The sequence below is a fragment of the Pseudomonas sp. GW822-FHT07A10 genome (assembly GCF_058798795.1).
Genome location: NZ_JBXAKV010000003.1, coordinates 400057 through 449027, shown reverse-complemented (window position 1 = coordinate 449027; position 48971 = coordinate 400057). Strand labels below are relative to the sequence as shown.

Sequence of the window (48971 nt, the reverse complement as noted above, 5' to 3'; positions counted from 1 at the left end):
GTTCAGTCGGTTAGAATACCGGCCTGTCACGCCGGGGGTCGCGGGTTCGAGTCCCGTCCGCTGCGCCATATTCGGTATCTGGAACACTGAACGCCAGATCACCACAGAAAGCCCGCTTAATGCGGGCTTTTTGCTGTCTGGGATTTGGCTTTTTGCCGGATTCACTGAAGAAAGCGACCTGTTCAGGTCGCTTTTTTCGTTTCTGCCTTACTTATTGTTCGGCATTGCGGCTGTGTCGATAGTCGCTGACGGCCTCGTACACCGCTTTGCGCAACCGGTTGATCCCACCAATCGGCCGATGGGCTTCAAGGCCGAACCATGGATTGAACGACAGGTTGTCGCATTGCAGGTTCAGCGCCGGGGTGTCGAAATCCTGGGCAGGCAGCTTGATCTTCGCCACGGTTTCGAAAGGCGCGTCGTGTTCACGCCACTCGATGCTAGTGTCTTCGATCGGCATATATTGGCTCGGATCCTGGCGCTGGACCTGTAACACGAAGCAGGCCGGCACCCGATCAGTCGACAGCTGCTGGTTCAGCGCACTGCGCAGGAAGTTCGGCAGGTTTTGATTTTGCGTGGGCAGCGTGTAGGTCGGGCAGCTCTCCGGATCCGGTATTACCCGGAATTTGACGTTGGCCTCACCAAACTTGTACGGCGAAACCGAAAAGTAGGTGGTCTGGGTCGGACTTGCCGGGGCAGGGGAGAGTGTCGCCAGCGCAATAAACAGATGACGAACCTGCCAGGTGCGCGGGTCCCAGCCCGGGAAGAATGCCATTATCTTTTTGCCGTCAGCCTGAGCGGCCACATTCTGACGATACTCGGCGACATCACTGACAAAGAAGTTCGGATGGTTGAACATCACGAAATCCTGTTCGCTGCGCCCTTGTCGATCATTCAGCAACTGTTTACCCGGCACATCGAACAACTTGATCGCCATGCCCCGGGCATCGCGGATGCTGTCGAACTGCGGATAGGCATTGCCGTTGGACAGCCGCATCGTCGCTTGCCAGGTTTTGCCGGGTTCGCTGAACACGCCTTGGCGCAACGTCGTCGCCAGATCCGGCAGCACCTGAACCTCGGCCTTCACGCAACCATGGGCCTTGGCGTGAGCGTCGCGCAGATAGCGAGTACTTTCGCGGTGTTGATCGACGATCCGCACCGCTGTCTGGATGATGTCCCGGGTCATCGCCGCTTCGCCGTCCGGAATCAGTTCTTCAGCCGATACCGGGCCGCGATGTTGCCAGGCGAGCCATGCCATGGTCAGCGCCCAGCCGAGGACCCCCAAACCCAACATCCAAAGCAGGGTTTTACCAAGGAAGGCACCCAGACGTAGCCAGAGCGTGATCAGCATGGGTCAATCCTTTTGACTGATGAGGTGGTCTGGCAATTGCGACTCCAGCGGGCCGCCCAACACTTTCAGGTATTCCAGCAGCGCCCAGCGCTCCTGCGGCTGCAGCAGGCGACCGATCACGCCATTACCGCGCTCGCCGTTGCGGAATTCGTGGCCGCTGTTGTGATTGCCGGTAATACGCGTGTCGAACACAAAACCGTTGGTAAAGGCTTCGGTGCGATAGCCCAGGTGTTTGGGATCGTATTCGAAGGTGCCCTTGTAAAACGTCGTTGCGCGTTCATCCTGGGGCGAGAGCAGTTGGTAGATGCTCGGCACCGAACCGTTGTGCAGAAACGGCGGTGTGGCCCAGACGCCCGCCAGTGGTCGGGCTTTATAGCTGCGTAATTCCTGGACACCGATAGGCAGGCCGAAACCGTCCAGGTTTGGGCGCTCTGCGGGTGTCACATTGGCAGCGCGATAGGCCTGGTTCCCCACAAAAGCAGTGACGTAGGCCAGCCCCTTGGCCACTGACAACTGGCTCAAATCCAAGGGTTCCGTGGGTTTTGGATGCAGTTGCACGTCCAGTTGCGCAAGCTCTGCCGGATCCCACTTCAAGGCTGACAGATCGAAGCGATGGTCGGCAATATTGTTGGCGGCGCCGGGGTCTGTGCCAATCACCTCCACAGGCAGTAAGTTCAGGTGGTGCACCTGTCTGCCGTCGCTTTGGGTGACGCGGGGGACGTGGCACCCGGCGCAGTTTTCGGCGAATAGTGCGCGGCCTTTTGCGGCCAACGGCTTGTCGATGGTGCCCAGCAGGGCTTCCGGCCAGGTGGGCGGTTTGAGTCGTTGCAGGGTTTGTTCGATCCGGTGCAGATCGCGCACCCGGACGCTGGACGGATAGCGGTCGTCGCCCTTGAGAGGCTGCCCGCTGGCGTCGAAGAAATTCAGCGTGGCGCCGACACCCAAGGCCTCGCCAATGTTGCGGGCCATCGGTTGCTGCGCCGAACCGTTCCACTGCACCCAGTCGAAGGTCCACATGTCCCACAGTTGCGGGTAGTCCACCGGCGCGTTGGCCACGCGGTAGTTGGCCGGCGAAATGGCGTCGCCGAAACTGGCGTTGGCAATGCGCCCGAAGGCGTCGGTGCGGCCGGGGCCTTCTTCGGTGGGGTAGAGCCCGCGATGGGTATCGTTCCAGGCCACTTTCAAGAAGGTATCGAGTGAGCTTTTGAAGTCCTGGCGTAGCTGTTGATGCCGGGCGTCATAGTCCTGGCCCAGGACGTTGCGCGCGAAACGTTCGAATTTCCACGGGTTGTAGTAAGTCGAGGCGAGGCTGGCCACCAGTGCCTGGCCGAAGCTGCCGCCACGCAGGGTCGGGACGCTGGACGGCAACACATGCTGGGCCGAGCCGCCGTCGATGCGCACGGCCTGGCCATTGAAGCGTAATTCGCCGGTGTGGCAGGCGGCGCAGGTGATGTCCAGAAACTCTTCCTGGCTACCCGCGTTTTGATGACGGGCAAAACCGACGGGCAGGTTGCCGGGGTTGTTCGGTGTGGCTTTCTGGCTCGGATCGATCAGAAAACCAAAGCGTGCGAGGTATTCAGGCGCGGCGAATCGTTTTTGCGAGAAGGGCAGTTCGAGGGCGTTGAACCAGTCATAGCGCAAGCCTTTGACCTGGGTGCCTTGAGGTGTGAAGTAGTAGGCCTGGCGGTCTGCGGCGCTCCATTGCTCCAGGTAATGCACCTGTTGCGCCGGTGACCAGGCTGGTAATTTCGGGTTGGCGACGTAGTACAGCACCACGGCGAGGCCCAGCCCCAGCAGTACTGCGATCAGAATCAGCAAGCGGATAATGAGGCGCACGATAAACATCCTTGTCAGTTTGTAGCTCTCTTATGCCTCAGCTGACGAGGGGCGGCAAGAGGCCATTACGCCAGGGGCTGTGGGAATCGGTCTCCGGGTCTGTGGGGGCCAGATGACAGAAGCTTCATCCTTCTAACCTCGAAATGCGTTTAAACACCTGAACTTATCGGAAGTTTCCTGCTCTCATGCCGGTAGCCATTGGTCGTGGCCGCCTGATAAGCTCGCGGCTTTACTCGATTGCCCTTTAGGCGCATGAACAAGGAAATAGCATGAAACAGCATCGGTTGGCGGCGGCGGTGGCCCTGGTTGGCCTGGTACTTGCGGGTTGTGATTCGCAGACCAGCGTAGAGCTGAAAACCCCGGCGCAAAAAGCTTCCTACGGCATTGGCCTGAACATGGGCAAAAGTCTGGCTCAGGAAGGCATGGATGATCTGGACTCCAAAGCCGTAGCCCAAGGCATCGAAGATGCCGTCGGCAAGAAAGAACAGAAACTGAAGGATGAGGAACTGGTTGAAGCCTTCGCAGCGCTGCAGAAGCGTGCCGAAGAGCGTTTGGCCAAGATGAGCGAAGAGTCGGCAGCCGCCGGCAAGAAATTCCTCGAAGAGAATGGCAAGAAAGCCGGTGTCGTCACCACAGCTTCCGGCCTGCAATACGAAGTGGTCAAGAAGGCCGATGGCGCACAGCCTAAGCCGACCGACGTAGTGACTGTTCACTACACCGGTAAACTGACCAACGGCACCGTTTTCGACAGCTCCGTCGAGCGCGGCAGCCCGATCGATCTGCCGGTCAGCGGTGTGATTCCGGGTTGGGTCGAAGGCCTGCAACTGATGCACGTTGGTGAGAAGTACAAACTGTACATCCCTAGCGACCTGGCTTACGGCGCCCAAAGCCCTAGCCCGGCGATTCCAGCCAACTCGGTGCTGGTATTCGACCTGGAGCTGCTGGGCATCAAGGATCCAGCCAAACAAGACGACGCCAAGTAATCCGCGTCTGCTCGAAAAAACAACGCCTCGCTTATGCGGGGCGTTGTTGCATCTGGGGTTTGGTGAAGGTAAACAAAGCGAACGGATGCGGTACGCTGCAGTCATAGCCAGTGAGAGTGCCCGAGCTAGACGGACCGGTGCGCCAAGTCAATGAAATCTTGGGTTTTTTTATGTGAGTAAAAAACGCCCGATCTGAGCAAGACCCTTGTGAAACGGGGCTTCCAGCGGTGAAATGCAGCTCTGTTCACAAGGTTATCCACAATTTGTGTGGATAACATTTCAGTGGGAGGAAAAGATGAAAATGCCCTGGAATTTCGCCCGCTTCCTGCCAATGGCCGGGCGCCTGCTCGCCCGTGGTCGTTTGCCGACCCTGCTGTTCGCGGTTGCCAGCAAAGGCGCGAGCCAAGGTAATCGTCTGGGCAAACTTAAGGACGATCTGCGCTTGTTACAGGCACTCTGCCTGGCCTACTGGCGTGGCGAGTACCGGGCCATCAGCCCGAAAGCGATGGTTTCGGTGGTGGCCGGCCTGATGTATTTCCTGAGCCCGGTGGATGCGATCCCGGATTTCATCCCGGTGTTCGGCATGCTCGACGACATTGCCGTCCTGGCCTGGCTGATGAAAGTCCTCGATGACGAACTCAACGCCTTCCGTGCCTGGCGCAAGCATCAGGCGCCGGAAAAACTCGCGGTGGTTGAACGCCTGCCCGATACCCCGGAACAGCTGCAACTTCAGGGCCCGAAAAAAAACTGAACCGATTCAGGATCATCCATATTCATACCCCCGCGACCTTGGCCGCTGTTAGGATTACACTTCTAAGGAAAAGTGCCGACTCGCTACGTGTCGTTGTCCTACGGGGTAGTCATGGATATTCAGATAATTACACGCGAAGGCGAACCAGAATATGCGGTTCTGCCATGGGCTCAGTATCAGGCTCTACTGAAAGCAGCAGGCATCAACGAACAACCACCGCGCGAAGCCACAGTGCGTCTCGCGGCCACATCAGACCAGACTCTTCCGGGTCTGGATCAACTACGCAGTTTGCGCGAAGGGAAGGGCATCGCCATTGAGGCGCTTGCCCGCATGGTAGGCATCAGCCCGTCATATCTCGCCTTGATCGAAAGCGGTGAGCGTCAACCTGACGCTGCTATTCGCCGCAGCCTCGCCTGGGAATTGACGGTGCCGGGATGGAGGGATGAATCGTGAGCGTACGCATCAGTCGTCAACATTGGGATGGATTGCTGGGGGAACTGGATCAGGCGCGCCGTCAGCGCCATCTTTTGACTTATCGGGCATTGCTGGAGCGATTGCAGCTACCCACGCCCGCCATGCAAACCCTGACCGCCGCCCTTGAGCACCTGGCCGCGCTGGACGCCAGGGCCGAGCAGCCACTGCGCAGCTCGCTGGTGATCAGCCAAGGCGCCAGTCGCTTGCCGCGCACCGGCTTCTTCGAATGTGTCGAGCGCCTCGGGCGCTTCTCCGGACCGTCCGACGGCGTGGCTGCCGCATCCTGGCATGCCTCGGAAGTGGTGCGGGTGTTCGAATACGAGTACCCCGAGTCGGCGGAAGCCTGAGTGTTCCTACGACTCAAGGCGCGGGCCGGTTACTGGCTGGCCCGCCGGTTGTTCCACTGGTCGTGGTTCGTGCGCCAACCGCGAGGCTGGCGCTGGCTCGAGGGCCAGTTCGCGCGCATGGCGAACCTGGGCGATGTCGGCGCCCAGAGCTTCTACGGCCACATCCTGACCTTTCGCGGCGTCGGTCTTGGGGCTCGCGAGGAAGGCGTACGACTACTACGCCTGGCCGCGTTGGCGGGGGATGGCAAGGCGGCGTATCAGGTGGGCGTGATCTGCCTTGCGGGGACGCCGAGCAAGGCGCCGGATCCGGTGGAAGCGGCGCGGTTTTGGCGTATTGCCTTGAAGGCCGGGCATCCGTTGGCTGAGATTAAGTTGAAAGAGTTGGCGAGTGGTGATGCTGAGTAGTGATTCGATGTTGAACTGGTGGGCATCTTGAAGACGCAGCGGGCTGATCGGCGGCGCAGGTGGCTACGCGCTTGGCGCTCGGCTCGGTGAAACGTCGGACCGCCATGTGCTCGGTGACAATCGGGCTAGCGCCCGTCGAAAGCCTTCCACTTTGGTCGCATCCCCCCGGGTTCTGTGCGTAATGACGCCGTAGGCATAAGGGAGTAAACCTTCCAGCCAATCTCGTGGGTAGATTTCTACACTGTTCTCCAATGTCGACACGACCCAGTCGGGCAGCCACGACATATCGCGGTCCGAGAAGTTGACTTCGCCTGCGACCAGCAATGCCAGCGTGGTGTGCAGCGATGACTTGTCCTTCACTAATCTCTCTTGCAGCGCCTGGCAAGCGTCCGGGTCATCCAGTAACACGCGAAGATCGTTGGGTTTTCTCAGCTTCAGCGAGGCTGGAAGCAGCGCAGACAAGGCCGGTAACGAGTCCATCCAGCGTTTTTGCACCTCCAGATCAATTCCGACGAAATCCAGCGCCGGAGGCACAAGCGTCGCCTGACGGATAACCGTAGGTATCAGGTAGCGCAGGCGAAGTCTCATGATTTCCATAAAGAGCCGGTCACTTGCACATAAAGACTCCAGGGTCGGAGCGGTGCGCGGTGTTATTGATGGAGGTGGGCCGATAATGAACGTCGCATTGCGTCGGTGAGGCAGATAATGAATGTCGCCCCAGCTGTCGTTCAGGCAGTGTGCAAGCCAAGCTTGGGGAGTAGGCCCGTTGAACGGGTCCAGATTCATGGGGACGCCAAAACCGTTGAACACTACATGACCGAGGGGATTGAGGCGGCTCTTCAACAGTTGGTGGAACCCGTGATCAAACACAATCGGGGCATAACCGGTCTGGGTGTAGAGGTCGACGATAATGACATCGTACCGGTCGGGCGTGACGTCCAGGAAGTGCGCCGCATCGGCGACCACACTGTCAAAGTCGGTATTCGCTGCAAGTCGGTTCCGGTTGTCGAGGCTGCGCGAGAATGCGGTCTCGTCCAGATCAACGGCCAACAGACTGGCCACTCTGGTGCTGGCTGCGATCGGCGCCAGCGCCACACCGTCCGAAAGCCCCAGCATCAGAACCGAGATTCGATCCTTGGATGGATCCCCCAGGAAACCGGTACAGCCCATGTCATCATAATATTGGCCGCAGAAGATCTATTCATGTCGAGCAGATTCAGGTCGATCCTTGAAGTCCGGCATGGTGAAAGGCAACTCCATTTGTAATAGGCGGGGGTACGGCGAGGCACGTCAGTGCGCAAACGCTTCAGGGTATTTGTCCAGGTAGGCATCATTGAGCTGCGTATCCGGGGAACGCATGAACGATTTGAAATCGGGTACCAGAAAAACCAACAGAGACAACAGCAGCACCATGGCGCCCAGCAGCGTGATTGTCAGTGCAACCCCCAGATAGGCGATCAGGGTGTTCATCGCAAAACTGCCCAAGGGGCTGGCCGCCGCAGACAAAAATGAAACCGTGGCAAAAATCCGGTTGCGATGGAGCTTGGGCGTCGCCAGCAGCCTCACTGCGGAGGTGGGGATGTTGATCAACATCAGGCCTACACCGCCGCAGAAAAAGGCCGCGGGTACGATGAACGACGATGAAACGGTGCCGACCACCACCAGATTGCACCCCAGTAATGCAAAACCTGCGGACACACACATGTCACGGGGAACCCGGTCGGATAACCAGCCGATGATCTTGTAACTGCCCGCCAGAATGCCCAGCCCGAAGCATGAATCCAAAAGACCGATGTATGTGACCGGGTACTGGATGACGTCCTTTACGTACAGTGGAATCAAAATGGTGAAGAACGGAAACAGGGCAAAGTTGATCAGCATTGCAATGATGGCCAGGTAAAACTCGACTTTCACTCCGTAAACCACTTTGAAACCGGAATAAATCATGCTGAAGCCGCTGGCACCCGGGGCTTTTTCGCCTTGACCGGTGGCACCGATATGGCTCGGGATGGTCGCGATCAACGCTCCGGCGATGAGAATCGCAAAAAAATCGGCAGCAAAGGCGAACGTGATACCGAACCCGTAAATCAACCCGCTGGCCAGTACCGGCCCCAGAAGAATAGAAAAGGACGACATCACGCTTTTGGTCCGAAAGGCCAGGGAGACTTTATCGTCGTCTGCGAACAAAGGAATGATCGACGCTTGGAGAGGGTCGCGCACACCGACAATCGCACTACTGATCATCATCAGCGCGCCCACCGTCCAGGGATTGAACGACCCCGTGGCGGACAGCACCACCATCAACAGCGCTGTCAGCAGGCTGATCCATGAGGCCAGCTTGATGATCAGGATTTTGTTGTACTTGTCCCCCAGCCATCCCAACAGGGGTTTGGCTAACACTTCCGCCGCAATGGAACAGGCAATCATGTTGGCGAAGTACAGCGCAGAGCCTGTTTCCTGCAAGGCCCACCAGGCCACCGCCAATTGATTGCACCGTCCACCCAGAACCATAAGCAAAAAGCTGAATTGCACTTTCAGCAGGCGCCGGTCGATGCCGGGAAAGCCCCACGTGATGCCTGAAAAATTTGCACTCATTGACGTACCTTTGATCCAGATAGGGCTACTGTGCAAGCCGGGGGTGTTCAAGAAACGACGGGGTGACGGTCATCAGGGTAGATCGCCAGATATTGCTCGATTCCACCCTGAGAGAAGGGGACAGATCTATTTTTTACGCGATCATGAAAATAAATCCGTCCCATTTTTTCTATTTGCTGTCGATCGAATGGCAGGCCGGAATAGCTGTGCTTGAGCGCTCGCTGCTACGTAAGGAACTGTTGAAGTTGGGGTTGGCCCGCATTTCTGTTGTGAGTAAACCGTTTCTGGTTTTGTAGCTACATCGAAGTGGGGCTTTTGGCTTATTGCTGTCTATCATCAAGAGCCGCTTCCCAATAGTGGACGGTGAACACGGGATGGCTGTCGCCGCAAAACCGCATGCTCCAGGAGGCCTGCTCCGCAGCTTTGAGTCATCAAGTATTTATACGGCTGGCGCGCCATCGGTGACGCAGCCTAACATGCGGCTCAAGTCGCTGGCTAAGCTCGCTCGGGACCGGCTAAAGAAGGCCCCAAACGTTAGGCACTCGTCCAACCTTACCGTTACGGAGCATATAAAATATGTCAAACATCGTCGCATGGACGCTGTTCGCCTTGGGCGCCTTCCATATTCCATTCGGTATTATTAAGTTCAAAGCAGTATTCGCCGCCGCTGTAGACTCTGGCTTCGTTGACCAGTTCAGAGTGCACGAAGATCGGCGTACCGCCCTCTGGTTTACCCTGCTGGGGCCGCTTTTTATGCTCGCAGGGCATACAGCGATTCACGCCGTAGCAGTTGGCGATCTCGCGCTACTTAAAATTGTTGGCATCTATGTGCTTATGATCTCGATCATTTGCGTCATTGCTGTTCCAAAATCGGGTTTCTGGGCAACGCTGCTGGTTTCACCGCTGATCATCGCGGCAGGGTATGGCTTGTACTCCTGACAAACGGTTCATGTCGTTCGCGAGGGCTTCAATGTCCACTCGGGGTCGTTTTCAGCCGGACGCGATAGGCAGAAAGCGGCCCGACTTTTTCAACAGAATCGGCCAAAAGCTGCCACTCGGAAGCGTCTCAAGCGTTATCCACTGGCGAGATTCATAATCTATCTCGCCTCGGCGCAGCACAGTCTGTATGTAACCGCGATCATTCGCATTTCTCTGTTGTAGTTTCTGACGTGTCTTGTGAGACGCGTCTCTTTTGTGTGTAGAAAATTCCCGCTCTCTTGAACCAAAAGCGATATGCCGGGTCTGGTGTGCGCGTGGTTTTGCGCATCAGCAGCGTGAGTGTTTTTCGGAGTACGCCTGGGTCTTCAGGTGCTCCCTAAGATGAAGGTTAAAGGCCGGCATTTGGTTTTTTATCTGCTCGCGAGCTCGCTGTCATTTTCGTATCGAGGGATCGAACATGTTCTCACCCGCCCATTGGGCGAGGTTGTGCCTGGCTTTGCTGTGCCTTTCTCCGCTAACTCTTGCTCACGCCGCCCCCACCCCCGGTGAAACCGATCTGATCCGCGAACGTCAGGATCGCTTGCTGGACGAGCAGCGTCGACGTCTCGAAGAGCTCAAGGAATTACCCGGCAAGGCAGCCAACCCCACGCAACCGACGGCCCCGGCCGACGCCCGTTGTTTCCCCATCAAGGACATTGAGCTCAAAGGCGCCGACAGTCTCTCGGACAGCGAGAAAAATCGCCTGCTCAAGCCTTATATCGGCCAGTGCCTGGGCGTCACGCAGCTCAACGAGTTGCTGAAAGTCATCACCGATCACTACATCGACAAAGGCCTGGTCACCAGCCGTGCCTATTTGCCGCAACAGGATTTGTCCGGTGGGCATCTGCAAGTGCTGGTCGTCGAGGGCCGCCTGGAAGGCCTGAAAGGCGCCGAAGGCAGCGGTCTCTCCGAGCGGGAACTGGCGATGAGCTTTCCCGGCAAGCCGGGTGAGTTGCTCAATCTGCGGGACATCGAACAGATGGTCGATCAACTGAACCGTTTGCCGTCCAACCATGCGCAGACGGAGCTGACGCCGGGGCAGAATATCGGTGGCAGCGAAGTGCTGGTCAAAAACACCCCGCAGAAGCCCTGGCGTGTTGGTTTATCGCGGCATAACGATGGCCAGAAGAGCACTGGCGAGCAGCAATGGGGCACCTCCTTCGACTGGGACAGTCCCTTGGGCCTGGCCGATCAATTGGCCTTGCGCGGCGGCCACGATGCCGTCAGCGATCATCAGAAAACCTCGCGCAATGCCATGCTCTATTACAACCTGCCCTTTGGCTGGTGGAACCTGAGCTACACCTACAGCCAGAGCGAATACCGCGCCTTGGGCCAGGCCAACGGTTTCAATTTCAAGCAGAGTGGCGACAGCCAGAACCATCAGTTGCGCCTGGAACGAGTGATCCATCGCGATGCCCTGAGCAAGACCTCCCTCAACACCGGCCTGGCTTACCTGCGAACCAATAATTTCATTGAAGACAGCAAGCTCACTGCCAGCAGCAATCGCATTAGCGAGGCGCAGTTCGGCATCAACCATGGGCGACGGGTTGGCAATGCGTTCGTCAACCTCGACCTGGGCCTGCAGAACGGTATTGGTGCCCTCGATGCCCAGGGTAATCACGACCCGGGACCGGGCCTTCCGGATGCGCGCTATCGCAAATACACCGCCACTCTCAGCTATTTGCAGCCCTTTGTGCTGGGTGGCGAGTCCTTCAGTTTCAGCAGCCTGATGACCGGTCAGCGCAGTGAAGACGTGCTATTCAGCCCTCAGCGCATGAGCTTGGGTGGACAATCGTCGATCCGTGGTTACAAGGACCAGTCCTTGTCCGGCGACAGCGGTGGCTACTGGCGCAATGATCTGCGCTGGAGCCGTCCCGTGACCCTGGAATGGCTACGCCCGGTGTTCGCCGAATACGGCACCAGCCTCGGTTACGACCAAGGCGTGATTCGCGGTGATCGCTACAACGGCAACCAGCATGGGCGCCTGTCGAGCAACTCGCTGGAGTTGTTCGCCCGCGGTGAGCACCTCAGCGCCAGCGTGACCTTCGCCCACTCCCTGGAACGCCCGGATGCCCTGACCGAGCGCGAAGCGCCGATCTATTTCCGCGTGGATTTTTCCCTCTAAATTCTGCTTTAAACGAGATTCGATCATGGACGTTCGCCCCTCTGCCTTCCTCGCTGGCCAGCCCTCTGCTGCGGTCAAAAAACCTGAGCACTTCTGGGGCATGCCCAAGCGCGGCCTGGCGTTCCTGTTGGCCAACGTCATGTTCTGGCAACCGATGTGGGCCCAGGCGGACGGGATCGTGGTCAGCGCGCCGGGCACCAGTCTCGGTCAGGCAGGTAACGGCGTGCCCATCGTCAACATCGCCGGCCCCAACGGCAGTGGCCTGTCCCACAACCAGTTCAAGGATTACAACGTCGGCAGCAACGGCGTGATCCTCAACAACGCCACCAACGCCGCCCAGCCCACTCAACTGGGGGGCATCATCCTCGGTAACCCGAACCTTAACGGCACGGCCGCCAGGACCATCCTCAACGAAGTCAACGGCGGCAATCCCAGCCAGTTGCGTGGCTACACGGAAGTGGCGGGGCAATCGGCCCACGTCATCGTCGCCAACCCTTACGGCATCAGCTGCAACGGTTGCGGCTTCATCAACACCCCGCGAGTCACGTTGACCACCGGCAAACCGGTGCTGGATAACGGTCGGCTGGATCGCTTTCAGGTCGATCAGGGTAGCATCGCCATCGAAGGCGACGGGCTGAATGCCAGCAACGTCGACCGCTTCGAAATCATCACCCGCAGCGCCAGGATCAACGCCGAGATCCAGGCCAAGAATCTGACCATCATCGCCGGTCGCAACGACGTCAACGCCGACACCCTCAACGCGACCGCGCGCGCCGATGACGGCAGCGCCAAACCGGGGTTGGCCATCGACTCCTCGGCCTTGGGTGGTATGTACGCAGGCGCCATCAAACTGGTGGGCACTGAGGCCGGGGTTGGCGTGAAGCTGGACGGCAAGATGGTTGCCAGTGGGGGTGATATCCAGCTTGATGCCAATGGGCATTTGAGTTTGGCCGAGATGGCTGCTGCCGGTGCTATCGATATCCAGGCGAAAAGCCTGGAAACCCGTGGACAGGTGTACGCCGGTAGCCGGTTGGAGGTGAAGACCCAGGGTGACCTGACCAACCAGAAAAACCTGGTGGCGCGCGACAGCATTCGCCTGGACAGCGGCGGCACGCTGAGCAACAACGCAATCATCGAAGCCGGGGTCAATGCTGACAACAGCCGCAACACCTCGGGCGATATCACTCTTACTGCAAAACAGCTGAACAACGGCGGCAAAACCGTGGTCGCCAGTCGCGACCTGAATGTCACGACGACCGCCGCGCTGAACAACCAGGGCGGTACGCTCAGCGGGCAGCGCATGACCACGGTCACAGCCGACGTTGTGGATAACCGCAATAAAGGCCGAATTCTTGGCAACACCGAACTGCATCTGAACGCCAACCAGGTACTGAACGCCCAGGGCGGCCTGATCAATAGCCAGGGCATTCTGACTGCCAACCTGGGCCATCTGGAAAACACCGCAGGCGAACTATCCAGCCTGAACAGCGCAACCCTGATCCTCGGCAGCCTGGACAACCTGACCGGCCTGGTCATGGCCGGCAAAAACCTCGATATCACCAACACGGGCGCGATCAACAACCAGGGCGGTGAATTGTCCAGCCAAGGCGTCATGACCGTGCGCACCGGCAGCCTGGATAACCGCAACAAAGGCACCGTTGCCGCCAATGGCAAGTTGGTGGTCAGTGCGACTGGCAAGGTCAACAACGCCGACAACGGCCTGATCGCCAGCCGTACAGCCGACGTTGAGTTCGATGCCGCCAGCCTGAATAACGCCAAAGGCACATTGCAAGGCAAGGGCTTGGTGACGGTGGATGTCGCGGGCGATATCGATAACCAGGGCGGCAGCATCATTGCCCAAGACGCCAAGTTGAGTGTCTTCGCGACCAACCTTGACAACCGCGGTGGCGTGCTCTCCAGCGTCAAGGCCGCGCTGGAGGCACGCACCACCGGCGTCTTGAAAAACGGCTACGACGTGAATCGCGTGGGCGGCACGATCCAGGCTCAAGGCCTGAACATCAAAGCCTTGAGCGGGTTGTTCAACGACGGCGGGCGCCTGGCCGCACAAGCCGGCGATGTCGTGATCACCAACGCGGCTGCGGATATCAATAATCGCAACGGCGGTATATATGCCACGGGCACGGTCCAAGTCATTGGCCGGCAGATGGACAACAGCGGCGGCGGGCAGGTCAGCGCCAGGCGCATCGACCTGGATCTCAGCGGCGCACTGAACAACAACGCGGGCATCATCGAAAGCCAGGACAGCCTGGACATCCTGGCCGCCAGCCTGAGCAACCAGGGAGGCCAACTGCGCACCCTGGGCCGCAACAGCACCACGGCGTTCGACATCGGCGGGCTGTTCGACAACAACGACGGCACCCTGGAGACCGCCAGCCAGGACGTGAAACTCGACAGCGGCAGCGTCCAGAACGTAGGTGGCAAGTTGTTCCACACCGGCCTTGGGCTGTTTGGCATCAGCCAGGCCAACCTGGGCCAGGCGGGTGGTCGCCTGGTGACCTACGGCAACTTGAACGTGACGGCTGACCGCTGGACCAACAACACCGCGATCCAGGCCGGGCATCTGGTCTTGAATGTCGGTCAGTTGACCCAGACGGCCACCGGCCAATTGCTCAGCACCAACGGCCTGGTTGGCCGGGGGAACAACTGGCGTGTCGACGGCCTGATCGGCAGCGATGGAGCCATCGACCTGCAACTGACCGGCGAATATGCAGGCAGCGGCCGCTTGAGCAGCCTGGGTGTCCTGGGGATCAAGGCCGCGCTGATCAATCTGGAGGCGAGCGGCAGTATCGCTGGCGGCGGCAGCACAACCGTCGTGGTCGATGGCGTCCTCAACAGCTACGGTCGGCTGACCTCGGCGGCGGACATGAGCGTCACTGCCGCCACGATCAACAACTACGGCACGCTGGGCAGTGCCGAGGCGCTTGGCGTATCGACCGGCGCCCTGCTCAACGAACACGGATTGATCTTCAGCGGCGGCAATACAAGCCTGCGCGTCGACAGCCTGACCAACCGCTATGCCGATATCTACAGCCTGGGTGATCTGAGCATCGATCGCGACGGCCTCGGCACGCGTGCCAGCCGCATCCTCAACAGTTCCGGCACGCTGCAAAGCGACGGCAACATGCGCCTGGCGGCCAGCACGATCGACAACGTCCGCGAGGTCTTGACCACCAACGATGCTGGCATCTACACCGCCTCGATCAGGGAAGTGGCCTGCATCGGAGGGGTCAATGCCGGTGATTGCGACGGCCCCAAGGTAAACCACGTCTGGCAGATCATTCAGCGCGATAAGTTCGAAGTCACCGCGGCCAGCGCCGCCTCCAGCATCACCACCGGCGGAAACCTGGATATCCAGGGCGACACCCTGACCAACCGGAGCAGCAGCATCGGCGTCGGCGGTGCATTGACCGCCAATCTGGTCAGCCTGAACAACATCGGCATCGAGACCGGTGAGATCGAAACCTCGCGCACCTTCATGTCCGAACGCACGCGCCACCCGAGTGGCTGGCGCGCCGCCGCGAATGACTTCACCAACAAATATTGGCTGCAGAGCCCGGGTTACACCCCCAACGATCTGGGTGGCCTTGAAGGGGCGATGAGCCGTTTCATCGGCATGACCGAGCGTGAGGTGCCAGAGTTTCGTACTCAAACGGCCTCCATCGATAGCCAGACCTACGCTGCGATTATCCAGGCCGGCGGACCGGTGGCTGTTAGCACCCAGAACAATGTCGACAGCAGCGTGGTACGCCCAGGCTACACCTATGTCGGCGCCGGCCCGCGCACCGATACTCAGGCTGACAACGTTTTCTCCACCCGCATCAACGTCAATCGGCAGCTATCCCCGGACCTGACCCAGCAACAGGTCGATCCGCTCGCCTTGCCGGGCTTTGACTTGCCCACCGGACAAAACGGCCTGTTCCGCATGAGCGGCAACGGCTCGACTACGCCGACCCAGGGCGCTGGCCTGCTGCAGGTGCGCGGGCTGGCTGACCGTTCGATGAGGTCCAATCCGCACAAGTACCTGATCGAGACCAACCCGGCGCTGACCGACATGCGCCAGTTCATGAGCTCGGACTACCTGCTGAAAAAACTGGGCTACGATCCGGACCTCGCCGCCAAGCGCCTGGGGGACGGCTTCTACGAACAACGCCTGATCCAACAGGCCGTGATCGCCCGCACCGGCCAACGCTTTCTCGACGGCCAGACCTCCGACGACAGCATGTTCAAGTACCTGATGAACAATGCCATCGCCAGCAAGGACGCCCTCCACCTGTCCCTGGGCGTCAGCCTGACCGCCGAGCAGGTCGCGGCCCTGACCCATGACATCGTCTGGATGGAAACCCGGACCGTGAACAATGAACAGGTATTGGTGCCGGTGCTCTACCTGGCCCAGGCCAACAACCGCCTGGCGGCCAATGGCGCGCTGATCCAGGGCGCCGATGTCAGCCTGATCGCCGGCAAAAATCTGAGCACCGCCGGCACCCTGCGCGCCTCCAGCAACCTGAGGGCCACGGCTGGCGACAGCCTGGTCAACAGCGGTTTGCTGGAAGCGGGTAACCGCCTTGAGGCGCTGGCGAGCAATAACCTGAGCAACCGGGCCGGCGGCATTATCGCTGGGCGTGATGTCAGCGTCGTCGCCTTGGCCGGTGACGTGAGCAATGAACGCACCATCACCCGCCACGCCAGCAGCACCGGCTACAAGACTGAACAACGCGACTTTGCCGACAACGCAGCGCGGATCGAGGCGAGCAATGACCTGACGCTGGGCGCCGGACGGGACATCGCCAACACCGGTGGCGTGCTCAAGAGCGGCAATGACATGAGTTTGCGGGCGGTGCGTGATGTAAATATCGCCTCCGCCGAGCAGGTGGACAGCAACACGATGGGCAGCAGACACCGGGACCAAACCATCACTCAAAATGGTTCCAGCGCTACTGCGGGCCGGGAGATGAAGGTGACGGCCGGGCAGGATCTGCGGGTCGTTGCCAGCAACATCATCGCCCAGAGCACCCTGGCGCTGACTGCCGGGCGCGATATCGCGATCACGTCTGCCGCCAACGAAAGCCATCGCTCGTCCCAGAGCAAAAAAGTCAAAAGTAGCAGCGACCTGGTGCGCCAGCAGTCTTCGGTTATCCAGTCGGGTGGGGACCTCAGCGCCAAGGCGGGGCAAGACCTGAGTCTCGTCGCCAGTCACCTGAAAGGGGCCAAGGACGTTGCGCTCGACGCCACGCGCGACATCAGTCTGCTGTCCGCAACGGACGAAACCGCAGAGTTCTACTCGAAGAAAAGCAAAGGCTCCTTTGGTCGCAGCCAAAGCGAGCAACGGGAAAGCTATGACAGCACCAACGTCGCGTCGGTGGTTGAGGCGGGGCAAGACCTGACGGTCAATACCAGCCAGGCCACCAGTGGCGGTGTCACGCTGGACGGCGGTCGCAACGTTACGGTGATCGGCAGCCAGTTGAACGCCGGCAATGATTTGGTGGTGGGGGCCACCGGTGATGTGGCGGTGCTCTCGGGTATCGAAGAACACGGCTCCTACAGCAAGAAAACCAAATCGGGTTTCCTCGGCTTGTCCAAGAGCGGCAAAAGCGAGTTGAAAACCACGGCTTCCCAAGTGGCCAGCGAGCTGGAAGCAGGCAACGATGTGGTGCTGGTCGCGGGCAACGACTTGCGTTTGCGCGCCAGCGAAACCACCGCCGGTAATGACGTGGAACTGCGTGCGGGCCTGGTCAAGGATAGCGGCGACATCAACCTCGTCGCGGCCAATGACACCGCTTACAGCCATAGCGAGCAATACAAGAAGAAAACCGGGCTCTCGGTCTCGGGTGGCTTCCTGTCGTTCTCCTCGGCCAAAGAGTCGGGCCGGATCGCGCAAAGCAGTACCAGCGTCGGCAGTCAGGTGACGGCGGAGCGCGACGCGACCCTGCAGGCTGAGCGTGACATCAACCTGGTGGGTAGTGGTATCGATGCTGGGCGTAATGTCAGTTTGAATGCCGGGCGTGATGTGAATGTTCTGGCGGCGCAGAACAGCCGATCCGAGCGGGATTGGGAGAAGAATAAGAAGGCTGGGATTGGTGTTTCTTCGGATGCCAACGGCATCAATTTCTTCGCTGGCGTGGATCGCACCAAAGAGAAAAACCGGCTTGAACAGCAAACCGCTGCCGCCAGCCAGATCAGTGCAGGGCAAGATGTTGCCATCAACGCTCAGCGCGATATCAACCAGACGGGTTCCGATCTGCGTGCCAGCCGTGACATAGGCCTCACGGCTGGACGCAATATCAACATTGATGCCGCGCGTGAAACACAACTAACCGAGCAGGAGCGTGAAGCCAGTCGTAATGGGCTTGGCATTTCGTTCAATCATAATTACGGCAACACCAAGGATGCGGTCAGCGGCGCAGGGAAAGGGGAGAACGGCGTCAGCAAGGCATCCAGCACCCTTAAAGGCATCGATGCCGTCACCCAATTCGTCAACGGACCGACCGTTGACGTCAAGTTCGGCAACAGCACGCAAACCAGTACTCAGCAGGTCATTGAGCAGACCAATCGCGCGTCGACGTTCGATGCGGGCAACGACCTAAATTTCAATGCCGGTAACGACGTCACGGTCAAAGGTGGTCAGCTAAAGGCCGGGCGGGATATCAACGTCAAAGGTCGCGACGTCACGCTGGATGTAGCGAAGGGAAGTGTCAGCCAGGAAAGCACTGATCGCCAAAGCTGGAGTGGGATTCATGGTGGCACCAGTGGTGGCTTCAAGCTAGGCGCCGGCGGCAGCTACGGTGTTGCCACCGAGGACGGCGTTCACGGCAGTTCGACGGCCACTCAGGTTGCCGCTGGAAGGGATGTCAACGTGGACGCCCGCCACGACATCAACCTGATAGGCACTCAGGTCAAGGCTGGGCGAGATATTGCGCTAGATGCCGGTAATGAGCTGAACATCAGGTCGGCGCAGAACGCCAGCGACAGTGAGAGCAATCGACACAACGGTGGTGGCGAGGCAGGCCTGACGTTCGGCTCTCAAGGCGTAGGCGTCTACGTCAGCGTGAATATCGGCAAGGGCAATCTTGATCGGGAAGGTAACCGACAGCAAGAAGCCTACCTCTACGCGGGCAACCGCCTGGGCTTCACCAGTGGTAAAGACACCAACATTAGCGGTGCTACCCTGCGCGGCGATGAGGTCGTTGGCCGTGTCGGCGGCGACCTGAACGTCTCCTCGGTGCCTGACACCGGTGAAGTCAAAGGCAAAGAGTTCGACCTCAGCGTCACAGCGACCTTTGGTCCAGGGGCTGGTCTCAGTGGCTCTGTGGGGTATGGACAGACAACCGGTGAGACCCATTGGGTCGAGCAGCAGACCAGCATCACCGGTAAAAACAAGGTCGACATCCGCACCGAGGATCACACCCAGCTGGACGGTGCCTTGATCGCTGCCGATAACGGCAACCTCAAACTGGACACCGGAACCCTGGGTTTCAGCGACATCGCCGGCAAGGACAAGGAGCACGGCTATTACCTGAACGTTGGTGGCAGCTACTCCAAGGGGGGCGGAGGCGCCCAGGACAGTAGCCAAGTTGGCAAAGGAGAGAAAGATAAAAACGGCTGGAGCATCAGCGGTTGGGAGTATGAGAAGGACCGTCAGCAGACCGTCCGCGCCACCGTTGGGGCTGGCGAAGTCGTGGTGCGCAATGACTCTCAAACCGGGGCTGATTCGACGGCAGGGCTCAACCGGGATGTGAGCAAGGCCTACGAGATCACCAAGGATGATGAATCTCGGACCGACTTGTATGTCACCAAATCTTCGGTGGATGCCGTGATGGATACCTCCGGGACCGTGACGGCTTGGAAGAACAGCATCAAAAGCTACCCCGATAGCAGCCTGAAAGCGTATGAGGACGCACTCAAGCTGGTTAATGGGCCGGTACAGGCCGCCGGACAGGCCTGGAACAGCATACAGGCACAGCGGGTATCAATAGAGGAGGTTCCTGCTTCTTCAAGAGCTGCGTTGGGGGATGAGGTTGCGCTGAATGTTGCGAAGAACCTGGTTCGCAATGGTAAGGATCCTGATGACATCGCGAAGCTGGAGCCTAAGGATGTAATCGCTATCCAATACTTCGCGGACCTATTCAAAACGTTTGTCACGCAACAAAAAAACTGTGGCGCTACAGGAGGCTGTGCATCGGGTGACGAGGGCCAGAAGGATCCGGTCCACTATGTTGATGCTGATGGCAACAGCATGATTGTGAATTTTAAGCCGTTGGTACCAAGTACCCCCGGCGGAAATGTGTTGGTTCAAGCCGACGCTTTACAGACCTATCTCGATAAATTGAACCCAGCGCAAGCGCAGCTTGTACGCTTGGGGATACAAGCCGTCATGGGACCAGCCAAAGCCGCGGTGAGTCTGGCCGGTAATGTGGTGGTGGATAAGCTGTTCGGAGACAAAATCGCCGACGCTAAAGATGCTTTGTCAAAATCCCTAGCGAGCGAGCTCAGTGGTAAGAGCAAGGACGATTTGGAGCATAGCGATGATCGTTTCAAGGAACTTTTCAAGCGTGGGGCAACTGATCAAAAAGGTGATGTATACGTTCGTGGTGCAACGACGCTGCTGGATATTGCCTTGGGGACCGTCACCAACGCTGCCGGGTCCGTAGCGGGCAAGGCCATTGGTATTGTGGGTAAGGGGTCTTCGGATGGTGTAACGAAAGGGCGCGATGAGCTGGGGGTTGGTCCGAGGGATCCTGATTGGGACAAGAAGTTTGCGGAGAATCCGCCGAAGGGATGGGTGGAAACGGGGGGGGCAAAAGGGCCCGACCAGGCTCTGCCCAATAACCAAAGATTGCTTTCAGGAACTCCTGGTCAAGTAACTGGCGGTAGCTCAACAAAGCTAGGGCAGAATCTGAACCAAGCAATGGGGAGAAATCGCACCGACTCGTGGGCTGGTTATCAGGCTCAGCACCTGATTCCTTCGGAGTTAAAAAATCATCCTATTCTGAAGAAGGTAGGGATTGATCTGGATGACTCCTCTAATGGCATATTTTTGCCGGCAAGTAAGGCTAAGCCAGAGGGCGCCATAAGCGGTATGCCGAGACATACAGGTAGCCATCCAAACTATACTGAGGCTGTACGAAAAAGTTTGAATGAGATGGACCGAAATCTACCTGTGGAACGGTTGCAAAAACAGGTTTTCGACTTGCAGGGTAGGTTGAGAAATGTTACTGGGTCGGGCATGCCTGTCCGCAACGTAGACGGCGCTAAGACAGAGGTATGGTTGAAATGGTTAGGGAAGTAGAGTTGGGTGAAAATAGCAATCTGGTAAATGAAGTTATTGGCTTTGTAAATAGTGGGTTGCTCTTGAGATCTGTCAATCAGGTTGTTTTGGGAGGTGCCGAAATTTCTGATCTTGCAACGGCAAAAAAATATGCCTGGGTTCAGGTCTATGGGGAAGAGTCTTTCACTTGGGCTGACTTAAGATCAGAGAAGATGAGTGAGGTTTGGGATGTTGTTTACGGTGGGGGCGAAAAATATACTGAGATGGATATTAAACTATCCGAACTTTTGGATGAGTTGAGTCGCTCAGTTCAAAAGCAGCTCCTCCCGAAGCATAGAGAACTATTGGATGATATTGTCTCGGATCTAAAGTGCTGTCTGTATAGTCGAGCTGTTCAAGGTAAGACTAATGAATTTTTTGAGGGAATACTTTCCGCTTATTTAAGCGGTGGGTGGCCGTGTGGGTGGGTAGGTGGCTGGCCCAAGGGCAGTCTCCTTGTATATCGTGACGATGCAACAGATACGGGGGGAATAGGGGACAGACCCTGAGAAATCCCCGATTTTTCTTACGATAAATCAAGAAGTTGGGAATTGAAGAGACCTGCATGGGTCGGCAACTTGTATTGCACCACACAAAAACAAGACACCGACCCTATGCAGGCCATCCGATTCTTACACAGCGCGCTCGCCCAAGCACTTCCCACTGTCCATTCTCGTCGTCTGAAAACATTGATGTGTTGTGTCAGCGCATTACTCCAAGGACGTCGGCTCACTCTGACGGGGCTTGGCCGATTCATGTCAGGCAAGGCCTACCCCAAACACGCCATCAAACGAGTCGATCGGTTGCTGGGTAATCGGCATCTGCAAACCGAGCGCTCGCTGTTTTACTGGGTCATGTTGCGAGCCTTGCTGGGGTCGCTGAGGCATCCGTTGATCCTGGTCGATTGGTCGCCGATCGATGCGGCTGGAGAGTTCTTTTTGTTGCACGCAGCCATTCCTTTGGCGGGACGTTCGTTCCCGATTTACGAAAGCGTTCATGAGCGCGAGGGTTGTCCGAAATATCAAAAACGGTTGCTGCAAACGTTGGCCGAAATGCTCCCCAAAAACTGCGTTCCGATCCTTGTAGCTGATGCAGGTTTTCGCCGGCCATGGATCAAAGCCGTCGAGGCGCAAGGCTGGTATTACGTGGGGCGAGTGCGTAACCGGGACCTCTACCGCAACGACGCACACACTTGGCTGCCGGTTAAAAACCTCTACGCCCTGGCGTCGTCCTCACCGAAATCACTGGGTCGGATCGAGATGACCCAAAGCGCTCCACACTTCATCCATTTGTACTGCGTCAGGCATTCGGCAAAGGGTCGCAAACATCAGCGTGTCACCGGTTCAATCGCCAAAAACAAACTCAGCAGGCAATCGGCTAATCGTGAACGAGAACCTTGGTTATTGGCCAGCAACCTACCGGAGGATCAATGGAATCCATCGAGAATCGTGGCCATTTACAAGCAGCGTATGCAGATAGAAGAAGGCTTCAGGGATGTAAAAAGCGAGCACTTTGGAGTCGGCGTGACTCGCCATCGGAGTCACTGTCCGCGCCGAATCGCATTCTTGTTTCAATGGCGCAGGCTTGTGCGGAATTGGTCGGAGCAGCCGACACGGCACCCGCTCAGAAAGCTATTGCAGGAATGAATCATTGGTACAAGGCCTACGCTGTACCGCATATGACTACCGCCATAAAGCTGGCAAAAAAACAATCTGACGCTTAAGTTCTCGGAAATCACCCGGCGGAGACGGATCTGTCATCTCCGGCATGAACGTCTCCTATGGGTCGATTTCTGCCTGTCGCCACCGGCAGCTATAGGTCCAGGCTGTGTAAAAACGCAGGCCTCGTTTTGAAGTCTGTGTCGCTACGTAAAATCTGACCGTGATTGGCAGATCAGTGGTCCTGAAATTTGCGTAGGAACGCGGTTTTCGTTCCGATTCGAACCTTCAAACCTGCTCTAAAACGTTTTTACACAGCCTGGGTCGAAACCGGCCAACCCACGGTGGAGAAATCAAGCCAGGCTTCAGCGAAGCCTTCCCCCACGTTTGCCTTTTTTGAGCGAAATTTCTGGGCAAGGTCTTCGGAAGTTTCCTTCAAGTTGTGGCGGTTTTCGTGAACTGGTGCGCAGTGAGTTCGATCGATAGGCTTTGGGAGTCACTGCATATTCAGTGGCAGGGCGTAGGAACCCTTCAACCTCCCAAAGACGACATAAGTGTCGACTTCTGATTTGCGGCTGCTGACTTGCGTCCGTAAAATCAGTTGCGGCGGCTGTGCGCGGGCACGCTTCGGCGTGGTCGAGTGTCTCTGGGGCTCGATATTCCTACCCCGCGTATAGCTGCCACCCATGCCTGTAGGAAGGCAAATGGCAGCTCCTATTTTTCCTGGAGTTCTAAAAATGCCAACACTTCATCCTGATCCACCCTACGAAAAGCAAATTCCCCACCCCAAAAACCGCTTCATGGCGTTGACCAGCAACTGCACCGACATGCCCACTCTGTTCGTCGATACCCACGCGCCGCTGGACATTCTGACCGAAGCCGCCAGCTATCGAATTCGCGCCGTCACCCAAGTGCTTGAGAACCTGTCCATGCGCGGTTCAGTCGAGTGCGATTCGATGATCCTCAGTGATTTTGCCTTGCTCTGCGCCATTCCGCTGCGCGATGGCTGTGATGTGCTGGATGTGATTGGGCGGCGGTTGCGGGCTCGGTCTTCGGACTAGAGCCGAGTGGTTCTTGTGGCGAGGGGGCTTGCCCCCGTTGGGTCGCGAAGCGGCCCTAAAAATCTGCGATTCGGTTTTGTCAGACATACCGCGGGGCTTGGTTTGGCGACTGCTTCGCAGTCGAACGGGGGCAAGCCCCCTCGCCACAAGAGCAGGATCAAAAGATCGCAGCCATCACCGTTGTCCGGCAACCAACGCTTCCTTAGTTGTCGGCACCGCCAAACTATCAATCACATGCACGCTATACCCCGGCACATTCTTGGCGTGGTGTTTGGCCTGCGAGGCCATTTCCGCCAGTTGGCTCGCGTCGAGCTGTCCGCAGGCCTGTGGATGCAGATGCACCACGCCGATGGATAGCGACAGCAGCGGAAACTCCTGCCGTACGCCTTGGCGGTTGGGGGCGATGAAGCAGCCGGCTTCCAGGTGTTCGCTGCGGTAGAAGCGTCGGCATTGGCTGTGGAAGTCGTCCAGCAGTTGGTTCAGGCGTTTGCGCCAGTCTTCGGGGCCGAGCACCAGCAGGAAGTCGTCGCCGCCGATATGGCCGACGAAGTCGCGGGATGGGTCGACGCGGTCGTTCAGGCATTGCGCCAGGCACAGTAGGACTTCATCCCCGCGACCGTAGCCGTAGATGTCGTTGAAAGGTTTGAAGCTGTCGATGTCCACGTAGCAGATCACCGATTCCCGTTCCTGTTGCAGCAGGCGTGTCAGGCATTGCTGGATCGGCACGTTGCCTGGCAGCAGGGTCAGCGGGTTGGCGTAGCGGGCTTGCTGGATTTTCAGTTCGGTAATCAGTTTGAGCACGTCGATCACTCGGCCCAGGCCCAGATAGCCGCCGTTGAGGGTGATGATGAAGTCTTCTTCGATGCGTTGGCGGGCGCGGCTGGTGATCAAGCGGCTGACCTGTTGCAGCGACTGGCTCAGTTCCACGGCGAGGAAGTCGTCGCTCATCAAGCGGCTGATGGGTTTGCGGGCGAACAGGTCGGTGGCAAATGGCTTGAGCAGGGCGTCGGAGAGTGAATGACGGTGAACGATGCCGCACGGCCTGCCTTGCTTGTCGAGCACCGCCAGGGAGTTCAGGTTGGCCTGGCGGCGGAAGGCTTCCAGTACGGTGGCGGTCGGGGTGTCGCTGGCCATCGCCGGTTGGTCGTTGAGCAGGGCGCTGAGGTCACTGGCGTCCTCGTTCAGCATCGCTGCGGCGCTGGTTGGTTTGGGCATCAAGGTTCGGGCATCGCGGGGCGGATGCTCCTGGGGCCGGCAGAGCAGATAGCCTTGCACAAGATCGACGCCCATTTCGGTCAGCACGGCGAGTTCTTCTGGCAATTCGATGCCTTCGGCGATCACTTTTGCCCGCGAAGCCTTGGCGATCTGCAGGATCGAACCGACGAATTCACGTTTGAGTGCGTCCTGATGGATGCCGTCGATGAAGTGCCGATCAATCTTGACGTAATCCGGGCGTAATTCCGACCACAGCCGCAAGCTCGAATAACCCGCGCCCAGATCATCCAGCGCAATGGAAAAACCCATCGCCCGATAGTGATGCAGGGCGGTTTGCAGCAACTGGAAGTCGTCGGTCGGGGTCTGTTCGGTGAGTTCGATCACCACCTGGCTCGGCGGTATGCCGAAATCCTGCAGCAGTTGCAGGGTGCGTCCGGGTTGGTGGGCGGCTTCGAGCAGCGATTCCGGGGACACATTGAGGAACAGTTTGCCGGGCAGTTGCTGTTCATTGAAACGTCGGCAAGCGCTTTGGCGGCAAGCGATCTCCAGTTCGCTGAGGCGACCGGCCTGGCGAGCGACCGCGAACAGGGCAATGGGGGAGTGCAGCGGGCTGTTGGAGGGGCCACGGCTGAGGGCTTCGTAGCCGATGATCTGTCGTTCGGAGAGGGAGATGATCGGCTGGAACAGGCTGTGCAAACCGCTTTGAGTCAGTATTGAGCTCAAGGCACTCAGCTGTTCGGTTGTGGTCATGGCGATCTCTGGCGATAAAAAAAGGACCGGGAGCGCAAAGCTCCCAGTCCTTTATTTCACGACAGAATGATGACTGTTTGATGACGCTCCGGGGAGCGTCAGCATTAAATTGCCATCATCCTGATTGTCACCACTTAGTGCTTGGCGACCGCGGTGTTGAGTTTCAAGTAATCCAGCAGAATCCGCCCGGTCTCGCTCAGGTAGGCGTCGTCTTCTGGCTTGGTCTTGTCCGGCTCGGCCGCGATGGCATCTTCGTCTTCTTTCTTCAGCTCTTTGAGCGGCTCTTCACCCTTGGCCTTGCGACGGATGTTTTCCATGGCCAGTTGCTTGGCTTCGATATCGGCGTGTTGTGCACGACGGTCGGCTTCATTGAGGCTGACGGTTTTTTCGGCCATCAGCTTCTGGGCCAGGGCCAGTTTGTCGCGGATGAACACGAACTCCGCGTCTTTGGCCGTGCGCACGTCATGCTCGGACTTAAGCGCTGTGATGAACGGTTTGAACGGGTCAACCGCCGGCTTGATGGCCGCACGGATGGTGTCCCACGGCATGGCTTCCGGCAGGGCGCTTTCGCCGATTTCCTTGGTGTCGATGATCGACGGGTAATCGATGTCCGGCAGTACGCCCTGATGCTGGGTGCTCTGGCCGGAAACCCGGTAGAACTTGGCCAGGGTCAGTTTCAGTTCGCCATGGTTCAGCGGCTGAATGGTCTGCACGGTGCCTTTGCCGAAGGTCTGGCCGCCGATGATCAGTGCACGGTGGTAGTCCTGCATCGCACCGGCGAAGATCTCCGACGCCGAGGCGGACAAACGGTTGACCAGCAACGCCATCGGGCCTTTGTAGAACGCGCCCGGGTTTTCATCTTCCAGTACATCGACCCGGCCGTCGGCGTTACGCACCAGCACGGTCGGACCTTTGTCGATGAACAGGCTGGTCAGCTCGGTGGCTTCCTGCAAGGAGCCGCCGCCGTTGTTGCGCAGGTCGATGACCACGCCGTCGACCTTGTCTTTCTGCAGTTCGGTCAGCAGCTTCTTGACGTCGCGGGTGGTGCTCTTGTAATCCGGATCGCCGGCACGGAAGGCCTTGAAGTCCAGGTAGAAGGCCGGGATCTCGATGACGCCGAGCTTGTAGTCCTTGCCATCCTGCTTGAGGCTGAGGATCGACTTCTTCACCGCCTGATCTTCAAGCTTCACCGCTTCGCGGGTGATCGGCACGATCTTGCTGGTCTGGTCATTCGGCGCATTGCTGGCCGGAATCACTTCCAGGCGCACCACGGTGCCTTTCGGCCCACGAATCAGTTTGACCACTTCGTCCAGGCGCCAGCCGACCACGTCGACCATCTCTTTGTTGCCCTGGGCTACGCCGATGATCTTGTCGGCCGGTGCCACTTGCTTGGTCTTGTCGGCCGGGCCGGCAGGCACCAGGCGCACGACTTTGACCTGGTCGTTATCGCTCTGCAACACGGCGCCAATGCCCTCCAGGGACAGGCTCATGTTGATGTCGAAGTTCTCCGCGTTATCCGGCGACAGATAGTTGGTATGCGGGTCGTATGACATGGCGAAGGTGTTGATGTACGCCTGGAAGATATCTTCCGCGCGGGTCTGATCCAGACGCACCAGCTGATTCTTGTAACGCTTGGTCAGGGTTTCCTGAATCTGCTTTGGCTCTTTGCCGGAAATCTTCATCCGCAGCACTTCGTCCTTGACGCGTTTGCGCCACAGGTCGTCCAGCTCGGCGGTGGTCTTGAGCCAAGGGGCATCCTTGCGGTCGACCAGCAAGGTTTCCTTGGTGGTGAAGTCGATCTTGTCGACGCCCTTGTTCAGCTCGGCAAGGGCAAAGTCCAGACGCGCCTTGACGCGGTCCAGATAGCGCTTGTAGATGGTGAACCCGGCGTTCAGGTCGCCGCTCTTGAGGAAGTCGTCAAACTGGGTTTTCCATTTGTCGAATTCGGCAATGTCACTGGCCATGAAGTAGCTGCGCGATGGATCCAGCAGCTTGAGGTAGCTGTCGTAGATGATCGCGGAGCGCGCATCGTCGAGCGGCGGCTTGCTGTAATGGTGACGCTTGAGCAATTCGACGACGTTCAGACTGGCGATGACTTCGTCGCGATCGGGCTGAAGCTTGTCCCAGCTGTTGGCTGCGAACGAATTGCTCGACATCGGCAAGAGACCGAGACCAATGACAAGAGCGAGGGCGGTGCTGGGGAAAAAATGCTTCATGCTGATTCGACGCGGGGACAATTGATCACGCATATTAGGCCGTCTTTGAAGTCGCCGGTTCCCACAAGGGCCGGTCGCATAATGCAAGAAAGCCCGGCGCTATAGCTTCGGGCTCAGTCCAGACTCACTATGGAGGCACTGTGAAAGCATTGCAAGGCGTTGAGGGGCGAGTGGAGTGGGTTGAGGAGCCGAGTCCTACGTGCGATGTAGGACAAGTTCGTATCCGAGTGGCGGCAGCGGGACTCAATCGAGCCGATTTGTTACAGAAAGCGGGCCTGTATCCGCCACCGCCGGGAGCCAGTCAAGCACTGGGTCTTGAGTGTTCGGGGGTGATCAGCGAGGTCGGCCCGGGCTCGTCCTGGCAGGTCGGAGATCGGGTTTGCGCCTTGCTGGCCGGGGGTGGGATGGCCGAAGAGGTAGTTGTCGACGGACGGCATGTGTTGCCGGTTCCCGAAGGATTGTCCCTGGCCGAGGCCGCGGCGCTGCCGGAAGTGTATGCGACTGTTTGGCTGAATTTGTTTCAGCTGGCTTCGCTAAAACCGGGTGAGAAAGTTCTTCTGCATGCCGGAGCAAGTGGAATCGGTTCAGCTGCCATTCAGCTGTGCAAGGCGTTTGGCAACCCGTGCTGGGTCAGCGTCGGCTCCGAGGATCGTCTGGCCTACTGCGAAGCGCTGGGTGCCCAGGGTGGCGTGGTGCGCAATAAGGATCTGGAGCGCCTGAACGATCTGGGGCCGTTCGATGTGATCCTGGATCCGGTGGGTGGCAACTACGCGGCATTGAACCTCAAGCTGCTGGCTCGCGATGGTCGTTGGGTGTTGATCGGTTTGATGGGCGGTCGTGAAGCGCAACTGGATCTGGCGCAGGTGCTGGCCAAGCGCGTGCAACTGCTGGGTTCGACCCTGCGCAATCGCGACGAGCAGTTCAAGGCCGATTTGTTCAGCGATCTCAGCCAGCACGTCTGGCCGCTGTTTGCCGAAGGGCGTTTGAGCCCGCAACTGGCCAGGACATTTGCGATCGAGGACGCCGAAGCGGCGTTTGCGGAGCTGGCGACCAATCAGGTGTCGGGCAAGCTGGTGTTGGTGATTGACGACAGCCTGAGCTGAAATCGGGTTGGCTGCCAAAAGATCGCAGCCTCGCTTCGCTCGACAGCTCCTACAGGTGTAAACAATCCATTTGTAGGAGCTGTCGAGCGAAGCGAGGCTGCGATCTTTTGCTTTTACTTCCAGATATGGATCGGCCAGCCGGCTTTTTCGGCGTGTTCGAGCAACACTGGATCCGGGTTCACCACATGCGGGAAATCCACCTTCAGCAGCAGCGGTAAATCGTTGCGTGAATCGGAATAGAAACTCGCGCCTTCAAGGTTTTCCTCTTCGGCGTCCAGCCATTCCAGCAAGCGGGTGATTTTGCCTTCGCGGTAGGTCAGGGTGCCCACCGTGTTGCCGCTGTACACCCCGTGCGCCACTTCCAGCTCGATGCCGAGAATTTCGTCGATGCCCAGACGGTCGGCAATCGGCTTGACCAAATGCGTGCCCGAGGCGGAGATCACCAGAATCCGGTCTCCGGCCTTGCGGTGGGCGGCGATGGTTTTGGTGGCGTCGCTGAATATGATCGGCTCGATGAAGTCTTCCACCCAGGGCGCTACCAAGTGCTCGAGCTCTTGCGGCGTGCGACCGATCAGCGGCTCCAGGCTGAAGGCCATGTAGTCTTCCATGGCCAGGTGGCCCCTGCCGTACGCATCCATCAATTCCTTGTCGCGACGCAGGAAGGATTCGCCATCGACCCAGCCGAGGCGGGCCATCTGTTCGCTCCATAGCGAGGCGCAGTCGCCGTGGATCAGGGTTTCGTCCAGATCAAAAATTGCCAGGGCCATCAGTGCAGTTCTCTCTTCAACATCAGCAAGGTCATCAGGCTACCTTACACAGGGCTGTCGGATCGATGGAAAGTGCCAGGCGCTGACCATCGGGATGCAGGTCGGACGCCGAGCGGTTCAGCACATCCACCACCAGTTCCACGCCCCGGGCTTCGACCCGGTAGCGAATTACGTTGCCCAACAGGCTGTGGCTGCGCACCTGTGCGTCGAGTTCGCCGTTCAGGCTCAGCTCGATGGCCTCCGGGCGAATCGCGATGCGGTGGGTGATCGGCCGTTGCAGCAGTTTGCTGGCGCTGTCGGCGTCCAGCAGGTTGTAGTTGCCGATGAAGCCTGCGGCAAACACGTCGACGGGGGCGGTGTAGAGGGTTTCGGCATCGCCACTCTGTACGATCTTTCCCTGATTCATCAGGAAGATTCGGTCAGACATGGTCAGGGCTTCTTCCTGATCGTGCGTGACGAAGATCGTGGTCAGGCCGAGTTCGCGCTGGATCTGACGGATCTGTTCGCGCAAGTGCTTGCGAATCCGCGCATCGAGCGCCGACAGCGGCTCATCCAGCAACAACAGGCGAGGCCGTGTCACCAACGAACGAGCGAGAGCGACACGCTGGCACTGGCCACCGGACAGCTGATGCGGGTAGCGGGCGGCGAAGTCATTGAGCTCTACCAGTCTCAGCACTTCGGCGACGCGTTTTTGGCTGTCGTCGGCGTTGACCTTCTGCATACGCAAACCGAAGGCGACGTTCTGCTCCACGGTCATGTTCGGGAACAGCGCATAACTCTGGAACACCATGCCGATCCCACGTTTCTGCGGGCTCAGCGGGACGAGGTCGTGACCTTCCAGCAGAATCTGGCCGCCGTCCACCGAGGTCAGGCCGGCGATGCAACGCAGCAGCGTGGACTTGCCACAACCGGACGGGCCGAGCAGGGTGACGAATTCGCCTTTCCTGATTTCGCAGTTGATGTCGCTGAAGACGGTGGTGCCTGAGTAATCTTTCTGAAGATGTTGGACGCTCACATAGCTCATTCGCTTTTGTCCTTGTTCAAGATATTGGCCACCCAGGTCAGAACCAGCACAAAGAAGAAGTAGGAAATCACCAGCGCACTGGTGAAGTGGCCGCTGCTGTTGCGCATGTTGTTGAGGTAGACCTGCAGGGTTTCGTAGCGGGTGCCGACGAGGATGTTGGCGAACACGAACTCACCGAACAGGAACGAGAAGGACAGCAGCAACGCTACCATCAGCCCCTTGCGCAGGTTCGGCAACACCACCAGGAAGGCTGCTTGCCAAGTGCTGGCGCCGAGCAGTTGCGCGGCGTCCATCAGGTCGCGCAGGTTGATCGCTTGCAGGTTGTTGGTGATCGCCCGGTACATGAACGGTAGCGCCACGGTGAAGTAGCAACCGATCAGAATCCATGGCGTACCCACCATCGCGAACGGCCCCGAACCGTAGAGCTGCAACAGCCCCACCGACGACACCACCGGCGGCACCGCGAAGGGCAGCAGGATCAGGATGTTCATCAGCGCGTCGAGCTTCGGGAAGTGGTAATGCACCACGAACAGCAGCGGCAGGATCAGCACCACCGACAGAATCAGCGAGCCGATACAAACCAGCAACGACTGACCGAATGCGTCGAGAAAGCGCGGATCGCTCCACAGCTGGATGTACCACTTGAAGGTAAAGCCGCTGGGCATAATCGTCGCCGACCAACTGCTGGCGATCGAGTAGATCAGGGTTCCGAGCAGCGGCAATAACAGAATGGCAAACAGCAAATACACGATGACCCGGTGGTAGACACCGACGGGCCCCAGTTCAGCGCGAGACATGGTAGCTCCTCTTCAACAGCAGCTGATGCACGATGGTCACCAGGGTCATCAACGCCACCAGCACCACGGCCAAGGCGCTGGCGAGGTTCGGGTCGAGGGAAATGTCGCCGGATACCATCGCCGCGATACGGATCGGCAACACGTTGAAGTTGCCGGTGGTCAGCGCGTAGACCGTGGCGTAGGCGCCCAAGGCGTTGGCCAGCAGAATCACGAACGTGCCCAGCAGCGCCGGGGTCAGCACCGGCAGACCGATGTGTCGCCAGAATTGCCAACCGCTGGCCCCGAGCAAGGCGGCGGACTCACGCCAGTCTTCGCGCAGGGCATCGAAGGCCGGGTAGAGCAACAGCACGCCCAGGGGAATCTGGAAGTAGGTGTAGAGAATGATCAGCCCGGTTTTCGAGTACAGGTTGAAATCCTGAATGATTCCGGCCTGTTTCAGCATGATGGTGAAGGTGCCGTTGAACCCCAGCAAGATGATGAACGCGAAGGCCAGGGGCACACCGGCGAAGTTGCTGGTCATGTTGGCGAACGCATTCACGAAGTTGCGCAGTTTCGAGTCGACCCGGCGCAGGGAGTAGGCGCCGAGCACGGCAATGACGATGCCGAATACGCTGGACCAGAAACTGATCTCAAGGCTGTACTGGATCGCCTGCAAATAGAACTTCGAGTTGAAGATTTTGCTGAAGTTGGCCAGGCCCCAACCGAACTCTTCCGATTGCAGGCTGTTGATCATCACCCAGAGCAGCGGGGCGATCTCGAACACGAAGAAGAAAATCGCGAAGGGCACCAGGCACAGAGCGGCCAGCCATTTACCGCGGGTCATGGCATTCACTTGAGCAGCTCCCGGCACACAGGTTTGTCGTGGGGCACGCCCAGCAGTTCGCAGACGGTGCCGCACAGTTCGGTTTGTTTCGGTGCAGCGCCTTGGTTGAAGCTGAAGGCGTCGCCGAGGACGAACAGCGGCACTTCGCGTTCTTCAGGCAGCAGGCCGTTGTGCGAGCGGTCGTTGTTCATGCCGTGGTCGGCGGTCACCAGCACCTGGTATCCGGCATCGAGCCAGCCTTGCAGGTAGTCGGCGAGGATGACGTCCGCCGAGCGGGCGCTGTTGCGGTATTGCGGGGTGTCGAGGCCGTGCTTGTGCCCGGCGTCGTCGATGTTCATGGGGTGGACCAACAGAAAGTTCGGCGCGTGGCGCAGGCGCAGGTTTTCCGCGTCGGCGAACAGGTGCGAGTCCGGGTAGTGGTCGCTCCAGTAGAAGTGACCGTGCTGGATCGGCAGTTTCGGGTCGTCGGTGTGACGGTCCCGGGCGGCCACGAACGGTGAACGGTTATACAACTCGCTGACCCAGTGATAGGCCGCGGCGGCGGTTTTCAGGCCGGCGTCGGTGGCGTAATGGTAGATGCTGCGCTGATTGGACAGGCGCGAGACGTTGTTGTGAACGATGCCGCTGTCGATCGGCGTAACGCCGGTCAGGATGCATTCGTAAAGCGGTCGGGACAGGGCCGGCAGTTCGCACTCCAGTTTGTAGAGCACCGCGCGTCCTGCGCCAACGTAAGCCTGCAGATGCCCCATGGCGTGGCGCGCGACTTCGTAATTGAGGCCGTCGAGCACGACAAGGATGACGTTGTGCTTCATGGGGGTGGGACTCCGCGAAAACAGATGATTCAAGTACGCAACCAATCCCTTGTGGGAGCGGGCTTGTGTGGCGAGGGGGCTTGTCGGACCGCCGCATCGCCCCGTTGGGCCGCGCAGCGGACCCAGTATCTACGAGCGCTGCGCACTCGAACGGGGGCAAGCCCCCTCGCCACAGGCCCGCTCCCCCATTTGGATCTCCATCGGAGTTCCAAATGGGGATCTACAGGTTTACGGCATATTGATGATGACTTCTTCCTGCCACTTCTGCGGCAGCGACTTGGAGGTCTTTTCCCACGCGTCGGCGTCTTTGATCGGCGTGACCTTTTTGTACTGTTCGTTAGGCAGCAGCTTGGCCTTGACCTCTTCTGGCAGAGTCAAATGCTCGGCGCGAATTGGACGGGCGTTGCCTTTTGCCAGGTTGATCTGGCCAGCGTCGCTGAAGATGTATTCGCGGGCCAGTTTGGCGGCGTTCGGGTGCTTGGCGTATTTGTTGATGATGGTGGTGTAGCCGGAAATCACCGAGCCATCGGATGGAATCAGCACGGTGTAGTCATCCGGATTCGCCATCTTGGCCTTGTAGCTCAGGCCGTTGAAGTCCCAGACCACGCCGACTTCGATTTCACCCTTTTCCATGGTGGCGATCGTCGGGTTGGCCATGGACAGGCGGCCTTGCTTGGCGATGTCTGCGAACAGCAACAGGGCTGGCTGAATGTTTTTCTCGTCACCGCCATTGGCGAGGGCGGCGGCCAGTACGCCGTTGGCAGCCTGGGCTGCGGTGCTCACGTCACCGATGGAGACTTTGTACTTGCCGCTCTTGAGGTCGGCCCATTTGGTCGGTGCTTCGGAACCGTGCAGCAGCTTTTTATTGATGATGAACGCGATGGAGCCGGTGTAGGCCAGTGCCCAGTTACCGTCCTTGTCCTTGGCCCAATCCGGAACCTGTGCCCAAGTACTCGGCTTGTAAGGTTGCACCACGCCCTGCTTGACCGCGATCGGGCCGAAGGCGGCACCGACGTCGCCGATGTCGGCTGTGGCGTTGTCTTTTTCGGCGGCGAACTTGGCGATTTCCTGGGCCGAGCTCATGTCGGTGTCGATGTGTTTCAGGCCGTATTTCTTGGCCAGGTCTTCCCAAGTGCCTTTCCAGTTGGCCCAGTCATCGGGCATGCCGACGCTGTTGACGGCGCCTTCCGCTTTCGCAGCGGCTTCGAGTGTTTTCAGATCGGTATCCGCCGCCATGGCGGCAGTGCACAGGGCAATGGTCGAGCCTAACAGTGATGCCAGGAAAAACTGTTTCATCCGAAGCTCCTTTGGGCGTTTTCAACGCTGCGTTTGCGGTTGTGTTGGTCTAGGTCAGCAATACCTGAGCCAATTTAGGCGTCCTGGATGACATTTTGATGTCGACGACCGGTCGGCCTGAATTTCCTGCGCTCGGATACGCGGGGTGCGAGATAAGCGTAGACCATGGCTAAAGGGCTGATATGAAAGGGACTTGGCCATGAAATTGCAGGTGTCTGGCGCAACCGTTCGGCGGCTTTGTCATCTGTCAGTCATCTGCAGTGCCTAGGCTTGCAGGCAGTTGATGGAGCCCGGTTTCGATCGCGGTTCTGCCCTGAATCAGTGCTGGTCTAGTCCAGATAGGTAACGTTGATGCGCATCGAGACAACCAAAGCGGTGACAGCGATCGGGCAGGTTCTGCAAGAACAGCTCGACCATGGCCTGTTGGCGCCCGGGAGCAAGTTGCCGGCCGAGCGCAAGCTCAGTGAGTTGTTCGGTACCACGCGGATCACCGTGCGTGAGGCGTTGTTGCAGTTGGAGGCCCAGGGCCAGATTTATCGCGAGGAGCGGCGCGGCTGGTTCGTGTCGCCACCGCGGTTGGCTTATAACCTGATGCAACGCAGCCACTTTCACGCGATGGTCAGCGCCCAGGGGCGGGTGCCGTCCACCGAGGTGATTTCGGCACGCTTGCAACCGGCGTCAGCGGCGGTATGTGCCTGGCTGCAGCTGCCAGCGCTGTCGAGCGTGATCCAGATCTGCCGCTCGCGACGGATTGACGGGCGATTGGTGCTGTACGTGGAGCACTACCTGAACCCGCAGTATTTTCCGGGGATCCTGGACTTCGATCTGAATCAGTCGATGACCGAACTGTATGCGCGGCATTACGACTTGCATTACGGGCGGGTGCGCTTCGAGATCGTGCCGACCGCGTTGTCGGTGGACGCCGCGGCGGCTTTACGGGTATCGGTGGGCAGCCCGGGGTTGCGGATTGCCCGGGTCAACTACGATCAGCATCAGCGGCTGATCGATTGTGACCTGGAGTTTTGGCGCCATGATGCGATTCATGTCGGGGTGGATGTGGTCTGAACCCGCGCTGCGCCTGCCCACACGATATTTCCCGTCTACGCAGATTGTTCGCCACCGGGGGTGATCACCTGAATGCTCATCCGCGGTGTCGCCAGATCCAATCCGGCCTCATCCAGATGCCGCTTGAGCGACAGGTTGAACGCCCGGGACACTTCCCACTGCTTGATCGGCGCGGTCTTGAAGCGGGCGCGAAGAATCGCATTGCCTGACTCGAAACTCTCTACACCCTGAATCTCAAGCGGCGACCAGATGTTGCGCCGTTGCAGCGGGTCGGTGCGCATTTTCTGGCCGACGTCGCGCATCAGCTTGATCGCCTCGTCGATGTCCATGTTCGAGGGCACCGCCACCCGGAAGATCGCGTAGCCGAACTCTCGAGAGTAGTTCTTGATGCTTTTGATTTCACTGAACGGAATGGTGTGGACGATGCCGTCGATGTCCCGCAGACGCACGGTGCGGATGGTCAGGCCTTCGACGGTGCCCAAGTGACCGCCGACGTCCACATAGTCGTCGATGGCCAGGGAGTCTTCGATGATGATGAACAGCCCGGTGATCAGGTCGGCCACCAGCGATTGCGCGCCGAAGCCGATGGCCAGGCCGATGACACCGGCACCGGCCAGCAGCGGCGTGACGTTCATGCCCATGTTCGCCAGGGCGACGATCAGCGCAATGATGAAAATCGCCACGAACAGCACGTTGCGGATCAGCGGCATCATCGTCTGCGCCCGGGCATTGGCCAGGCCTTTGCGCGAGCGGGTGAGGGCGTGGTGCACGGCGGTGTCGCTGAGAATCCAGATCAGCCAGGCAAAAATCAGCGTGCCGCCGAGGCTGAACAGCTTGACGCTGACTTCATGCCCTTCGCCTTCGGTGAAGCGGATCAGCGACATGCCCCAGACCCGCAGGCCGAGTTCGATGAACGCCAGCCACACCAGTAGATGGGCGAGGGTATAGAAGAAGCTTTTCAGGCGATCCGAATACAGCGCATGGCGTTTGGGGCCGCGTTGAGGCTTGAGTGAATGACGGCGCACCAGCCCGTTGATGACCATGCACAACACCAGCAGCACGGTGCAGATCAGCGACTGACGCAACGCGGTGCTGGTGTCGCCGGCAGAGACGAAGGTGGCGAACAGCGAGATGCCCACCAGCACCAGCGCCGGCAGATACCAGAACGTCCCGAGGATTTCGATCGTGTCGCTCAAGGCTCGGCGGGTCAGGCGCCGAGACAGCGGCTGGTTGCGGATCAGGTGCGCGATAGGCCTGCGGAAACGCAGAATGAAAAAACCTGTGAAGATCGCCGCCAGTACATTGGCGAACGTCGCCGCCGTATGGGCCAGATGCTCACCGAGGCTGGCGATCAGGCGCGGGTCGTTCAGGGCTTCACCGAAGGCGGCGAAACTGCCGATCAGCCACAACGGGCGGAAGGCCTGATGCCGCAGGATGTACAGGGCGCGGTGGCGATGCGGGCCATCGAGCAGGGAAAACGCGATGACGCAGATCGCCGAGAAACAGGTACCGACCACCAGCGCATAAGCCAGCACCATGGCCAGGCTTTTGCCCAATGACGAGGGCAGGGCGTAGGTCATGTATACCGTCATGACCAGGGCGATCATCCACGGCCCGAGTTTGCGCAAGGCAAAGCGCAGCATGTCCAGGGCCTTGGGGTGTTGCGGCAGTTCTTCGGTGAGACCGAAGCGCATGCGCACCCGGTGGCCGAGCCAGATCAGGGCGGCGGCCAGCAGGCTCCAGACCATCAGGATCATGGCGAAGGCAAAAATGATTGGCAGCCATTCATTGGCCGGCAGCATGAGTGCCACCAGTTCATCCTTGGCCAGGTCGACTTCTTCGGACCAGCGAGTGAGGGGGCTGTCGGCGCCGGAAAATTGCTTTTCGAAACTGGCCAGGGTGCCGCCGATCAGGCCCAGCACGCCTTCTTCTGTGGTCGGTTGGGCTTTTTTGCTGACGTCGCGCAGCTTCTTCAGGTCCGCCAGCAGTTTGGTCCGCTGCTGATCGTTTTCCAGAGACTTGATGACGTCGTCCAGCGACTGTCCCAGCGGAGCTTGCGCTTCGGGCTGGGTTTTCGCCGAGCCGCCGAGCAGCCCCGGCAAGCCGACCGCCTGGGCAGGCGTCAGCGGCAGCAGCGTCATCAGGCAGACAAGGAACAAACAGGGCAGGGCAAAAAGACGAGCGAACACTAGGCGGTTAACCTCGAATGAGCGGATCGGCCGAGTGTACGAGCCCATCAAAATCAATGCGAGCCAGGTGAAAGGGTTTATTCGTTGAGCTTGGCGAGGATCTTGTAGATCACGGTAGCGAGGATCATCAACATGCCGACCCACATCACGAACACACCGACGTTCTTGTCGCGAAAGTTGAAGCCGACGGCCAGCATGATCATCCCGGAAAGAATCGGAACCAGCATGGCGTGAAACGAAGACATCGAGATCATGGTGACAGCCTTGTCGGAGGGGTTACTGCAAGTCTAGGCGGCTTTCGGGCGGGCGTTGGTGATGTGTGGCAGGGACGGGGTATGACTGTTGCTTGAGCAACGAGCTTCCTGTGGTGAGGGGGCTTGCCCCCGTTCGACCGCGAAGCGGTCGCAGTGCCTGCTCATGCGCTGTGCCAGACAGAACGCAATGGCAGGTTTTGGGGCTGCTTTGCAGCCCAACGGGGGCAAGCCCCCTCGCCACAGGGACAGGGTTATGGCAACTCGTGGCAGGCGTAAAACGCGCTCAGCACTTTGACCAGGTGTGCCAGGTCATGGCTGCCACACAGCTCGCGGATCGAGTGCATGGCGAACGTCGGCAGGCCGATGTCCACGGTGCGCACGCCCAGGTGGCTGGCGGTGATCGGGCCGATGGTCGAGCCACAGCCCATGTCGCTGCGCACCACGAAGCTCTGCACCGGTACTTCTTCGGCCATGCACAAATGACGGAAGAACCCGGCGGTTTCGCTGTTGGTGGCGTAGCGCTGGTTGCTGTTGACCTTGATTACCGGGCCGGCATTGAGTTTCGGGCCGTGGTTGGCGTCGTGCTTGTCGGCGTAGTTCGGGTGCACGCCGTGGGCGTTGTCGGCCGAGACCAGCAGGGATTTCTGAATGGTCCGTACGAATTCATCCCCTTCGGGCAACAAGCGACGCAGGGTTTGCTCAAGCATCGGACCGTCGGCGCCACAGGCCGAGCAGGAACCGACTTCTTCGTGATCGTTGCAGACCAGCACGCAGGTTTCGTCGGTTTCGGTCGTCAGCAACGCCTGCAGGCCGGCGTAGCACGACAACAGGTTGTCCAGGCGAGCGCCCGCGATGAAATCGCCATGCAGGCCAATGACCGCAGCGCTTTGGGTGTCGTAGAAGCTCAGCTCGTAATCGAGCACCACGTCGGCGTTCAGGCCATGTTCGCGGGCCAGCTGATCAGTGAGCACGGCGCGGAAGTCCACGCGTTCGTCACCGGCGAATTGCGCAAGAATCGGCGGCAGCTCGGTCTGGGCATTGATCGCCCAGCCCATGTTGGCTTCACGGTTGAGGTGAATGGCCAGGTTCGGAATGATTGCAACGGGGGCCTTGAAGTCGATCAACTGGCTCTCGACCTTGCCATCGCGGCGGAAGGTCACGCGGCCGGCCAACGACAGATCGCGGTCGAACCACGGCGCCAGCAGAGCACCGCCATAGACTTCGACGCCCAATTGCCAGAAGCCCTGGCGTTGCAGTTCCGGCTGGGGTTTGACCCGCAGGCACGGGCTGTCGGTGTGTGCGCCGACCAGGCGAATGCCGCCATGCAGGGGCGAATGACGGCCCATTTTGAACGCGACGATCGAGGAGTCGTTACGGGTGACGTAGTAACGGCCATTGGCTTCGGTGGCCCACGGCTCGCGCTCGTCAAGGCGCACAAAACCGGCCGCTTCCAGGCGCTGGACAAGGCTGGCGGTGGCATGGAACGGGGTAGGGGAGGCCTTGAGGAAGTCGATCAGGCCTTGGTTCAACTCTTCGCGCATAAGAAGCTCCAGACAGCAGTGGCGCCAGTTTAACGTATTGAAAGCGCAAAGTGCGGCGGGTGAAGAACGGCTGTTGTGGCGAGGGGGCTTGCCCCCGTTCGGCTGCGAAGCAGTCGTAAATCCTGTTTGCACGGTGTGCCCGATAGAATACGGTCGCCGGGCTAGGGAGCGCTTCGCACTCCAACGGGGGCAAGCCCCCTCGCCACAACGGCTCCCTCGACACTGAAGCCTGGGCACCGCCGTTAGAACGGTGCCGGGCACTCAAAGCGCAGGCGTTCGCCGCTTTGCGGATGGGTGAAGCTCAGCATGCTCGCGTGCAGGCACAGGCGTGGCCAGGCGGCCAGGGCTTGTTCATGGGCGTAGAGACCGTCACCCAGCAACGGGTGGCCGATGGAGAGCATATGCACGCGCAACTGGTGGGAGCGGCCGGTGATCGGCGTCAACTCGACGCGGCACCAGTCGCCACAACGCTCCAGTACGCGCCAGAAGGTCAGGGCGTGCTTGCCGAATTCGTGGTCCACCACGTGACGTGGCTTGGTCGGCGGATCGTAGCGCAGGGGCAAGTCGATGCTGCCACTGTCCAGTTCCGGTTGTCCCCAGCACAGGGCGGTGTAGGCCTTTTCGGTTTCGCGGTCGTGAAATTGCCGAGACAGCTCGCGATGAGTGTCCGGGTCACGGGCCAACAGAATGATGCCGGAGGTTTCCCAGTCCAGCCGATGGACAATTCGCGCTTCCGGGTAGCCGTTTTCTTGCAGGCGCGTAATCAGGCAGTCCTTGTTGTCATCGGCCCGTCCGGGGACGGAGAGCAACAGGGTCGGTTTATCCACCACCAGTACGGCGGCGTCCTGATAGATGATGCGGATGTTGGACAACGGCATTAAAACAGCCTCGTAACAAACGCCAACGGCGACTCAGGCCCCCTCCAGTCATGGAAGGGCCCTGAGCCGCCGTGGCTCCCGCCGGATCGACTCAGCGATCGGGCAGGGTGATATTGAGTTCCAGAATCGAGCAGCTGCCCTGGTTTTCCAGAGCGACGTGCACGTCATCGGACCCGATATTGACGTACTTGCGGATCACTTCCACCAGTTCCTTCTGCAAGGCTGGCAAGTAGTCCGGCGTACTGCGTTGGCCGCGTTCATGCGCCACGATGATCTGTAGACGCTCTTTCGCTACCGAGGCGGTACTGGGCTTTTTGTTGGCACGAAAGAAGTCAAAAAGGTTCATTACCTACCTCCAAAAAGTCGCTCGAAGAATCCCTTCTTCTCGACATCGAGGAAACGATGGTCCACGGTCTTGCCCAACAGACGATCGACAGCATCGCTGTACGCCTGGCCGGCGTCGCTCTGGTCGTCGAGAATCACCGGCACGCCCTGGTTGGAGGCCTTGAGGACGGCTTGCGATTCTGGAATCACGCCCAGCAGGGTCACCGCGAGGATTTCCTTGACGTCTTCGACGCCGAGCATTTCGCCGTTGACGACGCGCGTAGGGTTGTAGCGGGTCAGCAACAGGTGTTCCTTGATCGGGTCTTCGCCGTTTTCGGCGCGACGGGACTTGCTGGCCAACAGGCCCAGCATGCGGTCCGAGTCACGTACGGAGGAGACTTCCGGGTTGGTCACGACGATCGCTTCGTCAGCGAAGTACATGGCCAGGTGGGCACCTTTCTCGATGCCGGCCGGGGAGTCGCAGACCACGAATTCGAAATCTTCTTTCAACTGCATCAGGACTTTTTCTACGCCTTCCTGGGTCAGCGCGTCTTTGTCGCGAGTCTGACTGGCGGCCAGCACGTAGAGGTTTTCCAGGCGCTTGTCTTTGATCAGGGCCTGTTGCAGGTTGGCTTCGCCGTTCACCACGTTGACGAAGTCATACACCACGCGGCGCTCGCAACCCATGATCAGGTCGAGGTTACGCAAGCCGACGTCGAAGTCGACGATAACTGTTTTGTGACCACGCAGAGCGAGGCCGGTACCGATAGCGGCGCTGGTGGTGGTCTTACCCACACCACCCTTGCCGGATGTAACCACGAGAATCTTGGCCAAGGTGTTTTACCCCTAAGGAAAAAGGACGTTTAGCCCCTGAAAAACATCTCTTGAAAAACTACTGCAGTCGGACAGCCTTGGCTGGAATCCGGCTTTGAGCGGTATCTACCCCCGGTAAACACTGCTTTTAGCCTTTTTCCTACTTCGTTTGAGCCGTTTTCGCTACGTTTTAGAGATGCTTGGAAAATGCGGCAGTATCCGTTAAAGCCGAATGATGTTCAACACGTCACCCGACAGGCTGACTTGTACTCCGGCGCCCCACAATGGATCGCGGCGCAGGTCCTCGGAAACCTTGTAGTGACCGGCGATGGAGACCAGTTCAGCGGTCATTTGCTGACAGAAAATCCTGGCTTTCGTATCACCTTTGACGCCGGCCAACACACGACCGCGCATCGCGCCGTATACATGGATGTTGCCGTCGGCGAGAAGTTCCGCCCCCGGGCTGACCGACGAAATCACCACCAGATCGCTGCCCTGGGCATAAATCTGCTGGCCACCACGTACTGGCGACGTGATGATTTTTGTCGGTTTGATGGTCGGCTCCGGTGGTTTTTCCGGTTTTTTCGCTACGACGCCTTCGAGCGGGTCGAGCGGGCGTTCCCGTGCGCCGGACGGCGGCAGCACTGGCAGATCGACCGCAATGGCCGCTGCGATGTCTTCGATGCGGCTGGCGCGGATCGCCAGGGTGCGCAGGCCATGCTGGCGGCAGATGCGCATCAATCCCGGCAGGTCGACCGAGCCTTCGCTGGCCGGGAGTTTGTCCAGGGCCAGTACCAGTGGCGCATTACTGAAGAAGTTGGGCGCCTGGGCGACCTTGGCGGCCAGTTGCCGATCAAGGTTCTCGAGGTCGTTACGGGCCAGTTCCAGCACCGTAATGGCCAGCATGCTGCCCTTCAACTGGAACACGGGATCTTGGTCTAGCGGTTCGGTTTGGCTCATGGTCGGCATACAACGGCTTGTCACTAAAAGTGCCGAGACTTATAACGAGAACGCCCGCAGGCCGCAAGCCGGGTCGAACGATGTAGAATGCGCGGCCATTAACTTTCCGGAACCTTTAATGGAACGCCCGCGATTTCGAACAGCATTTCTTTCTCCGCGTTTCTGGCCGCTGTGGTGTGGCCTGGGGCTGTTGTGGCTGATTGTGCAGTTGCCGTATCCGGCGTTACTGGCGATCGGTCGCGCCCTGGGCGCATTGATGTACCAAGTGGCCGGCGACCGACGGCGCATTGCCAAGCGCAATCTTGAGCTGTGTTTCCCTGAAAAATCCGCTGCCGAGCGCAAACGCCTGCTCAAGGAAAACTTCGCGTCCACCGGCATCGCCTTCTTCGAGATGGCCATGAGCTGGTGGTGGTCGCGCAAGCGTCTGGCGAAATTGGCCCATGTCGAAGGCCTGGAACATTTGAAACAGGCTCAGGCGGACGGCAAGGGCGTGATTCTGATGGCCGTGCACTTCACCACGCTGGAGATCGGCGCGGCGTTGCTCGGTCAGCAGCACACCATCGATGGCATGTACCGCGAGCACAAGAATCCGCTGTTCGACTACATCCAGCGCCAAGGCCGCGAGCGGCACAACCTCGACTCGCTGGCGGTGGAGCGCGACGACGTGCGCGGCATGCTCAAGCTGCTGCGGGCAGGGAGAGCGATCTGGTACGCACCGGATCAAGACTACGGCGCCAAGCAAAGTATCTTCGTGCCGCTGTTCGGGATTCAGGCGGCAACTGTCACCGCCACCAGCAAATTCGCACGTTTGGGCAAGGCGCTGGTGGTGCCGTTCACCCAGGAGCGCCTGGCTGACGGCAGCGGTTATCGACTGGTGATTCATGCCCCGCTCGAAGGCTTTCCTGGCGAGACGGAAGAGGCCGATTGCATTCGGATCAACCAATGGGTGGAAGGTGCGTTGCGCGAATGTCCGGAGCAATATCTCTGGGCGCATCGGCGCTTCAAGAGCCGCCCACCGGGCGAGCCGAAACTGTACGCCAAACGCGGTTGAGTCACCGATCCCTTTAAGCACCATGGAGTGTTGCAATGAGTCCTGCTGAACCGGTTACAGGGTTGATTCTTTCCGGCGGTGGGGCTCGTGCGGCCTATCAAGTAGGCGTGCTGGCAGCGATTGCCGAGCTGCTGCCGATGGGGGCGGCGAATCCGTTTCCGGTGATCGTCGGCACCTCGGCCGGTGCGATCAATGCGGTCAGCCTGGCCAGTGGGGCGATGGATTTTCGTGGCGCGATTGAGCGTCTGACAGCCTTCTGGCAAGGTTTTCGCAGCCATCTGGTATTACGCAGCGATTGGCCGGGGGTGATTCATCAGGCCACCCGTTTTGTCAGTCACAACCTGATGGGCATTGGCTCGCCGGTGCCGGTGGCCCTGCTTAACAGTTCGCCGCTGCGCCGCTTACTCAATCACAAACTGCACATGCCCGGGATCGCCGAAGCGATTGCGCAAAAGCAATTGCGGGCCGTAGCGGTTACAGCGTTCGGCTACGAGTCCGGCCAGGCCGTCACGTTTTATCAGGGCGGCGGCACCATCGAATCCTGGTTGCGCCATCGGCGAGTCGGCGTGCCGACCCAACTGACTGTCGACCATCTGCTCGCCAGTTCCGCGATTCCATTGCTGTTCGCACCGGTAAAAATCGGCGAAGAATATTTCGGCGATGGCGCGGTGCGTCAATCGGCACCGATCAGCCCGGCCCTGCACCTGGGCGCCAGTCGCGTGCTGGTGGTGGGCGTCAGCGGCAACCCGCGCGGGATCGATCCGCAACAGCCGCTGCAACGTGCCTACACCGGTCAGCAGCCGACCCTGGCGCAAGTCGGTGGGCACCTGCTCAACAGTACGTTCATTGACAGCCTGGAAAGCGACATCGAGTTGTTGCAGCGTCTGAACCAGTTCAGCCATCTGCTGCCCGACGGCATCTCGAGTCGTGCATTGGGAGCGGCGCCAGTGGATGTGTTGGTGATTTCACCGAGTCAGCCGATCGATGAAATTGCCGCGCGGCATCGCCAGGAACTGCCGGCAGCCTTGCGCCTGTTTTTACGCGGGCCGGGGGCGACCAAGACCAGCGGGGCGGGGGTGCTGAGTTATCTGCTGTTCGAGGCGGGGTATTGCAGCGAATTGATTGACCTGGGGCGGCGCGATGCGTTGGCCAAGCGCGATGAGCTGTGCCGGTTTCTGGGGTTGGTGGAGCCTGCGGTTCCGGCTTGAGGTTTGTGGTGTGGCAATCGCGGGCAAGCCTTGCCCGCGAAGCTTTTACGATCAGAAGTGGAACTTCACCAGCAAGCTCGTGTTGCTCTGATCGGTCTTGAAGTATTGGCTATCCTTGATCCCGTACTTGTCCGACCAGTAGTCGTACTCGACACCCACATACAACTGCTTCTCGCCAATGTTCAGCGCTTTGCCCAAGTCGTATTTGATCTGCGGGTTGAAGTGCAGGTTGGCGTGGTAGGTGCCTTTGCTGTTCTTGTCGTTGTCGACCACCCAGTCCATGAAACCATCGATCAGGATGTTCGAATCGCCCACCGGAATGGTGTAGGACCAGACCGGGGTGATCTGCCAGACGTTGTCACCCGGGCGGCTGCCTTCGGTGTGACGCTGGTAGAAGTTCAGCTGGAAGTAGTCGAAGCCAGGAATCGCCAGGTCGAAACCAGGACCGATCAGGTAAGACTCGGTATCGCCTTCACCGAACTCGTACGTCATGGCCAGCAGCACGTCCTTGACCGGACCGAACTCCAGTTTCTGGTCGAAGATCTTGCCAAACGACAAGCGTGGGCTGATTTCGCCGTAGTAGGTGTTCGAACCGACGCCGGGGTCGTCCTTGCCGTTGTAGAAAATCTTGTCGACGAACACGAAGTTGTCGCCGTATTTCCATGCATCGGCGTGCTCGAAAGTGACGGTTTGCTGAATGCGCGGGTTGACCTGGAAGTCCTTGCCATAGAGGTAGGTCAGGCTGTTGTTCTGCCATTGCAGCAAGTCGCCGGCCATGGCCTGGCCCCCGGCCAGCAAGGATCCCGCGAGCATCAGGCTGGTGCACGTACGTTTCATTCGGTTGCTCCCAAAAAGTAGGTGGTTCCACGTTATTTTTCTAAGGTCGGCGCTCTGGTGTGGCGCCTTTTCTTGCTGCTGTAAAAAATCATCCATGCGGTCAGCTTTGGTGCTGTTAGCAAGAGCTGAGCCAAGGCTTTCAAAAAGCCAAAGAACGCCCGTTCGGCTGTTCGAAAACAGTCGATCGAGCGTCATTTTTGAATGCCTTGATACTGCCCAGGGCCGGGATAAGTTGGCGTTCTGGTCAGGAATTAAATCCGGGCTTTTTTTTAGACCGGATTCGGGCGGCCGCGGAGAATACTGACTCCTTGGCCAGGTCTCAAGTGCCCCGCAACAGAGCACCGGCGACAGATGTGGGGCATTGCTGAACGACAGACTTGTCTGGGTACGAATCATCTGTTGCTCCCTCTTGTTTTTATTGTTTGAGGTGCAGGCAGCCGCCCCTGTGGGAACTCGCCACAGGGTGTGTGCTTTGTACTGGGTCAGTGCGTGTGGGCGTGGCAGTCGTTGACGGCTGCGCGTTCGTGACCGCCGAGAATGTTGAACAACAGGTTCAATGCCAGGGCGCTAAGCGTGGCCATTGCGATGCCGCTGTGGGTGATCGGGCTCATCCACATCGGCAGGTGGGCGAAGAATTCCGGACGCACCACCGGGATCAGCCCCATGCCGATGCTCACCGCCACCAGCAACTGGTTGCGTCGGTCACCGATGTCGGCTTCCTGAAGAATCTTGATCCCAGTGGCGGCGACCATGCCGAACATCGCGATTGCCGCACCGCCCAAGACCGCCGGCGGAATCGACGCCACCAGGAATGCGGCTTTTGGCAGCAGGCTCAGCACGATCAGTAAGCCACCGGCGACGATGGTCACTGAGCGGCAACGTACGCCGGTCATTTGTACCAGGCCGATGTTCTGAGCGAATGAGGAGTGGGTGAAGGTGTTGAAGAAGCCGGCGAAAAACGAAGCACCGGCATCGCACAGCAAGCCGCGACGCAGCATCCGCGGCGTGACGTCCTGGCCGGTGATCTTGCCCAGCGCCAGGAACATCCCGGTGGACTCGACGAAGATGATTACCACCACCAGGCACATGGACAGAATCGGTGCGAGCTCGAATTTCGGCATGCCGAAATGCAACGGGGTGACGATTTGCAGCCACGGCGCCTGGTCCATGCCGCTGAGGTCGACCATGCCGATCACGCCGCAAATCGCGTAACCCAGGCACATGCCGATCAGCACCGAAATGTTGACCCAGAATCCGGCCATGAAGCGATGGACCAACAGAATGGTGGCCAACACCAGTGCGGCAACGGCCAGGTAGACAGGCGAACCGAATTGAGCCGCGCCAGCACCGCCACCGGCCCAGTTCACGGCGACGGGGAACAGCGACAAACCGATTGAGGTGATGACGGTGCCGGTCACCAGCGGCGGGAAGAAGCGTACGACTTTGGACATGAAGGGCGCGATGAGCATGCCGAAGAAGCCGGCGGCGATGGTCGCGCCGAAAATCCCTTGCAGGCCGATACCGGGCATCCCGGCCATGGCCACCATGCTGCCGACCGCGGCGAAACTGGCGCCCATCATCACCGGCATGCGAATGCCCATCGGGCCGATGCCCAGCGACTGGACGATGGTGGCGATGCCGGCCACCAGCAGGTCGGCGTTGATCAGGAAGGCGATTTCTTCACGGTTCAGGCCGGCGGCCTGCCCGATGATCAGCGGCACTGCAATGGCGCCGCCGTACATCAGCAGAACGTGTTGCAGACCGACCAGAATCAGTTGCACAAGGGGTAAACGTTGAATGGCGGGTGCGTCGGGGATGCGCGCTTCGGATAGCTCGGACATGCAACACCTCGGATCTTTTTTATTCTTGTGATTTTTGTATCAGGCAGACCTGTGGCGAGGGAGCTTGCTGTGGCGAGGGGGCTTGCCCCCGTTGGGCTGCAAAGCAGCCCCAATCCCAGCAATCGCGTTCTATCTAGAGGACCGCATCCGCCGGTTTTACGACCGCTTCGCGGTCGAACGGGGGCAAGCCCCCTCGCCACACAAACCCTATCTCCACAATGGCTTATTACTTACTTGGTAGGAGCTCCCTGAACAATCCACGCGCCGATCAGGTCACGTTCCTGCTGGGTCATCTGGGTGATGTTGCCCAGTGGCATGATCTGGCTGGTGACCGCTTGAGCCTGGATGCGGGCAGCGTTTTGACGGATCTGTTCTGGTGTGTCGAACATCACGCCGGCCGGTGCGGCACTGAACAGCGGGCTGGTGGGTTTGGCCGAGTGACAGACCGCGCAACGTTCCTGAATCACGCTGTGAACCTTGTCGAACGTCGGGCCCTGATTCGAGGCTTGGGCCGGTGCAGCGGCAGGCGCATCAGGTTTCGCCGCTTCAGGTTTGGCACCACCGCCCAGGGCGGTTTCCGGCAGCGGCTGGTACTCGATGGTCCCAGGAGCCTTGGCCACTTCAGGTGCGCTGGACATCGGCGCCGGGCCGGTCACGTAGGCCAGGCAAATCATGCCGACCGCCGCAACGGGCAGGGTCCAGGCGAATTTGTGGCTGTCGTGACGGGTGTTGAAGTAGTGACGCACCAACACCGCCAGCACCGCGATCCCGGCCAGGATCAGCCAGTTGTACTGGCTGCCGTACGTGCTCGGGAAGTGGTTGCTGATCATGATGAACAGCACCGGCAAGGTGAAGTAGTTGTTGTGCCGCGAACGCAGCAAACCTTTGGCCGGCAGCGCCGGATCGGGCGTGCGGTTTTCGGCGATCGCCGCCACCAGGGCGCGCTGGGCCGGCATGATGATGCGGAACACGTTGCCGACCATGATAGTGCCGATGATCGCGCCGACGTGCAGGTACGCACCACGACCGCTGAACACTTTGCTGAAGCCGTAGGCGGCGCCGATGATCAGCACGAACAGAATAAAGCCGAGCAGGGCAGGGCGTTTGCCCAGGGCCGAGTCGCAGAGGAAGGAGTAGATGAACCAGCCGATGAACAACGAGCCGAGGCCGATGGCCACGCCTTCAGGGCCGCTCAGGGTGCTGCCCGGAGCCAGCAGGTACAGCGTCGGGTTGGAGTAGAACACCACGCACAGCAGCGCGATCCCCGACAGCCAAGTGAAATAGGCTTCCCACTTGAACCAGTGCAGGTTGTCCGGCATGGTCG

At 59.1% G+C, this 48971-nt stretch carries 36 protein-coding genes and 1 pseudogene (1 of these 37 running past the window's edge); 15 read left to right on the top strand and 22 right to left on the bottom strand.

The window, feature by feature from the left end; all coding sequences use genetic code 11:
- Positions 1 to 211: 211 nt before the first annotated feature.
- Together AC1RL4_RS08335 and AC1RL4_RS08330 are read right to left on the bottom strand one after the other, a co-directional pair.
- On the bottom strand, positions 212 to 1348 hold the full coding sequence (locus AC1RL4_RS08335) for a catalase family protein (RefSeq protein ID WP_019579660.1): 1137 nt from the start codon (positions 1346 to 1348) through the stop codon (positions 212 to 214).
- A gap of 3 nt (positions 1349 to 1351) precedes the next feature.
- On the bottom strand, positions 1352 to 3184 hold the full coding sequence (locus AC1RL4_RS08330; RefSeq protein WP_230174778.1) for a di-heme-cytochrome C peroxidase: 1833 nt from the start codon (positions 3182 to 3184) through the stop codon (positions 1352 to 1354).
- 269 nt (positions 3185 to 3453) lie between these two features.
- Here AC1RL4_RS08330 and bamJ point away from each other — a divergent pair, with 269 nt between their 5' ends.
- From bamJ to AC1RL4_RS08305, 5 genes are all read left to right on the top strand, one after another.
- Positions 3454 to 4167, top strand: a complete 714-nt coding sequence (gene bamJ / locus AC1RL4_RS08325; protein WP_018925162.1) for a BamJ family beta-barrel-assembly machinery protein — start codon at positions 3454 to 3456, stop codon at positions 4165 to 4167.
- Positions 4168 to 4462: 295 nt separating this feature from the next.
- Entirely contained in the window at positions 4463 to 4918 is a 456-nt protein-coding gene (locus AC1RL4_RS08320) for a YkvA family protein (RefSeq protein WP_019579662.1), read from the top strand.
- 111 nt (positions 4919 to 5029) lie between these two features.
- Positions 5030 to 5371, top strand: a complete 342-nt coding sequence (locus tag AC1RL4_RS08315; protein WP_230174776.1) for a helix-turn-helix domain-containing protein — start codon at positions 5030 to 5032, stop codon at positions 5369 to 5371.
- Positions 5368 to 5739: a hypothetical protein gene (locus tag AC1RL4_RS08310; RefSeq protein WP_007898892.1), complete on the top strand. Its 372-nt coding sequence runs from the start codon at positions 5368 to 5370 to the stop codon at positions 5737 to 5739. The genes AC1RL4_RS08315 and AC1RL4_RS08310 overlap by 4 nt, the downstream gene beginning before the upstream one ends.
- Complete coding sequence (locus AC1RL4_RS08305; protein WP_230174774.1) at positions 5740 to 6144, top strand: SEL1-like repeat protein; 405 nt, start codon at positions 5740 to 5742, stop codon at positions 6142 to 6144.
- 63 nt (positions 6145 to 6207) lie between these two features.
- Here AC1RL4_RS08305 and AC1RL4_RS08300 read toward each other — a convergent pair whose 3' ends face one another.
- Complete coding sequence (locus AC1RL4_RS08300) at positions 6208 to 7260, bottom strand: spermidine synthase (protein ID WP_230174772.1); 1053 nt, start codon at positions 7258 to 7260, stop codon at positions 6208 to 6210.
- 174 nt (positions 7261 to 7434) lie between these two features.
- Entirely contained in the window at positions 7435 to 8790 is a 1356-nt protein-coding gene (locus tag AC1RL4_RS08295) for an MFS transporter (RefSeq protein ID WP_493119439.1), read from the bottom strand.
- Positions 8791 to 9315: 525 nt separating this feature from the next.
- Here AC1RL4_RS08295 and AC1RL4_RS08290 point away from each other — a divergent pair.
- The 6 genes and pseudogenes from AC1RL4_RS08290 (at position 9316) to AC1RL4_RS08265 (ending at position 23883) form a co-directional block, all read left to right on the top strand.
- Positions 9316 to 9678 carry a DUF6463 family protein gene (locus AC1RL4_RS08290; protein WP_230174767.1) on the top strand — a complete coding sequence of 121 codons (363 nt, stop codon included), beginning with the start codon at positions 9316 to 9318 and terminating at the stop codon, positions 9676 to 9678.
- Positions 9679 to 10135: 457 nt separating this feature from the next.
- Positions 10136 to 11842, top strand: a complete 1707-nt coding sequence (locus AC1RL4_RS08285) for a ShlB/FhaC/HecB family hemolysin secretion/activation protein (RefSeq protein WP_096479751.1) — start codon at positions 10136 to 10138, stop codon at positions 11840 to 11842.
- A gap of 25 nt (positions 11843 to 11867) precedes the next feature.
- Complete coding sequence (locus tag AC1RL4_RS08280) at positions 11868 to 21146, top strand: hemagglutinin repeat-containing protein (RefSeq protein ID WP_493119435.1); 9279 nt, start codon at positions 11868 to 11870, stop codon at positions 21144 to 21146.
- Entirely contained in the window at positions 21122 to 21673 is a 552-nt protein-coding gene (locus AC1RL4_RS08275) for a hypothetical protein (protein ID WP_019579667.1), read from the top strand. Before AC1RL4_RS08280 ends, AC1RL4_RS08275 begins: the two co-directional genes overlap by 25 nt.
- A 105-nt stretch (positions 21674 to 21778) precedes the next feature.
- Positions 21779 to 22732: pseudogene (locus AC1RL4_RS08270) on the top strand (IS4 family transposase); the annotation flags it as partial.
- 827 nt (positions 22733 to 23559) lie between these two features.
- Positions 23560 to 23883: a hypothetical protein gene (locus AC1RL4_RS08265; RefSeq protein ID WP_230174222.1), complete on the top strand. Its 324-nt coding sequence runs from the start codon at positions 23560 to 23562 to the stop codon at positions 23881 to 23883.
- 174 nt (positions 23884 to 24057) lie between these two features.
- Here AC1RL4_RS08265 and AC1RL4_RS08260 read toward each other — a convergent pair whose 3' ends face one another.
- Both AC1RL4_RS08260 and AC1RL4_RS08255 read right to left on the bottom strand, forming a co-directional pair.
- Positions 24058 to 25848, bottom strand: a complete 1791-nt coding sequence (locus tag AC1RL4_RS08260; protein ID WP_019579683.1) for a bifunctional diguanylate cyclase/phosphodiesterase — start codon at positions 25846 to 25848, stop codon at positions 24058 to 24060.
- 134 nt (positions 25849 to 25982) lie between these two features.
- Positions 25983 to 28064 carry a carboxy terminal-processing peptidase gene (locus AC1RL4_RS08255; protein WP_169342449.1) on the bottom strand — a complete coding sequence of 694 codons (2082 nt, stop codon included), beginning with the start codon at positions 28062 to 28064 and terminating at the stop codon, positions 25983 to 25985.
- A gap of 140 nt (positions 28065 to 28204) precedes the next feature.
- On the opposite strand from AC1RL4_RS08255, the gene AC1RL4_RS08250 reads away from it, so the two are divergent.
- Complete coding sequence (locus AC1RL4_RS08250) at positions 28205 to 29167, top strand: zinc-binding dehydrogenase (protein WP_019579685.1); 963 nt, start codon at positions 28205 to 28207, stop codon at positions 29165 to 29167.
- Positions 29168 to 29280: 113 nt separating this feature from the next.
- Here the strand turns inward: AC1RL4_RS08250 and AC1RL4_RS08245 are convergent, their stop codons facing one another.
- The 6 genes from AC1RL4_RS08245 to AC1RL4_RS08220 all read right to left on the bottom strand — a co-directional run bounded on the left by AC1RL4_RS08245 (position 29281) and on the right by AC1RL4_RS08220 (position 34686).
- Positions 29281 to 29934 carry an HAD family hydrolase gene (locus AC1RL4_RS08245; RefSeq protein ID WP_007936171.1) on the bottom strand — a complete coding sequence of 218 codons (654 nt, stop codon included), beginning with the start codon at positions 29932 to 29934 and terminating at the stop codon, positions 29281 to 29283.
- Between the two features lie 34 nt (positions 29935 to 29968).
- Entirely contained in the window at positions 29969 to 30958 is a 990-nt protein-coding gene (locus AC1RL4_RS08240; protein WP_019579687.1) for an ABC transporter ATP-binding protein, read from the bottom strand.
- Complete coding sequence (locus AC1RL4_RS08235) at positions 30955 to 31755, bottom strand: ABC transporter permease (RefSeq protein ID WP_018925174.1); 801 nt, start codon at positions 31753 to 31755, stop codon at positions 30955 to 30957. The genes AC1RL4_RS08240 and AC1RL4_RS08235 overlap by 4 nt, the downstream gene beginning before the upstream one ends.
- Complete coding sequence (locus AC1RL4_RS08230; RefSeq protein WP_169342458.1) at positions 31742 to 32578, bottom strand: ABC transporter permease; 837 nt, start codon at positions 32576 to 32578, stop codon at positions 31742 to 31744. Before AC1RL4_RS08230 ends, AC1RL4_RS08235 begins: the two co-directional genes overlap by 14 nt.
- Positions 32579 to 32583: 5 nt before the next feature.
- Positions 32584 to 33390: an alkaline phosphatase family protein gene (locus AC1RL4_RS08225; protein WP_028941048.1), complete on the bottom strand. Its 807-nt coding sequence runs from the start codon at positions 33388 to 33390 to the stop codon at positions 32584 to 32586.
- 228 nt (positions 33391 to 33618) lie between these two features.
- Positions 33619 to 34686 carry an ABC transporter substrate-binding protein gene (locus tag AC1RL4_RS08220; RefSeq protein WP_018925177.1) on the bottom strand — a complete coding sequence of 356 codons (1068 nt, stop codon included), beginning with the start codon at positions 34684 to 34686 and terminating at the stop codon, positions 33619 to 33621.
- A gap of 351 nt (positions 34687 to 35037) precedes the next feature.
- Between AC1RL4_RS08220 and AC1RL4_RS08215 the strand changes: the two genes are divergently transcribed.
- Positions 35038 to 35751 (top strand): UTRA domain-containing protein, encoded by a 714-nt coding sequence (locus AC1RL4_RS08215; RefSeq protein WP_007940851.1) that lies wholly within the window; start codon positions 35038 to 35040, stop codon positions 35749 to 35751.
- Positions 35752 to 35786: 35 nt separating this feature from the next.
- Here the strand turns inward: AC1RL4_RS08215 and AC1RL4_RS08210 are convergent, their stop codons facing one another.
- The 7 genes from AC1RL4_RS08210 to minC form a co-directional block, all read right to left on the bottom strand.
- A complete protein-coding gene (locus AC1RL4_RS08210) occupies positions 35787 to 37940 on the bottom strand; it encodes a mechanosensitive ion channel family protein (RefSeq protein ID WP_230174220.1) in 2154 nt (717 codons plus the stop codon).
- Positions 37941 to 38017: 77 nt separating this feature from the next.
- On the bottom strand, positions 38018 to 38194 hold the full coding sequence (locus AC1RL4_RS08205; RefSeq protein ID WP_169342450.1) for a hypothetical protein: 177 nt from the start codon (positions 38192 to 38194) through the stop codon (positions 38018 to 38020).
- A gap of 251 nt (positions 38195 to 38445) precedes the next feature.
- Positions 38446 to 39735, bottom strand: a complete 1290-nt coding sequence (locus AC1RL4_RS08200; RefSeq protein WP_019579692.1) for a M18 family aminopeptidase — start codon at positions 39733 to 39735, stop codon at positions 38446 to 38448.
- A 242-nt stretch (positions 39736 to 39977) separates the two neighbouring features.
- Complete coding sequence (locus AC1RL4_RS08195) at positions 39978 to 40613, bottom strand: RluA family pseudouridine synthase (protein ID WP_096479754.1); 636 nt, start codon at positions 40611 to 40613, stop codon at positions 39978 to 39980.
- A 91-nt stretch (positions 40614 to 40704) separates the two neighbouring features.
- A complete protein-coding gene (gene minE / locus AC1RL4_RS08190; RefSeq protein ID WP_007940845.1) occupies positions 40705 to 40959 on the bottom strand; it encodes a cell division topological specificity factor MinE in 255 nt (84 codons plus the stop codon).
- Complete coding sequence (minD, locus tag AC1RL4_RS08185) at positions 40959 to 41771, bottom strand: septum site-determining protein MinD (protein ID WP_007940844.1); 813 nt, start codon at positions 41769 to 41771, stop codon at positions 40959 to 40961. The genes minE and minD overlap by 1 nt, the downstream gene beginning before the upstream one ends.
- Before the next feature lie 201 nt (positions 41772 to 41972).
- Positions 41973 to 42710, bottom strand: coding sequence for a septum site-determining protein MinC (gene minC / locus AC1RL4_RS08180; RefSeq protein WP_026331736.1), 738 nt, complete (start codon positions 42708 to 42710; stop codon positions 41973 to 41975).
- A gap of 118 nt (positions 42711 to 42828) precedes the next feature.
- On the opposite strand from minC, the gene AC1RL4_RS08175 reads away from it, so the two are divergent.
- Entirely contained in the window at positions 42829 to 43761 is a 933-nt protein-coding gene (locus AC1RL4_RS08175; protein WP_019579693.1) for a lipid A biosynthesis lauroyl acyltransferase, read from the top strand.
- A gap of 35 nt (positions 43762 to 43796) precedes the next feature.
- Positions 43797 to 44969, top strand: a complete 1173-nt coding sequence (locus AC1RL4_RS08170; protein ID WP_204125035.1) for a patatin-like phospholipase family protein — start codon at positions 43797 to 43799, stop codon at positions 44967 to 44969.
- 51 nt (positions 44970 to 45020) lie between these two features.
- Here AC1RL4_RS08170 and AC1RL4_RS08165 read toward each other — a convergent pair whose 3' ends face one another.
- The 3 genes from AC1RL4_RS08165 to AC1RL4_RS08155 all read right to left on the bottom strand — a co-directional run.
- Positions 45021 to 45806 (bottom strand): outer membrane protein OmpK, encoded by a 786-nt coding sequence (locus AC1RL4_RS08165; protein WP_230174218.1) that lies wholly within the window; start codon positions 45804 to 45806, stop codon positions 45021 to 45023.
- Between the two features lie 482 nt (positions 45807 to 46288).
- Complete coding sequence (locus AC1RL4_RS08160; RefSeq protein WP_204125034.1) at positions 46289 to 47647, bottom strand: nucleobase:cation symporter-2 family protein; 1359 nt, start codon at positions 47645 to 47647, stop codon at positions 46289 to 46291.
- Positions 47648 to 47877: 230 nt separating this feature from the next.
- On the bottom strand, positions 47878 to 48971 hold the 3' portion of the coding sequence (locus AC1RL4_RS08155; RefSeq protein WP_111454644.1) for a urate hydroxylase PuuD. 208 nt of this gene lie beyond the right edge of the window; the window shows 1094 of its 1302 coding nt (coding positions 209-1302); its start codon lies off the right edge, out of view; its stop codon occupies positions 47878 to 47880.

Excerpts from the sequence above, each read along its gene's own strand:
- AC1RL4_RS08260 (WP_019579683.1), bottom strand. The coding sequence starts at position 25,848 with ATGACCACAACCGAACAGCTGAGTGCCTTGAGCTCAATACTGACTCAA.
- AC1RL4_RS08160 (WP_204125034.1), bottom strand. The coding sequence starts at position 47,647 with ATGTCCGAGCTATCCGAAGCGCGCATCCCCGACGCACCCGCCATTCAA.
- AC1RL4_RS08165 (WP_230174218.1), bottom strand. The coding sequence starts at position 45,806 with ATGAAACGTACGTGCACCAGCCTGATGCTCGCGGGATCCTTGCTGGCC.
- AC1RL4_RS08280 (WP_493119435.1), top strand. The coding sequence starts at position 11,868 with ATGGACGTTCGCCCCTCTGCCTTCCTCGCTGGCCAGCCCTCTGCTGCG.
- AC1RL4_RS08300 (WP_230174772.1), bottom strand. The coding sequence starts at position 7,260 with ATGCTGGGGCTTTCGGACGGTGTGGCGCTGGCGCCGATCGCAGCCAGC.
- AC1RL4_RS08230 (WP_169342458.1), bottom strand. The coding sequence starts at position 32,578 with ATGACCCGCGGTAAATGGCTGGCCGCTCTGTGCCTGGTGCCCTTCGCG.
- bamJ (WP_018925162.1), top strand. The coding sequence starts at position 3,454 with ATGAAACAGCATCGGTTGGCGGCGGCGGTGGCCCTGGTTGGCCTGGTA.
- AC1RL4_RS08175 (WP_019579693.1), top strand. The coding sequence starts at position 42,829 with ATGGAACGCCCGCGATTTCGAACAGCATTTCTTTCTCCGCGTTTCTGG.
- AC1RL4_RS08215 (WP_007940851.1), top strand. The coding sequence starts at position 35,038 with ATGCGCATCGAGACAACCAAAGCGGTGACAGCGATCGGGCAGGTTCTG.
- AC1RL4_RS08290 (WP_230174767.1), top strand. The coding sequence starts at position 9,316 with ATGTCAAACATCGTCGCATGGACGCTGTTCGCCTTGGGCGCCTTCCAT.
- AC1RL4_RS08245 (WP_007936171.1), bottom strand. The coding sequence starts at position 29,934 with ATGGCCCTGGCAATTTTTGATCTGGACGAAACCCTGATCCACGGCGAC.
- AC1RL4_RS08275 (WP_019579667.1), top strand. The coding sequence starts at position 21,122 with ATGGTTGAAATGGTTAGGGAAGTAGAGTTGGGTGAAAATAGCAATCTG.
- minE (WP_007940845.1), bottom strand. The coding sequence starts at position 40,959 with ATGAACCTTTTTGACTTCTTTCGTGCCAACAAAAAGCCCAGTACCGCC.
- AC1RL4_RS08265 (WP_230174222.1), top strand. The coding sequence starts at position 23,560 with ATGCCAACACTTCATCCTGATCCACCCTACGAAAAGCAAATTCCCCAC.
- AC1RL4_RS08240 (WP_019579687.1), bottom strand. The coding sequence starts at position 30,958 with ATGAGCTATGTGAGCGTCCAACATCTTCAGAAAGATTACTCAGGCACC.
- AC1RL4_RS08170 (WP_204125035.1), top strand. The coding sequence starts at position 43,797 with ATGAGTCCTGCTGAACCGGTTACAGGGTTGATTCTTTCCGGCGGTGGG.
- AC1RL4_RS08205 (WP_169342450.1), bottom strand. The coding sequence starts at position 38,194 with ATGATCTCGATGTCTTCGTTTCACGCCATGCTGGTTCCGATTCTTTCC.
- AC1RL4_RS08220 (WP_018925177.1), bottom strand. The coding sequence starts at position 34,686 with ATGAAACAGTTTTTCCTGGCATCACTGTTAGGCTCGACCATTGCCCTG.
- AC1RL4_RS08195 (WP_096479754.1), bottom strand. The coding sequence starts at position 40,613 with ATGCCGTTGTCCAACATCCGCATCATCTATCAGGACGCCGCCGTACTG.
- minC (WP_026331736.1), bottom strand. The coding sequence starts at position 42,710 with ATGAGCCAAACCGAACCGCTAGACCAAGATCCCGTGTTCCAGTTGAAG.
- AC1RL4_RS08315 (WP_230174776.1), top strand. The coding sequence starts at position 5,030 with ATGGATATTCAGATAATTACACGCGAAGGCGAACCAGAATATGCGGTT.
- AC1RL4_RS08225 (WP_028941048.1), bottom strand. The coding sequence starts at position 33,390 with ATGAAGCACAACGTCATCCTTGTCGTGCTCGACGGCCTCAATTACGAA.
- AC1RL4_RS08320 (WP_019579662.1), top strand. The coding sequence starts at position 4,463 with ATGAAAATGCCCTGGAATTTCGCCCGCTTCCTGCCAATGGCCGGGCGC.
- AC1RL4_RS08235 (WP_018925174.1), bottom strand. The coding sequence starts at position 31,755 with ATGTCTCGCGCTGAACTGGGGCCCGTCGGTGTCTACCACCGGGTCATC.
- AC1RL4_RS08285 (WP_096479751.1), top strand. The coding sequence starts at position 10,136 with ATGTTCTCACCCGCCCATTGGGCGAGGTTGTGCCTGGCTTTGCTGTGC.
- AC1RL4_RS08335 (WP_019579660.1), bottom strand. The coding sequence starts at position 1,348 with ATGCTGATCACGCTCTGGCTACGTCTGGGTGCCTTCCTTGGTAAAACC.
- AC1RL4_RS08255 (WP_169342449.1), bottom strand. The coding sequence starts at position 28,064 with ATGAAGCATTTTTTCCCCAGCACCGCCCTCGCTCTTGTCATTGGTCTC.
- AC1RL4_RS08200 (WP_019579692.1), bottom strand. The coding sequence starts at position 39,735 with ATGCGCGAAGAGTTGAACCAAGGCCTGATCGACTTCCTCAAGGCCTCC.